Origin of the sequence: Kordiimonas sediminis (genome assembly GCF_014656395.1) — a bacterium.
Classification (GTDB): Bacteria; Pseudomonadota; Alphaproteobacteria; order Sphingomonadales; family Kordiimonadaceae; genus Kordiimonas_A; species Kordiimonas_A sediminis.
Genome location: NZ_BNCI01000001.1, coordinates 1,554,689 through 1,611,919 on the forward strand (window position 1 = coordinate 1,554,689; position 57,231 = coordinate 1,611,919).

Sequence of the window (57,231 nt, forward strand, 5' to 3'; positions counted from 1 at the left end):
CCGTCCAGCGTTACCTGTCCATTCTGCGGGTCGTAAAACCGTAACAAGAGCTGGAGGACAGTTGTTTTACCTGCACCCGACGGCCCGACAAGCGCAACAGTTTCGCCTGGGCTTAGTGATAATGAGAAATCCTGGAGGGCAGCCACAGACGGTTTCATCGGGTAGAAGAATGTTACCTCGTCATAATTGATTGCACCTTTAACGGGCGCAGGCAGTGCAACAGGATTGGCTGGCGGTTTAATCTTTGACTCAGCAGACAGTAGTTCGGTCAGTCTGCCCGCAGCACCGGCAGCGCGCTGCAGTTCACTGTAAACTTCAGAAAGGGCGCCAAACGCCCCGGCAACAAACATGGCCTGCATAATAAAGGCAGCCATTTCGCCACCGGTCATGGTGCCGCTGATAACATCCTGAATTCCCTCATACAGGACAAGGGCGATGGCACCAAATACCAAAAAGATCATGATGGCGGTTAGCCATGCCCGTAACTTTATGCGCAATTTGGCGGCAGAGAAGGCATCGTCAACACTGTCGCCAAAACGTCTGGTTTCTTCATTTTCACGGGTGAAAGCCTGAACAATATTGATCGCCGCCAGCGATTCGTTTGCGCGTGCGCCCACATCGGCGACTTTGTCCTGACTTGTACGGCTAAGCTTGCGGACACGGCGCCCCATATAAATGATGGTGAACACTGCGATCGGAATCACGACCAGGATAAGTGCGACCAGTTTGGGCGACATGATAAAAAGACTGATGGTGCCGCCAATGGCGATCAGTAAATTACGGGCCCAGATAGAAACACTGGAGCCGACGATTGACTGAATAAGCGTTGTGTCTGCTGTTAGCCGCGAGACAATTTCACCGGGTCTGTTTTCTTCAAAAAACTCTGGGGACAGGGTGATCAGTCGTTCGTAGACCGCCTTGCGGATGTCGGCGACAACCCGTTCCCCGATCCAGGTGACAAAGTAGAACCGTAGTGCCGTTGAGGATGCCATAACAGCAACAATGATAACAAAAACAAGGAAGTAGCGGTCAACTGTCTCTGCATTTTGTGCGGTGAAGCCCTTGTCAATAATGTCACGAAACGCAAGAGGAATACCGAGAACGGTACCGGCTGCAATGACAAGAAAGAAGGCCGCAAGTGCGACGCGAACCTTATACCGGCCAATGTAAGACCACAAGGTTTTGAGGTTCGCCAGTTTGCCTTTTGGGGGCTGATGTTCTGTACGTGTGGAGGTGTCTGCCATTGTCTGTCGATCTTGCTTTATTATTCTTGGGCTTGTTTATATATTTTCTCTATATGGACCATTCGGACTGGAAATGAAATCCCTGTGCCGTGTAAAAATATGCATAGCTGCTATTTCTCTGAAACAGGCACGGACAAAAAATGACAATAGTGGCTTGCCAAGCAGATAAATTTCTCCTATATGGTCGGCTCGTTTTTGGAGATATGACCATGAAGCAAGATATTCATCCCGATTACCACACTATCACTGTGGCTATGACTGACGGGACAACTTTTGAGACTCGTTCTACTTGGGGCTCGGAAGGTGACACGCTTACACTTGAGATTGACCCTAAGTCCCACCCAGCGTGGACTGGTGGTACCCGTACTGTTCTTGAAGGCGGCCAGGTTGCTCGCTTTAACAAGCGCTTCGGTAACTTCTCTCTCAAGAAATAAGGCGTATCCTGTAAGGGAAACCGTCGACAGTTTTATCAAAGGCACTCTGATCCGTCAGGGTGCCTTTTTTATTGGTCGCTCTCACCGACAGAATCGGAGGCGCCAGCAGGCAAATCAGTATATCAGACTGAATCTGTCTTTTTGTTGTAATAATGTAACACATCAATGGAATGTGTATGGTCGAACGTATGGCGCTGGCCGTGTTCTGTATCTTTTCCACCCCGCAGTATGTAGAAGCTTTGATGCTGTTTGGTCGGGAGAAGCCAAGCAGTTTTTTGATGAAGCTTTTTTACAGTTTTGAGGGGAATTTAATGTCCGCAGTAGACAAGAAATTTTTAGTGGGGCTGCTTGCCTCGACAGCTCTGAGTGTTGGTGTTACGAGTGGTTCTGTTTCTGCACAGGAGGCCTCTCAGGCTTCTGGTGCTGCAGATATTCTTATTGAAGAAGTAATGGTCTATGGTACCAAGCGTTCTGCCGCTGAAAGTGCGCAGGGCGTACCAGCACAGATCGCTGCCTTTGGTACGCGTCAGTTGGAAGCACGTCAGGTGATTTCACTTGAAGACCTTGCAATGGCGTCACCGAACATTGCACTGGACGGTATTGGTACAACCCCAGGCGTTGCAAACTTCACTGTGCGCGGCCTTGGTATCAACAGTTCCATCCCGTCTATTGATCCAGCCGTTGGTGTGTTTGTCGACGGTGTGTATCTGGGAAGCACTTTTGGTGTTATCACCGATATGTTTGATGTGGAATCTGTAGAAATCCACAAGGGTCCACAAGGTGTTCTGTTTGGCCGTAACGTGACAGGCGGTGCGGTGCTTCTGCGCTCACGTCGTCCAGACGGTGAAACACGTGTTCGCGGTAAGGTGGGTATCGAAAGTGGCCTTCAGAAAATGGTCGGTTTGTCGGTTGAAGGCTCCTTGAGCGAAACGGTTTCTGCGAAACTGGCTGTTCAGTATAAAGACGATAACGGCTACTTCGATAATGAAACCGTAGACCGCAAGGTTGGCAAAGACGAAACATTACTCGTTCGCCCGATGATCGTTTACTCGCCAAGTGACCGTTTTGAAACAACGGTAATTTGGGAGCACGGTGAGAAAAAAGGCGACGGTCCTATCGATCAGGATTCGTCTCTAAACACGCCTGCGGATCCGTCCAAAGATATCAAGACGGTCTCTGATGAGCCGGGTTTTGTTGATCTTGACTGGGATCAGATCACGGTTGAATCTCGTTTGGACCTTGGTGTTGGTTCTATCACCAACGTATTTGGATATCGTGACCTGAGCCATAGTGGCCTGAGCGATATCGACAGCACGGCGCTTAACCTGTTCCATGCAACAACGTCTACAGAGTATGAGCAGATTTCCAACGAAATCCGCTATAACGCGATGGTTCGTGATAACTGGGAGCTGACAACTGGCTTCTTCTACTTCAGTGCTGATCTGGATTATAAAGAAGGCCGGTCACTTGTCTTCGGCTCCACTGAAATCGGCGGTGGCGGCACACAGGACCACGAAACCTGGGGTGCGTTCATCAACAACTATGTGGACCTGTCTGATCGTGTGACACTGCAGGCTGGCTTGCGCTACTCTTCTGAGAAGAAGGACGCAATTGTACGCCCGCTGGGTACCTGTGATTTTGAGTTCACCACTTGCGGTGCAGGCAACACAGACAATGATAAATGGACGAACTGGTCACCAAAGCTGGGTGTTCAGTATGCGCTGGATGATGATAAAACACTCTATGCACACTGGGCGAGAAGCTACCGTGCAGGTGGATATAACTTCCGGTCGCCGCTACCGAATCCAAAAGCATTTGACCCAGAGCGTGTAGATAGTCTGGAAGCCGGTTTGAAAGCCAAGTTCATGGACAACCGTGTACGTTTCAATGCAGCAGCCTTCTATAACAAGATCAATAACATGCAGCGTGAAGTAAACCTGGCTGATCCTGTTGTTGGTGTATTCCAGGATATCGCGAATACAGCGAACGGTCGTTTGATCGGTTTTGAGGCTGATACTGTCATCATGGTGACGGATAATTTCGTGATCAATGCTGGTCTTGGCTACATGGATGACAAATATACTGACGTACTGGTTGACTTGTCAGGTGACGGCGTTCTGGATCAGACAGATCTGGATCTACGGTTCCCACGTGTTGCAAAATGGACGTACAATCTTGGCTTCACATACGATATTCAGCTGGATTCTGGTGTAATCACGGCACGCGGTGACTATAGCTACCGCTCACGTTCACCATACACAGACCGTAACCATGCCTGGTTCAACACGCGTGAAGAACTGAATGCGGGTCTTAGCTACGAGCCACATTCTGGTAACTGGACCTTGGCACTGTACGCGAAGAACCTAACAGACGAAGCCGTAATCGGCGGTGTCACTGTCTTGCCGTTTGGTAGCTTTGGCGGGAACTATTTCTCCCCAATGCTGAAGGGTCGTCGTTACGGTGCGGAGCTTCGCTTCGAATTCTAGATGCGACAATCAGCGACATGAAATTGGGCATCCCGTTTGGTCGGGGTGCCTTTTTTCTTGGGGCAGCATACTGTAGCTATTGCATGGTGCCTGTCAGACTTTGGGCGTACGACAGTACACTGATATCTCAGCTCAACTAATTTAATAAACTTTATATTGTCCCCTGCCTTGATGATCGCCTATGGTGTGCGTCATCTTTAATTTAATCAATTAAATCTGTTTTCAAACTGGGGAACAGTGGAAACGTGGGGAGTTACCAATGAAATTTTTAAAGACAACACTTGCGGTCAGTTCGTTTGCATTGTTTGCAAGCGCGACCCTGCAAGCGGCAGATTTGTCTGCCCATGAAAAAATGGCGCGTGAAATCTATAAGGAAACGGTTGAGACGCCAACGTCTACGGATCATCCGGAAGCCATGTTCACGCTGACAGGTAATTTGAAAAACCGGTTCATGGAGGCAGGGTTTGCCGAGGAAGATATCACGCTTTTGAATGTTGATGGTCTGGGCGGCATGATTGTTCGCTATCCGGGTAAAGATCGTTCCAAGCAGGGCATCGGTTTTATGGCGCATCTGGATGTCGTGACAGCCAAGCGCAAGGACTGGGTGCTGGACCCGTTCGTGTTGACGGAAAAAGACGGCTTTTTCATGGGGCGCGGCACGGCAGACAATAAAGCGGGTGCCGTCGGACTTGCGGCGACCTTCATCAAGCTTAAAAAAGAAGGCTATGTGCCCGATCGTGACCTGGTGATTATTTACACGGGCGACGAAGAAACCGGCATGGTGACGACCAAGCATATCGCTGCCAACCGTGACAAGCTGTTGAATATTGAATTGATTTATAATTCTGATGCTGGCGGAGGCAGTATGGACGAAGACGGTAAGCCGCTCGCATACAGCATTCAGGCGGCTGAGAAGACATATATGACGCTTCTGCTGACGGTTACTAACTCTGGGGGGCATTCTAGCCAGCCACGTGACGATAATGCGATTTATCAGCTTATTGATGCGCTTCAGAAGGTAGAAGACTATTCCTTCCCACCACGCCTTAATCCGGTTAGCAAAATTATGCTGAACGTTGCAGCGGAAAATGAAACAGGCGAGATGAAGCAGGCGCTTCTGGATTTTGCCAACGATCCATCTGATATGGTGGCTGCAGATATTCTGTCAAACAATGTTCGGTATAACTCTATCACGCGTACAACATGTGTTACGACAATGCTAGAGGCAGGGCATGCAGAAAATGCCTTGCCACAATCAGCGCAGGCAACAGTTAACTGCCGTATTATGCCTGGTGTTGATCCGGCTGATGTGGAGCATGTTCTGGCTTCTGTTATTGGTGATGACGGCGTAGTTATTACCCGCAAGGCGGAACCAAGTTTTGCAGATGCTTCGCCTCTGCGTGAGGATGTGATTGCCGCAGTGAAATATGCAATGGCCGAAGAGTATGGCGAGTTGCCTGTTTCTGCCAATATGTCTGCGGGCGGTACAGATGGGAAAGAATTCCGCGCATATGGTATGCCTGTTTACGGTACGGGCGGTCTGTTTGGCCGCAAAGGCGACAGGGCAAACGCACACGGTCTGAACGAAAAAATCCGTGTTGATAGTTTCTATAAATCCCTGACGCACTGGGAACGCTTGATGAAGTTTGTTTCTGGCGGCGTGCAATAATTCTTCTCTGAAATTCAGTGGTTAGATATGGCCGCCTCCTGAAAAGGGGGCGGCTTTTTTAATCTGCGTGGATGGGCAGGGCGTATAAAAACTGACTAGCTGAGAACCAGAGGATTTTTTCATGGATGCAGTAGCAATTATTGGTGGCGGCGGGGCCATCGGTGCGGCGCTTGTAACAGAAATATCAGCACAGTTTCCGAACTGCACTGTATGGAGCTTCCAACGAAAAGCCCCTGAAAAAACGCCCGCCGGCGTTCGGTTTGAGACGATTGATGTCTGCGATGAACGCAGCGTCCAACAGGCTGCTGGGACAATAACCAAACCACTTGATCTGATCCTTGTAACAACCGGCATATTGCATAATGACACGGTGCACCCTGAGAAGTCGCTGAAAGATTTGAATGTAGATCAAATGGCGCAAGTGTTTGCTGTAAATACGGTTGGACCTGCACTGATACTGAAACATTTTTCTCCGAAACTGCACCGTGACAGGCGTGCGATATTTGCTGCGCTGTCTGCCCGTGTCGGCAGTATAGGCGATAACAGATTAGGAGGCTGGTATTCATATAGAATGTCGAAAGCCGGGCTGAATATGTTCCTGAAAACTGCCAGTATTGAACTGGGAAGAGGGCGTAAAGAAAGCATTGTCGTTGGCCTGCATCCAGGGACTGTGGACAGTGCCTTGTCAAAGCCTTTTCAAAAGGGTGTGCGGGAAGGTCAATTAAAGACGCCTGACAGTACAGCACAGCAGCTATTGTCGGTACTTCAGCGGCTGGACAGTGCCGATACTGGCTATGTATTCGACTATAAAGGGATTAAAATAGATTATTAAAATCAATGTGTTGGGGAAAATCGTATGGTCGCATGTCGATTTTTGGGTTTCAGGCCTTGAAGTCCCAAAAACTACTCCCAAATAGGATATATCGGTTGCCACTACTGGGGCCGATTGATTGAAAAGCCTGGCCATGGTGGCGGGCGTAAACCTGGGCTGACGTTGCCCACAGTCGCTTCTAAGGAGGACTATAAAATGAGACGTTATGACCTTTCTCCACTGCTTCGCAGTTCCGTAGGATTTGATCACCTGAACCGTTTGTTTGACAGCGTAGCAGGTACAGAAACAACAAATGCCTACCCACCTTATAATATCGAAAAAGTGTCCGAAGACGATTATCGGATCACAATGGCTGTTGCAGGGTTTTCCCCAGACGAACTGGATGTAACCGTAACAGATGGTACTCTTGTGATTTCGGGCCGGGCGCTGGACGATGACGAAGATCGTAGTTTCATCCATAAAGGCATTGCAAAGCGCGCGTTTGAACGCCGTTTCAGTCTTGCGGAAACAATTCAGGTTGGTGATGCTCGTTTTGAAAACGGCCTGTTGGATATCGAGCTGAAGCGTGTAATCCCCGACCATATGAAACCAAGATCGGTTGAAATCAAATCTGCGCAAACGTCAAAGCGCAAAGTGATTGAGGCTGACGCCGCATAAGTGGCGTTTCCTCCCTAAGGACGCCGGCTTCCTCTGTCTGCACCCTCCCCCCCCCCAACCCCAATGCAGGCAGGGGAAGCTCGGTTGTTCGATCATGTTTTTCCTCGCTGTCAGGTTTTTTCCTGACCCTTTCCCCACCCTGGGCTATTGCTTTCACCAGGGTGGTTTTTTCCGATAATCAGTGCTAGCTTCCGTCCCTATAAGAATAGGAATGGGGATGATAATGCGTTCTGTTTTATTGGGAATTTTACTCGTTGCGGGCTTGTTGCCTGCGTATGGTGATACAGCACTGGAAGAAGCGCTGCGACCACAATTTGAAGCCGCTGTTGCCCAAGATAATGTCGTGGGTATTACCTTTGCTATTGGGGCAGGTGACACACTATTGTGGGCAGAAGGTTTCGGCGATGCTGATTATAAATCTGGCGCGCCGGTAACTGTTGATACGAAAATGCGCCCGGGCAGTGTTTCCAAAATCATGACAGCTGCTCTGCTTGCACGCTTATATGAACGTGGGCTGGTTGATCTGGATACAGATGTATCAAGGCTGGTTCCCGAATATGGGCCGAAACAATGGCCGATCAGTTTGCGGCAGCTTACTACACATACGGCGGGTGTGCGTCACTATCGGGGTAATGAATTTGCAAGCAACGTGCACTATCCAACGGTTATTGATGGATTGGTGATTTTTTCTGCAGACCCCCTTGAATTTGAACCAGGGACCAAGGTTTCTTATACGTCCTACGGCTGGAATTTAATCAGTGCCGCGCTGGAGAAAATGGGCGGGGATGAATTTCTGGCTATGATGGACCGGGAAGTCTTCAAACCGCTAAATCTGGATAATACGCTGGCAGAGGATGTAACCAAAGACATCCCCAATTTGGCACGTTTTCATGTTGCAACTGGGTATGCACCCGATGTTGACAACAGTTACAAATGGGCCGGCGGCGGATTTACAACAACCGCAACAGATATGATGTATTTTGGCCTTGCCCATGTGAAGCCGGGATATTTGAAAGCTGAGACACTGGACCTGCTTTTCAAGGAGCAGCAGCTTAATGACGGCACACCAACCGGATTTGGAATTGGCTGGATGGTAGGTCAGCGGATGCAGGACCGTTTGAAATCAGGTGATGATCAGAAACTGTCAAATGCTGCTTGTGACTATATGGTATGGCATTCTGGTGGTTCCATGGGGGCTGTTGCTTTGCTGCTGGTGGATCCGGAAGCCGATATCAGTGTGGCGTTGATGGCTAACCATCAGGACAGCTATCCTACACTCCAGCGTATTGGTTTGGCGGCGCTAAGGAAACAGCAGGAAATCAGAGGAAAAACCTGTCCGGCATCCTAACGGATGGGAACAATGAAATACCAAACGCACAGTAGAGTGCGTTTGGTGTGGATCAGGATTTAAAAAGCGCTTCTGCGGCGGCCATACTATTCGATTTTCCTGCCATATCCGCTTTCGTACGGGCAATTTCACATTCAAGCCGGTGAATGCGGTCTTCAAGTTCTGCAACGCTATAGTCGTATAAATCTTCTTTTTCGACCGCAGACAGAGGGCTGTCTTTACGCATAGGCAGATCATCATCATCCATGTCTTGTCTCCAGATTTGTTCCGGCCCATAGTGGCACCAACTGGAACAAGGAGGCAAGCACCATGAAAGCCGTAGAAATAGAAAAGCCGGGTGGACCGGAAGTACTCAAAGTATGTGATCGACCGGTCCCAACCCCAGGTGACGGGGAAGTGCTGATAAAGGTTGCAGCGGCTGGTGTAAATCGCCCGGACTGTGTGCAGCGACTGGGGCTGTATCCCCCGCCGCCGGGTGCCAGTGATATTCCGGGTCTGGAAGTTGCTGGTGTGGTTGAGGCTCTTGGTGCGTCTGTCCAGGGTATTGCCATTGGCGATGCAGTTTGTGCGCTGGTCCCAGGGGGCGGTTATGCACAGTATGTTACGGCACCAAGGGAGACAGTTCTGCCCGTGCCGAAGGGCTTCAGCATGGTCGACGCGGCTGCCTTGCCAGAGACCTATTTCACCGTCTGGTCAAATGTGTTTGACCGGGCAGGACTAAAGGCTGGCGAAAAGTTCCTGGTTCATGGCGGCTCTTCCGGTATTGGCAGTACCGCAATCCAGTTGGCAAAGGCCTTTGGCGCAACTGTCTTCACGACAGCAGGCAGTGCGGACAAGGTCGCCTTCTGCAAGTCGCTGGGGGCAGATTTTGCCATAAATTACCGTGAACAGCAGTTTGAAGACGTCGTGCAAGCCGAAACCGGTGGGCAGGGCGTGAATGTGATCCTTGATATGGTTGGTGGGGCGTATTTAAACAGAAACATAAGCTGTATGGCGCTTGAAGGCAGACATGTTTCCATTGCATTTCTGACCGGCCCCACTGCAGAGGTTACTATGATGCCAGTGATGCTGAAGCGTCTTGTCCTGACCGGCAGTACGCTGCGGCCACGTGATAATGGCTTTAAGGGCGCTATTGCGGGTAATCTGCGGGACAATGTCTGGCCGCTACTGGAAGCAGGTACCGTGCGTCCTGTTATTGATACTGTGCTTCCCCTTGCGGATGCTGCTGCGGCGCATACCCTGATGGAGTCCAGTCGACATATGGGCAAAATCATTCTGACCGTCGATTAAAATCGGTGACAGACTGTATTTATCCTGATAATAAAGGTGTTCGGGAGGAGATTCCCTTCCCCCCTCATTCACCAAAAGGTAGCTTACGGGTTGAGGGCAGCGAGCCAGAGCGGTTTGCTGGACCGGCTTCTATTGTCGTCGGGACTGTGGATATTCGAGGACGTAATTTGAGAGGATTAAGGCATGACACAGCCTCTTATGCCAATGGCAACTGCCGTATGGCTGGTAGATAATACGACCCTGACTTTTGATCAGATTGCAGAATTTTGCGGTCTCCATAAGCTTGAGGTGCAGGGTGTTGCAGATGGTACTGTTGGTGCGCATATCGTGGGGCTTGACCCTACAACGAATGCACAGCTGACGTGGGATGAAATTAAACGTTGTCAGGATGACAGCACAGCTTCCCTGAAACTGCTGGAAGATGAAGTGAAGGCGATGCCGCGCACCAAGGGGCCCCGGTACACACCTGTTTCCAAGCGGCAGGATAAGCCCGATGCTATTGCATGGCTTGTGCGTAATCATCCGGAGCTGAGCGACCTACAGATCAGTCGTCTGGTTGGAACAACCAAGCCAACAATTCAGGCAATCCGGGGTAAAACACATTGGAATTCTTCCAATATTAAACCTCAGGACCCTGTAGGTCTGGGCCTGTGTAAGCAGCTTGAACTGGATGCAGCTGTAAAACTGGCTAGTGCGCGCAAAGAAAAAATGCTTGCCAAGGGTGATGCCCCTGCAGACGGTGCGGCGGATGCGTCTGAGGCAGATGTCACTGTAGCTGAAGCGCCTGCAGCAGAGGATGATACGCTCGCAACTGATACCTAAGGTTATTGCTATTCCGTTGTTGGGATAACAAAAGCAAGTGTCTGGTGGATTGTTTTCATAACGAAGCTGCAGAGAGCGACACAAAGAAAAACGCACGGCATATGCCGTGCGTTTCTGCATTTCCTGGTGATATCTGACGTTAATGTCGTGTCATCAAGCTTGCCATTTCTTCTTTAATTCGAAGTTTCTTCTTTTTGAGTTGGGAGAGTTTCATAGTGTCTGGAACAGGTCGATGTTCTTCACGGGAGATAGTTTCTTCAATTTCAGCATGTTTATTGGCCAGAGATTCTACATGCGTTTCAATACTCATCATTCGCTCTCCTTCTATGTATAATTACCAATAACATTTGATCATCAATGTCATATGTTTGTCACGTGAAAAGTGTCAAATCCGCGTTTGATCTTGATTCTGCTTGAGAATTGGCAGCACACTTCCATGTGCCCTGTCATCGGCGCTGATTGGGTAGGGGCGGGACTCGTACGCTAGTCCTGTGATTTTAGCTTAAGAAGCTTTGCCTGAAGTGTCTGCGGCAAGGCCAGGCTTTTCAGATATTCTGCCGCTAGTCTGCCTGATCCATCACATGGCTTGCAGGCGGCGACCAATGCTTTTTGCTCCTGCTTTTCCAGGCGTAGTTCCTGCGCCTTCAGGTCATCATAGTCGGCGGTGCCCTGTGCGCTGCGCCTGCGTTGTCTGAGGGGGGCCAGATGTACAGATTGCCAGTGGTGAGACAGGGAATATAGCTCCTTGATGGTGTCACCGGTCAGGTGTTTGTTGTGTTGGTCAAGGTAGAGAAAGAGCAAGGCAAGATTGATATCCATGCCGAATCGGTCCTGAGCATCGAGAAAAGCGTCCTTCATGCCCTGCTGTCCGTAGCGCTGTACTGACCAATTCCAAAAATTATCCTCAAAATCAATCAATTGTACAATTTTCCCGTTTATCTATGCCAGTCTTTCTTCTCCCGTTATAGAAGACATGGTATAATCGCGCCGTCAACATGTCAGACATATCTATATTGCTTAGATACGGTACTGTGTGGCACATATTGGCGGGTGCTTACGGAGTTTCAAAACTATGGATGATCAGGCAATCCAGCAACGGCTTTCAGAAGTTCTGGAAGAGCATCGTGATTTGGACGATGCTATTCAGTCAATGATGTCTGTTGGCACTTTTGATCATTTGCAGGTTCAGCGGTTGAAAAAACGTAAGTTGATCTTGAAAGACCAAATATCCAAATTGGAAGATATGCTGCTTCCTGACATTATCGCCTGATAGGGCTATAGCATCCGTTAGCGTGGCTCCGCATTTTTCATCGCCCGTTTTTTCTCATACATAGCACGGTCAGCTTTATCGATGACTTCTTTGGGTTCATCATTGCCAGAGAAAGTATAAGTGCCAAATGCCATTTTCAGGGAATAGGGCTTACCGTTAATCTCGATCGGATGGGACTGTATCAGGTTGATCAGGGCCTCGGCCTTGTTATGGCCAACACTATCGTCCGCCTGTGCCAGTATCAGACCGAACTCGTCACCGCCCAGACGGGCGACAATATCAGTGTCGCGTACATTTGCGATCAAGAGATTAGCCACATGCAACAGAACCTGATCACCAACATCATGTCCGTACGTGTCGTTGAAATATTTCATGTCGTTTAAGTCGATGAAGACGAGTGTAGACGGCGCGCCGTACCGCTGGGCAAAACTGATCATGCGACTAAGTTCACGTACAAAGGCTCGCCGGTTTGGAATAGGCAGAAGCGGATCCATATCGGCCAGGTCTTCAATGTCTTTAAGGCGTTTGTTCGCTTCATGCAATTCGCGGCGCAGGGCGTCAACTTCCTCGACCAATTGCATGATAGCGCGCTGGACCGCAGGGGTCATTTCATCTGCAGGAATACTTTGTACTTCTACGGTGTCATGAATATCACGCACGGAAGACGGCGTTCCAACACGTGTCGTTGATCCGCTTTTCTGCGTGCGCCCCGTGGCGGCAGCCCGACCAGGACCATACGTCCCAGGGGTGTTGGATATCTTCATGACCACTCCAATTCTTGTGTGTTCAAGTACCTGAATTCTATCAGTCTATATTGTCTATCTTATTATATAGTAAATGGGAATCCCTCTTTTAAGGGTTTAGTGATGCTATGCTTGTGATCGCGTACGGTGTCAGAGCTGTCGGCAGTTGATATTGTGCGCTTGCATATAATTTGTGCGTGCATATAATGCGACGCCTTGTGGCGCAGGTGCGCTGGACCTTGAACAAAATAGGGCAAGCATTCTCTATGAGTAACGATACGCCGGTTGTCGGAATTATTATGGGTAGTCAATCTGACTGGCCTACAATGAAGCATGCAGCTACGGTGCTTGAAGATCTGGGCGTCGCTTTTGAAGCCCGGATTGTTTCTGCACACCGGACGCCAGATCGCTTGTACGAGTATGCCAAGTCTGCAAAAGACCGAGGGTTGAAATGCATTATCGCCGGCGCTGGCGGTGCTGCTCATCTGCCTGGCATGACGGCCGCCATGACGGCCCTGCCGGTGTTTGGTGTACCGATCAAAAGCAGCACCCTGTCCGGTAATGACAGCCTGCTTTCTATTGTTCAAATGCCTGGCGGTATCCCTGTGGGGACGCTCGCGATTGGTAAAGCGGGTGCCATCAATGCAGGCCTGCTGGCTGCCAGCGTCATGGCGTTGATGGACGATGATTTGGCTGAAAGGCTGGAAGCATGGCGCGCGGCCCAGACGGCCAGTATCGCCGAAGAACCTGTGGATGAATAAAATGGGCGCTCAAAATCTGACAGTTATTAAGCCCGGTGGCACGATCGGCATCCTTGGCGGCGGGCAGCTCGGCCGTATGATTGCTATGGCTGCGGCCAGACTTGGCTATAAAAGCCATATTTATTGTCCCGACCGCAGAAGCCCTGCGTTCCAGACGGCACACCAGTTCACGATTGCGGAATATGAAGACGAAGAGTCACTCGAAGTTTTCGCCAAATCTGTGGACGTGGTCACCTACGAATTTGAAAATGTTCCTGCGCAAACAGCAGATATTGTGGCGCGTCATACGCTTCTTCGCCCAGGTGCCAATGCATTGAAAGTGGCGCAGGACAGATTGGTTGAAAAAGATTTCCTGAATGACAGCGGTGTGAAAACGGCACCGTATGCAGCCTTTACAACACGCGAAGAACTTGATGTTGCGATTAAGACGATTGGTCGCCCTTGTGTGGCGAAGACCCGCCGTTTTGGGTATGACGGCAAGGGGCAGATGATGATCAAGGCGCGGGCTGATATTGACAATGTTCTGGAAGTGACGGCGGGTGCACCGGCCATTTTAGAAGGTTTCATCAAGTTTGACCGCGAGATCAGTGTCATCGTTGCCCGGTCTGAAAGCGGTGATGTGGCTGCTTTCCCGGTTGGCGAAAATGTCCATACGGATCATATTCTGGATACTACCAAAATCCCGGCAACGCTGAAGCCCGCGATCGAAGCCAAGGCAAAGGTCATGGCAACGCGGATTGCAAACGCGCTTGAATATATTGGTATTCTGACGGTGGAAATGTTTGTGGTTGATGCCACAAACGAAGTGATCGTCAATGAAATTGCCCCCCGCGTTCATAATAGTGGCCACTGGACCATTGAAGGCGCGGTAACCAGCCAGTTCGAGCAGCATGTTCGAGCGATTTGTGGTCTGCCACTTGGTTCACCCGTGGCCAAAGGCCGGGTGGAGATGAAGAATCTGCTTGGGGAAGATATTCTTGAGTATGAGAAATATCTTCTGGATGAAACGGCCCATTTCCATCACTACGGCAAATTAGAGCCGCGGAAAGGCCGAAAGATGGGGCACGTTACCTGGGTTTTTGAAAACGAATAAACAGTAGTGTAAAGAGCGCCCCTTGAGGCGCTCTTTACTTTTCATGTTTTCCAGCCCGGCCATTTATGCCGGCGGTGTAGACTTTTCAAGAACTGTGTAGTGAATGTCGTATTCATCCTGAAACTGCCGTACAGGTTTCCATCCGTGTTTTTGATAGAAATTCATTGCCTGTAGATTGTTGGTGAAACAATCCAGGGTCAGGCGTTTATGTGTTTTAAGCAGAATGTCTTCAAGTGCTGCTAGTAGACGGCTACCGGCCCCGGACCGGTGCATTTGATGGTGTATCATCATCAGATCGACACGATTGTCCCGGTATGTGCCCGCGCCAATCAATTGATCGTCACTATAAAGGCATAGCGTCGTGTCCTTATTCTGAGAGAAATAGGACGGCACAGCGCCGCTTTTGGTATATGTCTCTACGGTATCTGCCCCAATGATAGTGGGGTAGCAACGCCGGATGGTTGCATAGCAAATATCCGGCAGCTTCTGAATGTCAGCATTAGTGGCAGGTTTAATATGTAGTGTCATGTGATCGAGTCCTTTCTAGCGATTGTTCATCTGCGAACGGACTACAGAAAGACCGAGCGAGGATATCCGGTACGGCCGGGAATTCCGACTGCTGATCAGGCGACGTTTCTTCAGGCGCTTGAAAAGATCAACGTTAAAACCGGTTAAATGCCAGCCGTCTCTGTTTACACAGTCTGCCTGGATAATTTTGCGCGTGGTATCGCGCGTCAGGAGGACCGCACCACCCTGTGCCAGCACGTGCAAGGCGCGCTGTTCCTGTTTGGAAATATTCAATGGATTTCTCCGAGATAGCAAAAACCTTCTTCTGCGAACGGTGTGCAGAAGGTGAGAAAGATTTTTTCCCTGCCTGCTGGATCACGCAGATGCGTGCCGGGCAGGGTTTATCGGGTCTCGGATAGTGTATTAGTAGACAAAAAAGCTCCTGTGTTTGTCTGCCGTGACTTTAATCGGCAGAGGATGATGGAGCAAGAATTTATTTTTTTGTCAGCACCCATGTTGCCCAGTCGGCTTCTACATCAAAGCCGTATGTGTCGGCAAAATTGTTCACAACCTGACGCATGGGGTAACCGTACGCGCGGTTCCAGTGCCAGTCGTCACCGGTGATGCGAGCGTTTGGCCAGAGTTTATGGCTGACTTCCAGTTCATCGGGCTGTTTTGTGCAATCTATATATACCAGGTCTGGCACAACACCGATTTCGGCGATTTTATAGAGCGCAGCAGGTGAATAATCCCGAACCGGAATGAAACGGTCCTGATAGTCAAGGATATTGGCCATGGCGGTCAGAAATGGCGTCTGGCTTTCGACATCTGCAACAAACTGTAGCTGTGTTTCCTTATCCGGGTAGGCGCGGGTCAGATTTGGCCGTCCTATGTAACGTCTGCACTGTTCTGTCAGTCCTTCCTCATCCCAGGGATCAACGCCAATGACGATCAGATTGGGATCCAGTTCCAGCCACCGTCTGGTTGATGCACACAGAAAGCAGCCAATTTCCAGCATGATTTTGGGTTTGTCTTCTTTGATGATCGCGTCGATCATTTCGCGACCGCCGCCACCCAGGGTGTAATTCCACGGTGTTGTTCCGTCAGGAACGGACGGGAAAGGGTATTGTTTTATCAAGTCATCAAGCATGGTGTACTCGCATTGAAAAGGCGGCACCAGTGACAGTCCCGCCTTTTCATGATCTGAATTTGACCGCTCTTAAAGGATTGAGAAGCCTGTAGCGGCCCAGTCTTTATCAAAACCAGCCAGGCCATTTGTTGTCAGTGGATGATTAAAGAGCTTCTTCATCGCGTCCCACGGCATGGTGGCAACATCCGCACCGATCCGGGCACTTTCAAGAATATGCGCTGGGTGACGTACGGAGGCGACCAGAATTTCTGTATCAAAACCATAGTTGTCATAGATAACACGAATGTCTTCGATCAGTTCCATGCCGTTAAAACCAACATCGTCATGACGTCCAACGAACGGAGAAATGAAGCTGGCGCCTGCTTTTGCAGCCAAAAGAGCCTGGTTGGCAGAGAAGCACAGCGTAACATTGACCATGATACCTTCTGCGCGCAGGGCTTTACAGGTTTTCAATCCGTCAATAGTCAGCGGCACCTTAACAGCAATTTTATCAGAAATCTTCGCACATTTCAGACCTTCTTTCAGCATGGTCTCGTGGTCGTGCGCAACGGTTTCGGCAGATACGGGACCATCTACCAGTGCAGCAATTTCGGTAATCACTTCAAAGAAGTCGCGACCAGCTTTTTTGATCAGCGAAGGGTTGGTTGTTACACCGTCGAGTAGTCCTGTATCATTCGCTTCACGAATTTCGTCGATGTTGGCGGTGTCGAGGAAAAATTTCATCCGTTTGTCTCCTTGTCGTCCCTTGTCTGACTGTCAGTCGACAAACTGACGCCGGTTTCGGTGGCGGGACGTTTGTTTCAACGCACTGACTACCTGAGTCGCCCCCCGCAATCAAGCGGAAAGCCTGCTGGGCGGCGCAAGGGCGGCATGTCTGTGATCATACTACGGGGTTGATGGGTGATGGTGCATATACCAATGTGCAAATATGCCATTGGAGAAAACGATCAGTCATGGCATGTACAGTTAGAGAGGATGAGGGTAAAGAACGGTTTATGCAGCACGGTTTTTTCGATGACAGGGAGCAGTCTCAGACTGAAACGGGGCCAAAAGGTACGGTCCTGCGTGTGCCTGTTGTGACAACTGCTCCTCTTGGTGTGCTTGATTACCGGTGGGATAATGAGATGCCGCCGCCTGAACCCGGTTTAATTGTTGAAGTTCCCCTGGGCGGGCGCAAGGTGCGCGGGGTCATCTGGCATAAGGCGAGCGATCAGAGCGGCAAAAAAGTCTCAGATGCCAAGCTGAAGTCCATAGAAAAGCTGTATGACGTCCCACCTTTGTCGGAAGAGTTACTGAAGTTAGTTGCCTGGGTTGCAGCCTATACTTTGTCGCCACTGGGAAGCGTTTTGAAAATGTGCCTGCCTGTCCAGGCTGCCCTCGAGGAAGGGCCTTCACAGACAGGCGTATGCTGGACGGCGGACTGTGCCCCACCAGCGCGCATGACGCACGCACGACAGGCCGTGTTGGACGCAGCTGCCGATGGCAGGGTGCGTACGGTCCCTGAACTTGCCAAGACTGCCTCTGTCAGTGATGCGGTTGTGCGCGGCCTTATGAAGTGCAGGGCGCTGCAAACAACCACGATTGCGGCGGATAGTCCTTATGGGCAACCAGATATATCTAGGCACGGCCCAGAATTGTCTCAGGAACAGACAATTGCTGCAGAGGCAATTAAAAACGCTGTTTTCACAGGTGGTTTTGCGCCCTTTCTTTTGGACGGCATTACCGGATCGGGCAAGACCGAAGTCTATTTTGAAGGGCTTGCAGAAGCCTTGAAGACTGGCGGTGCGCAAGTTTTGGTTCTTGTGCCGGAAATTGCCCTGACAAGTCAGTGGCTGGATCGGTTTCATCACCGGTTTGGTGTTCGCCCGGTTGTTTGGCATAGCGACGTCGGTCAGGCGGAAAGACGACGCGCCTGGCGTCAGATTGCTACGGGTGAAGCGCGGGTTGTTGTCGGGGCGCGGTCTGCCCTGTTCCTGCCATTTCGGCACTTGGCCTTCATTACAGTGGATGAGGAGCATGATCCATCTTACAAGCAGGAAGAGGGTGTTCTGTACCACGGCAGAGATATGGCGGTTGTGCGGGCGAAATATGCGGAATGCCCGATCGTGTTGGCCAGCGCCACACCGTCGATGGAGAGTTTGGTCAATGCGAATAGTGGCAGATACGTCTGCCTGAAGCTGCGTGAACGTCATGGTCAGGCAGTCTTGCCGGACATTCATACGATTGATATGCGCAAGCATCCGCCCGCTGCTGGTAGTTGGCTATCACCAAAACTAAAAGAGGCCATTGATAAAAGGTTGTTCCGGCATGAACAGACCATGCTGTTTCTGAACAGGCGTGGGTATGCGCCGCTTACGCTGTGTCGGACATGCGGTCACAGAATTGAATGCCCTAACTGTTCTGCATGGCTCGTTGAGCACCGGTTCAAGCATAAGCTTGAATGCCATCACTGTGGTCATGAAATTCCTGTGCCCGAGGCATGCCCCCAGTGTGATACTGCTGATAGTCTGGTAGCGTGTGGCCCCGGGGTTGAAAGGCTTTTTGAAGAAGTTAACCGGGACTTTCCGTCCGCCCGTATTGGGGTGATGACAAGCGATACGATGGAAAGTCCGACCGAGACAGCCACGATGGTGCACCAGATTGCCGAGGGGCGTCTTGATATTATTATCGGGACGCAGATCGTCACGAAAGGGTACCATTTTCCAAACCTGACACTTGTTGGTGTTATTGATGCCGACCTTGGGCTTAGGGGAGGCGACTTACGTGCGGGTGAGCGCACTTATCAACAGTTGGAGCAGGTCGCAGGCCGGGCGGGCCGTGCCGATAAGCCGGGTGAAGTCCTGTTGCAGAGCTATGAGCCGGATCATCCAGTAATCACCGCACTTGCCAATAATGATGGTGAACATTTAATGCGGCTTGAGGGCGAGGCGCGGGAAAAGCTTCATATGCCCCCGTTTGGACGGCTTGCAGCGTTGATCTTATCGGGACCTAACCAGCGGACTGTGATGGAGCAGGGGCGATTGTTGGCGGTTAGTGCGCCAGCATCCGGGAGTGTCCAGGTCTATGGGCCCGCTCCGGCGCCGATGGCACGGGTTAGAGGGAATTTCAGAATGAGAATGCTTTTGCATGCACATAAAGGGGAACCTGTACAGGTGATTATCCGGGACTGGTTCGGACGCACCAAAATGCTACCAGAGGTGAAGGTGAAAGTGGACATTGACCCGTATAGCTTTATGTAACGGATGCAATCAGTTTGTAAAAATGTGGGCCTTTAATACAATAAGTTGATAGCATTTGGTGGCATTTTTTGTCAGACTAGTGGCCGAATCGTAAGAAGTGACTACTGCTGCATGGACAATATGGGGATGTGAGTGCGTTGCAGATGAGTATGGGAGTAATCATGAAAACGCGTAAGCTTAGAAGTAAGGCATCTGGACTTATTTGTATACTGTTGATTAGCCTTGCAGGTATGCAAAATCCTGTTGCAGCTGACCAGACCATACGGTTTTTGGCACAGGATGCTGAACCCAAGTATATTTTTCGTGACAGTCTTGGTGGCTTATGCGGGGAATTGTATTCCGAAATTGCGGAACGTATCGGGGCGCATGGTTTTCAGGCAGAATTGCCGTCTGTTGGCGTTCCGATCAAGCGTATTCTGATGGATTTGCGAGATGGTCGCGGCCATGTATATTGTGGGGCCGGCGGTCGTCACACTGAGCGTGAGCAACTTTATATATTCTCCAAAGAACCAATCTATAAAATCACAATGGTTGCTGTGAAACGCGCTGATGACCCTCTCAGTCTGAAGAGAATAGAAAATTTGACCGGTGATAATGCATTAATTTTAACGCCCTTTGGAACATCTACCGCATCGTGGTTGCAGTCGCATAAACAACTGAAAGTCGATGATCAGTTTCGTGATGTTGAACATGCCATATCACTTGTAGCGGGTGGCCGCTGGGGGCGGGTTTTCTATTATCATGATCTTGCTGCGATTTATGCAATCCGGCGTCAGGGGCTTGGTGATAGAACCGAAATGCTTGCTTTCGAGCATAATTCTTTTGATCAGTGGATGCTTTACAGTCGACATTTGCCCAGAGAAAAACGGGATGCAATTGAGGGCGTTATCGCTGATATGAGGGCAGACGGCACCCTGCGCAGAATTACTTCTGAGTATATTCTTTATAAAGACTAGATTGCTGCGGATACCCTGTTCTCTGACGGGGTTAGATGATCCCGTGAATTGGCGGTTTTTGAGACAAGATAGCTTCGAACTGTTTGTTTAGAAGGTTTTCTAGTGGGCAGCCGCCATATGGGCGTTCTTCAATACGCTGAATAAATGTTATGCCAGGGTTCCAGTTTCCTTCGATCAGGACCGGACCTTTATCAGTTAAGGCAACATCCCAGCCAATAAAAACAAATTTTTTGAATGCCTGTTCGTGTGCTCGCAAGCAGAGCCGTTTTATGTCCGTCCACCAGGGAAGTGTGATTCCCTCAATCTGTGCCCCGGTTTCGGGGTGGTGCGGACGATATTTATTTTTAGAGATATTATGACAATTATTTACGATAGCTGCTGACAGCTTCCCTGTCTCAATATCTATACAAGATGCCATGTTGCCATCATTGCTGGCGAGTTGATTGTTAAAGTTGTCTGTGATGTTCGTCGATGCCCCGGATAAACGCAGGAGTGCATTGGTCAAGCGGTAGTCACCCTCAACGGTTTTGACAGTATATATACGTGCGGTAGCCAGGCCACCGGGAGAAATCGGTGCTATCTCAGAAGAGTTTGATACAAGCGTCTGGATTAAGATTTTTTTACGCTGGGCAATGTCATTCGTTTGCTGAATGGCGGCCTGCGTGCTGAGAGGGACTTTGAAGCGATTATCAAAATAGCTATTATTTTCTTCATTATACTGAAGGCTTATAGTGTCCTCTCCTTTAGAGCCCTCGGCTGGTTTAATGAAAATATCACGCTTTGGTAAATCTTTAACATGTCGGTCAGGGCCGGCTACAGCCAGAATGCGGGCTGTCGGAATTTGATATTTTTGGCAAACTATAGAAAACTGTTCTTTGTCTGCCAGGGTGTTGCGTTCATCCCGTGCCGCGCTATTGAGAAGGTCAAACATGCCTTTTGTCTCGATTCGTCGTGAATAGAGACCATGCGGGTGCGGGGAGGAGTGCAGCGCATAATTATAGTAATCGGCGGGTAAGGCGCCGTACCATATAGCACCCTTAAAACAGCGGATAACATCGCCATAAAACCCATGTTTGAATTCACGGGGTACTCTGATCATCCAAGCAAGTGCTAAAAGAGCCGCGAGCGGAGCAAGCGCAATTCGGAGAAGTATAAAGAGGACTATTTGAAGTTTGTTCAGGTGCGTCAGCACACTACGGTAATAAGGAAGAGAATGTTGTGGGTGGGGGTGAATTGAAAACAAGGCAAACCACAGGACATTCAAGGGAAGGGGACGCAGACAAACCTTCATGTACAAACCTGACCAAAATAGCACTGGTAGCAATCAATGGAAATAAATACACTTATTAGTGTATTGCGCCTTGGTTTAATAGTAAAGTTTATTTGCCAGGGGTATTATGAAAAATATCACATGTTTCAAATGGGTTATGCACACATCAAATATCTAATATTGATTATTGTGGATTTCAGAATTCCGATCCTTAAATGTCTGGTACTGCGTAGAATCGTCTTGCCCGGCTAAAATGTGGCTTTCTGCCTCTTGCGCATGGGAGAACCTTGTGCTAGACGATGCTCGCATTTTGACGGAAAGATATTCACTCTGTGAAATGAAAACCCGATCAAAATTAATAATATTTTAGCGTGCGAGCGGTCCATACTAAGGGCGGCTGGCATATTGTGTACAACGGGTATCAGACCAAACCTAGGGATTGTCTGTAGTGGCCTCACACAAATCAATAGTTTCCGGAATCTCTGGCCGTTATGCGGTTGCGCTTTTCGAGCTTGCCTTGGAATCCAAAGCGCTTGAAGCGGTAGAGACCGATCTTGCCAAGCTGGACGCCTTGCTTGGTGAATCAGAAGAATTCAAGACACTTGTTACATCTCCGCTCTTCAGCAGTGAAGAACAGGAAAAGGGTACTCAGGCCGTTGCTAAAGCTGCGGAACTGAGTGATCTTACGTGCAAGTTTCTTGGTGTACTGGCGGCGAATCGCCGTTTGAATACTCTCAAGTCCTCCATTGCTGACTATTTCAAGCTTCTTTCTTTCCAACGTGGAGAGGTTAGCGCGAGTGTTGTAAGCGCGAAGAAGCTGACGAAAAAGCAGCTGGAAGATTTGACCAAAACACTTAAATCGGCTGTTGGCCGGGATGTGGCAATCACCGCAGATGTGGATGAGAGCCTCCTCGGTGGTCTGACTGTAAAGCTCGGATCACAAATGGTTGACAGTTCACTCAAGACCAAACTCGATAACCTCGCAATCGCTATGAAAGGGGTTCAGTAATGGATATCCGTGCGGCGGAAATTTCCAAGGTCCTGAAGGACCAGATCGCAAACTTCGGCACAGACGCAGAAGTTTCTGAAGTTGGCACCGTTCTCTCTGTTGGTGACGGTATTGCCCGTGTATATGGCCTTGACCAGGTTCAGGCTGGTGAAATGGTTGAGTTTCCAGGGGGTGTTAAGGGCATGGCTCTTAACCTGGAGACAGACAATGTTGGTATCGTTATTTTCGGCGATGACCGCGGTATTAAAGAAGGTGACACTGTAAAGCGTACCGGCGATATCGTGGACGTGCCTATTGGTAAAGGTCTGCTGGGTCGCGTTGTTGACGCACTTGGTAACCCAATCGACGGCAAAGGCCCGATCAAGGCAGAAGCACGTAGTCGTGTGGAAGTTAAGGCGCCTGGCATTATCCCTCGGAAATCTGTACATGAGCCAATGCAGACCGGCCTAAAGGCGATTGATGCGCTTGTGCCGGTTGGTCGTGGCCAGCGTGAGCTGATCATTGGTGACCGTCAGACTGGTAAAACAGCGGTTGCGATTGACACATTCATCAATCAGAAATCTGTGAATGATGCTGCAAAAGACGATAGCGAGAAGCTGTTCTGTATCTATGTTGCGGTTGGTCAGAAGCGTTCTACTGTTGCGCAGATTGTTAAAGCACTCGAAGAAAAAGGTGCGATGGAATACTCAATCGTTGTAGCGGCAACAGCGTCTGAGCCTGCACCACTTCAGTTCCTGGCACCATACACTGGTACAGCCATGGGTGAATACTTCCGTGACAACGGCATGCATGCGGTTATCGTTCATGATGACCTGACCAAGCAGGCTGTTGCATATCGTCAGATGTCTCTGTTGCTGCGTCGTCCTCCTGGACGTGAAGCATACCCTGGTGACGTTTTCTACCTGCACTCCCGTCTTCTGGAGCGTGCTGCGAAAATGTCTGATGACAGCGGTGCTGGTTCCTTGACTGCACTGCCAGTTATTGAAACACAGGCTGGTGACGTATCTGCATATATTCCAACAAACGTGATTTCGATCACGGATGGTCAGATCTTCCTTGAAACTGAACTGTTCTACAAGGGTATCCGTCCTGCGATTAACGTTGGTCTGTCAGTTTCCCGTGTGGGTTCTGCAGCACAGATCAAGGCGATGAAGCAGGTAGCGGGTTCTATTAAGCTTGAACTTGCTCAGTACCGTGAGATGGAAGCATTTGCGCAGTTTGGTTCTGATCTTGATGCGGCAACGCAGAAGCTTCTGAACCGCGGTGCCCGTTTGACAGAACTGCTGAAGCAGGGCCAGTATCAGCCACTTCCAATTGAAGAGCAGGTTGCTTCAATCTTCTCTGGTGTGAACGGCTACCTGGACGGTATCGCAACTGGTGATGTAACTCGTTTTGAAGAGCAGTTCCTCGCGGAAATGCGCTCTAAGCATGCTGATGTTCTTGGTACGATCAAGAAAGAAGGCAAGCTGTCGGACGACACTATCGCCAAGCTGAAATCAATCCTTGATGCTTTTGCTAAAGCATTTAGCTAAGTTCAACGATTAACGGAGAAAGGCTGGACCTATGGCAAGCCTTAAGGACCTAAAAAACAGGATCTCTTCCGTCAAGTCGACGCAGAAGATTACCAAAGCCAAGAAAATGGTTGCGGCATCCAAACTGCGTCGGGCGCAAGAAGCGGCGGAAGCTGCGCGCCCCTATGCTGTGCGTATGGAAAAAGTACTTACCGGGCTCGGTACAGCGGTTGCTGACCAGCCTGGTGCGTCACCTCTCCTCGTCGGCACTGGTAAAGACGATGTTGAGCTCGTTATCGTTGCTGCATCTGATAAGGGGCTTTGCGGTGGTTTCAATACCAATATCGTGAAGCTCGCACGCCAACATCTTCGTGAGATTTTGGCAGCAGGCAAGGAAGTCAAAATCCTGTGTGTGGGCCGTAAAAGTACGGCACTGCTTCGTCGTGAATTCCGCGAATACATTATCGACAACAAAGATATGTCTCATATCAAGCGTGTTGGATTTGCGGATGCACAGTCAATTGCAACAGAAGTTCTGGCAAAGTTTGAGCGGAATGAATTTGATGTTGCAACGCTGTTTTACTCCAAGTTTCAGTCGGCGCTTACTCAAGTGCCTACCAAGCAGCAACTTATCCCGGTCCCGCTGAATAATGCGGCAAACGATGATGAGCCTGCTGACGATCTTGGTGGCGCTGTGTATGAGTACGAGCCCGATGAAGCTGCAATTCTCGAAGATTTGCTGCCGCGTAACGTGGCGGTTCAGGTCTATCGTGCACTGCTTGAAAACGCTGCTTCCGAGCAGGGTGCAAGTATGACTGCAATGGAGAATGCGACTAAGAACGCAGGCGAATTGATTGACCGACTGACGATCACATACAACCGTACCCGTCAGGCTGCGATTACGAACGAACTTATTGAGATTATTTCTGGCGCTGAAGCGCTTTAGATTAATACACGAAGGAGTGTAGAAAATGGCTAACACAGGCCGCATTACACAGGTTATCGGTGCCGTTGTCGATGTTCAGTTCGACGGCGATCTGCCAGCTATCCTGAATGCCCTTGAAACAGACAACAATGGCCAGCGCCTTGTTCTCGAAGTTGCACAGCACCTTGGCGAGAACACAGTGCGGACAATCGCGATGGACGCTACTGAAGGTCTTGTACGCGGTGGCGAAGTTAAAGACACTGGTAACGCAATTAGTGTTCCTGTTGGTCCGGAAACACTTGGTCGTATCCTGAACGTGATTGGTGAGCCAATCGACGAGCGTGGCCCAATCGGTCACAAGCAGGTTGCACCAATTCACGCAGAAGCACCTGCCTTTGAAGACCAGTCTACAGAAGCAGAAGTTCTGGTTACTGGTATTAAGGTTGTTGACCTTCTCGCACCTTACGCAAAAGGTGGTAAGATTGGTCTCTTCGGTGGTGCGGGTGTTGGTAAAACAGTTCTTATTCAGGAACTGATCAACAACATCGCGAAAGGTCACGGTGGTTTCTCAGTATTTGCAGGCGTTGGTGAGCGTACCCGTGAAGGTAATGACCTGTACCACGAAATGATCGACAGTAAGGTAATCAACCTTGAAGGCGAGAGTAAAGTGGCACTGGTATATGGTCAGATGAACGAGCCTCCAGGAGCACGTGCGCGTGTGGCCCTGACTGGTCTGACACTGGCAGAATACTTCCGTGACCAGGAAGGCCAGGACGTTCTGTTCTTCGTTGACAACATCTTCCGCTTCACACAGGCGGGTGCCGAAGTGTCTGCCCTTCTGGGCCGTATTCCTTCTGCTGTGGGTTACCAGCCAACACTGGCAACTGACATGGGTGCCCTGCAAGAGCGTATTACGTCTACGAAGAAGGGTTCCATTACATCTGTACAGGCCGTTTACGTACCTGCGGATGACTTGACTGACCCTGCACCTGCGACGTCGTTTGCGCACCTTGATGCGACAACAGTTCTTAACCGTGCGATTTCCGAGAAGGGTATCTACCCTGCGGTTGATCCGCTTGACAGTACGTCTCGTATCCTTGACCCACAGGTTGTTGGTCAGGAGCATTATGAAGTTGCACGTTCTGTTCAGGAGCTTCTGCAGAAGTACAAGTCTCTTCAGGATATCATCGCTATTCTTGGTATGGACGAACTGTCTGAGGAAGATAAGCTGGTTGTAGCACGTGCGCGTAAGATTGAACGCTTCCTGTCCCAGCCATTCCATGTGGCAGAGGTCTTCACTGGTACTCCTGGTGAATTCGTTCAGCTGGAAGACACTATCAGCTCCTTTAAAGCGGTTGTTGCCGGTGAATATGATCACCTGCCAGAAGCTGCTTTCTACATGGTTGGTGGTATTGACCAGGCGATTGCCAAAGCTGAGAAGCTGGCAGCTGACGCAGCGTAATCATTTAACGGATAAGGGGACATCATGTCTGATACCTTGCATTATGAAATTGTCTCTCCTGAGCGTCTTTTGAAAGACGCGGAGGCAGCGATGATTGTGGTTCCAGGCACCGACGGTGACTTCGGTGTGCTGCCGAACCATGCGCCCATGATGTCCACAATCCGCCCTGGCGTTGTTGAGATTTATGAAACAGATGGTAGCGAAGCTGATCGTCTGTTCCTAAAAGGTGGTCTTGCACAGGTTGGTCCAAATGGTCTGACGATCCTGGCAGAGGAAACCCTGTCTCTTGATGATGTTGATACTGACGATCTTGCGAAGACTATTCAGAACACGATCGAAGATATCGAAGACGCCAAGGATGATGTGGAACGCGCACGATTTGAAAAAGAATTGGCATGGATGTCAGCGCTACAGGAAATTGTCGCGTAAGATTCTGTCGACTTTAAAACTATTCAAGACCCCGGTGCGCTGTACCGGGGTTTTCTTTTTGGCGTCTAAGCTGTTTGGTGAAAGCTTACGACAGGCACAATTGTATGATTACGGGTACTGATTTATAAAAATCATTGTATCAAGTTCGCGGCCGTTATTAGATAGTGGCACTTGCAGGACATGAAAATATTTATGCTCCTTACCAGCCCAGTACAAAGGTACCTTCGCGATATAGGGCTTTTCTTCCAGTACGGCTCGCTCAAACCTTGGGATTCCGCGGTGCGCGTCAGGAATATCTTCCATAAACTGGCCTGTTGCATCAAATCCTAATTTTTCGTTGTTTGCACTGCCGCTAAAAATCACTTTGAAGCGCAGAGGATTTCTGTGAACTTCGAAAATGAACATTTGATGCCGGAATGGAGCTAGCTCTTCTTCTGAAAATGCTGACAAAGAAGGCAGGTAGGATACTTCTGCATTTTTTGATAGCCACAGTTTATAAAACCGTCGGGACAGGTCAGAATGAATATCTTCTGGTCTAAAATCAAATTGCATGTGTGTGAGCTCAGAGATCAAAGAGGCTACCCTGTTCCTGATAAAAACTATACGGAGTAGAACAATACACCAAATGAATCTGCTCGACTATAGCGAACTACTTGCAGTTATCATCAAGGGGAACTTATTGGTGCACAGGTTTTCCATGTCGCTGGGCCAGATTAGGCCCAGTGATGAGTTAGATAGATTTATCCTATGACGCATTAATAGAGTTTCGCAAGGTTATCCAATCCGCTGGTCCAGCCTTCATAATGTTCCTGACAACCATCAGCGAAGCTTCCTTGTCTCAGGTATAGCTCTGTTTTGTCGCCTTTATCTGTAAAGGTTAATTCAACAGTAGTTTCTTCGCCGCGGTTTGCGCCTTGCAGCCATGCCCAGGTAAAGATCAACTGATGCGGTGGATCTATTTTTTTATAGACCCCAGCCACATCATAACTCTCTCCTGTTTCTGCTGTCATAACGGTTCGCCACGCACCTCCTTCACGCAAGTCAATCTCAGACACAGTTGTTTCCATGGTATCCGGGCCCCACCACTTTTTGATAATCAAAGGGTCAGTAAAGGCCTTGAATAGTTGCTCCGGCGAGGTGTTAAACGTGCGAACAATCTCAAGAACTGGCTCGGTGGTTAGGTCTTTTGCTTTCATGGCAGCAGTCATTATTTATCTCCTGGATTATTTGTCAGTACGTGGATGCTCAGTACTTAATATGCGATCAAGGCGGCCAAAGCTCGACTGCCAGAACTGGGCATAGCGTTCGAGCCATTCTGTTGCCTCTTTCAACCTGTCAGCTCTAAGCTGACAATAGAGGATCTGACCATCACGGCGCCTATCGATTAACCCTGCTTTCTCCATGACTTTAAGGTGTCTGGAGATCGCGGGTGCAGAAATTGCAAATGGTTTTGCTATATCGCCTGCGCTTTTCTCACCGTGTTTCAGTGATAGGAGAATCGCCCGGCGTGTGGGGTCAGCAAGAGCATGGAAAGTGTCGCTTAGTGGGTCCATTTTATTTAACCATATAATTAATTAACCATATAGTTAAATATAGTAATCAGCTATGTGAGTCAATTCATTTGAGGGCCATTGATAGCTCGCAAGTGTTTGGACATCGCCCGGCAAGGCTTGACGAGAGCGCAGATAAGCCCTGTCAGGTGTCATGATCTTGCAGGTGGGATGACAGATCTTTTCTTATGCTAAGCAGGCTTTACAGAAAAAAATCTTTACTTCACATAGTCTTCCAGGAAGAAAAGTCCCTCACCGCGAGCCTGTATACGATCAAATTCACGCCGTCTGTCTGGATTATCCAGTGGAGGTTTTGTCGCGTCGATTGCCCAGCAATTGTTCGGCAGGATTTCAATGCCACCACCTGCGTTGATTAACGTATTTATCGCGTCAGGTATGCCGGTCATGTCCTGTTTGTGCCGTAAGTCTTCAGCTGGATCACAGCGCGTGGAGAGCGCGAAGACTATGTCGTGTAGATCGTATATGTCGATATCTTCATCAACAAAGATGACAAGCCTTGGTGGCTGTTTGATGCCGCTGATCGTGTTGTACGCTGTTTTGATATCGTCTGCTGAATGCGTTGTCATTTGCACTATCAGGCAACTGCCACCAGTTTTGGTAGGCATTGCAACATCGTGCACGGTAAGTCCCACATCTGTCAGGAGCATGTAGACAGCTGGTGCCAAACGCAATTCCATTGCAGCATGATAGTCAGTGGCGGGATTAGGCTGCATATGTCTGTAAATCGGGTTTTCCCGGCTTGTCAGGGCCGTTACGTCGAAAAACGGCTCCATACTAACTATGGGGGCAAACGTGCCGCACGGGGACGACTGGTGCAGGTAAGGCTCGCGTCTTTGGTCAATAATGCCTTCAATGACGATTTCTGCAGTTGCAGGCACTTGTAAGTCTGCTGTTTCACAGGTGGTAAGGGGTAGGGGTGCTCCCAGGAAATGAGAGACATAATCCATCCCGCAGGTATCATGGGCCGGGTCTTCGAACTGGGCACAAAGCTCGATAGCAGGATGACAACCAATAACAAGGGCAATCGGGCAGGGCTGGTCCATATCTGACCAGGCCTTTAATATATCCTGAACCTTCTCTGAATTGATGGTGAACTGAGCCCGGTAATCACCGACAACTTTCGCCATGGTCTGAAATGTCGCCTGCACACCCGTAACCGGGTGCTTCACGATCGCAATGGCGCCGCTGATTACGGGCGACATAAAGTCCTCAGCAATAATATTCATCTTGGGGAAGTTTTTCCCCTCTGTCGGGATAGGTACCGGCAGACGGTTCAGGCTGGCATCATCATCCCGCCAGATAATTTCCTTAACAGGGGCATTGTCGATTGTGACTGTCTCGCCGGGGCCTTGGGACATTTTCTCAGCGAAGCCGGGGACCACATCAGAGGCTGCACAATCCAGTCCAAGTGCCATGGCCTGCGTGTTACGGTTGCGGGTCAAGCCGTCAACCAGAAGACAGTTCCAATAGTCTTCAACGCTGCGAAACAGGGTGGGCCAATAGGCCTGTGCGCACAAGGTGGCAACTTCGGTATCTATATTGACAGTTTTGTCAACGCGCAGGAATAAACCATTGCGCTGTGCATCATCCAGAAAACTTCTGAGATCTGCTGTGCTGTATATGATTTCCTTTTTTGCCATCTTTTTCCCCCATAAAACTGCACAGGCTACTGATTGATGTAGGGTGCAAATTCGTCGATAACAGTTTTGTAAACATCCCGCTTAAACGGGACAATATCACGAATGACCTCAGCGGGCGAGGACCAACGCCACGCCATAAATTCCGGATGTTTCGTATGGATATTGATCACACTTTCTGGTGCGTTCAATTGCATCAATGCCCAGTGCTGTTTCTGGCCGCGATATTTCCCCTGCCAAACTTTCCCCAAAAGAGAAGGCGGTAGGTCATATGTAACCCAGTCCGCCGTTTCCGCGAGGAGTTTGATTGCCGACTGCGGTACACCAATTTCCTCTTCTAATTCTCTGAAAGCTGCCTCGCGGGGTGTTTCACCAGGATCTATGCCGCCTTGCGGCATTTGCCATGCGCCGGGGGTGTCAATTCGCTCGCCAGTGAAGATTAGCCCCTCTGGATTTAAAAGCATAATACCGGCGCATTTTCTATACGGCAGCGTGTCAGTCATCGTACAGGTTGCCGATCTGCAAGCGCGGTTACCGGTACCAGTTGAAAGCCTTTTTGTTCAAGCGTTTCGGCCCATTTGGACACCGTATCCATACTGATTGGGTAGGGGCGTGCCAGACCAAGTGCAGCCCCCAGCGTTCGTGCGCGGTTTTCCAAATCTGTCAGGCTGTTCAGTATGTCAGCCTCTGATGGGATTTCGTCAATATAGCCATTATTGATAGCAACGGGCAGATTGATAGACTGGGCGATTGTGGCGGCGCGGGAATATCTGCTGCTGCGACTATCGACAAACATCAGCCCTCTGCGCTTCACCTCGTCCAGAATGGGTCGAATACTGTCCGTATTTGCCGTAAATTTTGACCCCATGTGATTAATCACACCAACATATCCGGTCATCTTGCCAAGAGATGTTTTCAGAAGGCCAATATTTTCCCGTGCATTTTTATTGGTTAGCAGCGCCAGCGGCCCAGCATCATTCTGGGAGCCGTTAACAGGCTCCATCGGGATCATCAGGAAGCTTTCATGTCCATTTTGTCGGCTTTGGATACCCCAGTTTTCCAGATCCCGGCCATAGGGAGAAAACGCAAATCCAACAGCCGTGGGCAGGCTACTGATCGCGCGCTCTGTCGTTCTGGCGCGCATGCCCATCTCTGTCATCAAGATGGCAATGCGGGGCATGTTGGTGTCTGCCGGATGCTTCGCTGCGTAATATTCCAACGGGGTCATACCTGTCCGTGCCTGTCGGGGCAGTAATCCGTATGCAGCTTCTTCGAGGATTGCCATGTTGCGGTCGAGTTTTATCGGGCTTTCAGGGGCGCTGATATCTGCAGTATTGTTGCCTGCTTGTGTGTTCTGGTTGCCCTCAGTATCAACCTCACCTGCGGCAGCTATCGGCTCTTTGTAGGCGTCGGGATCATAACTATATTCTACCGCAAGGATACCACCAAACAGCAGAATAAGGCTGATGGCCCAGGCAATCAGTACAGAATTTAAACTGTTACGCACAGCTAATGCCCCTTCCTCGCAACGAGCAGCAATGGAATTTGCTGATTATTGCCCGGTTCCGGAGGCTTGCGCAACCCTTGTTTCAGGCAACTTAGACATATCTTTCAAGAGCTTAATCGCATACTTTAGCTGAACATCAACGAACTCTTTAGGCTCTTGGACCTCCACAGCTTCTTCTACTGCTGCATCTTCTGCTGTGTCAGCCGCTGCCGCAGGCTCTGGGGTGTGCTCTTCTGCGATAATGTCATCTTCTTCACCAGTGCGGTCGATCGAGTTTTGATCATTTTCGATATGGCCTCGCAGGTCAATTTCACGGCGTGGAGTGCCGCGCGCACCTGCCGGGCGTGGGAACAAGACCTCAATATCTGGTTCAATGCCGCGTTCCTGAATGGAATGACCGCTTGGTGTGAAATACCGGGCAGTGGTCAGGCGAATAGCCTGATTACCTTCGCGGCCCAACCGAATTTCGCTTTGGACCGTGCCTTTACCAAATGTACGATCCCCAATCACAACTGCACGGCGGTGGTCTTGCAGGGCCCCGGCCACAATTTCAGATGCAGAAGCGCTATAAGCATTTGTCAGGACAACAATGGGCAAACCGTCCAGCATGTCGCCTTTTGTTGCGTACCAGCGATTATTATTTACCTGCCGGCGTCCGCGGGTGGAAACAATCTCACCGTGATCGATGAAGGCATCGGAAATTCGGATCGCCTGATCCAGAAGACCGCCCGGATTATTTCGCAAATCAAGGATTACACCGTCCAGCGTATCGCCTTTTTCTTCCAGAATGGCCTCAATGGCTTTTTCTACACCTTCCCCTGCCTGCATATTGAAGGTGGTGACGCGGATATAGCCAATGGTATCATCTTCAATTCGGTGCCGTACCGACCGAACCTTGATTTTGTCGCGGACAATGGACACATCAAACGGACCATCCTCTCCTTCGCGGTAGACACGGATCGTTAATTCAGAGCCAACAGGGCCGCGCATTTTCTCGACAGCATCGGTCAGGGTGCCGCCCATCACTTCTTTGCCGTCAATATGCGTGATTAAATCACCGCCCTGAATACCGGCTTTTGCCGCAGGTGTATCATCAATCGGAGACACGACTTTGACCACGCCTTTTTCCATCTGTACTTCAAGGCCCAAGCCACCGTATTCGCCTTCAACCTGTACCCGAACCTGCTTGAAAACATCTTCATTCAGGTAGCTCGAATGGGGGTCAAGAGACCGCAACATGCCCTGAATGGCAGCTTCGATCACTTCCTTGTCGTTGACATCATCCACATATTCATTGCGAACCCGCTGGAAAACACGCATCAACAGATCGAGCTGTTCATAGACATTTTCCTGATCGTCCGGGGCTGCCGAGACAGGTGCGGTTGTTGGTAATGCCATCATCATGGCCAGTAGCGAGCCAGAAATCAGCGCACGTGCTTTGCTCTTTCCCGTCCAAAAAGTCATCATGAGGTATTACCTTTCTTTATTCTGTCAGTCGTCTGCAAGCTGGGGGCATCTTGTTCTTTTATTGAGAGCCAGCCTCTTAATTCTTCAAACGTTCACTATAATCATTTTCAGATCAATATATAATCACAAAATTGGGCAAAATCCTGAACTAAACCAAATATAGAGCTAGTTTATGGCATGTTCAGGGTGCTGTGATGAAGGTCTATTTTCTAAACCACGGCATGGGGTCGATTGCCTGTCCCCGCCTGCGCAGTTCCACATAGACTTCAGTATTACCATTTTGCGCAGAGAGGTTCCCGACCGGTTCGCCGCTCAATACCCACTGTCCGACATTGGCAAAAATGTCAGTCATGCCTGCTATCAGGCTATGGTACCCGCCAGGGTGTTCAATGATCAACAATTGCCCGTAATGCCGGAAGGTACCTGCATAAACAACCTCACCATCATGAGTAGCAACAACCTGGCCGCCATCACGGCCCTTGATGCGAATACCCTTTGAGGTGCCGACTTTTTCCTGTGACCCAAATTTTGCAATAATTTCCCCAGATGCGGGTAGTGGGAGTTTACCGCGCATTTCAGTTATCATCACTTCCTTGCCAGGGGGTCTGGCTGGCCGTGCCGTGGGCAGCGGCGCTTCGCGCAGACGCTTTGCTCGTTCTTCAAGCTTTTCAAGGAGTGCTTGTAAACTTTTTGCTTCCTGTCCCAATGCTTCCAGCCGCTGTGCATTCTGTTGTGCCTGCCTGCTGGCTACCGACTGTTCGCGTCGCCTTTCTGCTAACAGCTGCTTCTGTCTTTCCTGATCTGTAGCTAAATCTGCCAGAAGGGCAGCGAGTGCAGTGCGTTCAGTCGCCAGTTGGGTTTGGACCCGTTTCAGAACCGACAATTCTTTTTTAAGTGTATCTGCTTTCGCGCTTATCTGCGGCACCATTGTTCCGAGCACAGAGGCCGCCCGCGCGGTATCTTTTGCCTTCCCCGGCTGAATTAGGGATAGTGCCGCAGGGCGCCTGGATAGTCGTTCCAGCGCCGCGATAAGGCCTACCAGCTCTTCCCGGTGTTCTTTTAGATACTGTGTTTTTTCAGCTTCTTCGGCAGCAAGCTCGCCGATGCGATTTTCTGTGGCCAGAACCTTCTCTTCTGTGTCTCGCATGGTGTTAGAAAGGGACACAAGCTGTCTGCTAATCGCCAGTGCAGCGGATGCAGCCATCCGTGCTTTTTCTTCCTGTGCCGCTTTGGCGTCCGCTGCGGCCTGCATCTCGGCTTCAATTTTCTTCAGCTTTTCGCTTTGATTATCCTGAGGGACAGGCAGGGGGGCAGGCTCGGCAATTGCGGGTAGTGTCGGCAGCAACAGGCTGCCGATCAACACTGCACAGGGCAGCAGGTTCGATATGTTGGCGTTACACGCTTTCACGAACATCCTGTTTGACAGGGGTATCAGTCAGCAGGACAGACCCGGTCATCTCAGCTGGCGGTGTGATATTCATCAATGCCAAAATTGTCGGGGCAACATCAGCCAGACGACCGTCCTTGATGCCGTGCTCACTGCCGACCAGTAGTAGTGGTACATCAAAATTTGTATGGGCTGTGTGGGGTTGGCCGGTTGTCTCATCCATCATCATTTCCACGTTGCCGTGGTCAGCCGTAACCAGAAGGTTGCCGCCATTTTTCAACACGGCTGTTTCAATTCGAGCAAGACAGGCATCAATGGTTTCCACTGCTTTTATTGCAGCTTCCAAAACGCCCGTGTGTCCAACCATGTCCGGATTTGCATAGTTACAGATAATCGTACCGTATTTGCCGCTTTCAATTGCTTCCACAAGCTTGTCGGTCACTTCGGGGGCGGACATCTCTGGCTTCAGATCATAGGTGGCCACATCTGGTGACGGAATCAAAATCCGGTCTTCCAGATCAAAGACAGCTTCCGACCCGCCATTAAAGAAAAATGTCACATGGGCATATTTCTCGGTTTCTGCGATCCGCAACTGCGGGATTTTATGGTCGGCCAGTACTTCACCCAGGCTGTTTTTAATTTCATCAGAGGGGAATAACACGGTCAGGAATGCATTCAGTGCATCGGAGTATTCCACCATGCCAGCCTGTGCTGCATATGTGGGAAGTGTGCCGCGATCAAATCCGTCAAAGGCCGGGTCAACGAGCACTGTCAGGATTTCCCGGGCGCGGTCGGCGCGGAAGTTGCCACACAGGATGCCGTCACCGTCTTTTACGCCGGCATAATCGCCAATAATGGACGGCGCGACAAATTCATCGTTTTCATCGCGTTTATATGCCTCTTCAATGGCAGCTTTGCTTGTGGTGGTCGTATATTCGCCCACGCCTTTGACAATCGCTTTATATGCTTTCTCCACGCGGTCCCAGCGCTTGTCACGGTCCATGGCCCAGTAGCGTCCGGTTACAGTCGCGATCTTTGCGTCCGTGTATGACTGGATATCTGCTTCGAAGGACGCCAGGAACTCCAATGCGCTGCGGGGCGGTGTATCCCGCCCGTCCATGAAGGCATGAATGCGAACCGGAATACCTGCGCCGTCTAGGATGTTTGCCAGTGCTGCAATGTGTTTTTGGTGACTATGGACGCCGCCCGGAGACAGTAGCCCCATCAGATGTGCTGTGCCGCCGGATGCTTTCAGCTTTTGCATAAAATCAAGAAGCGCTGGAGTGTCTTTGAGCGTGTCGTTTGCGATAGTCTCGTCAATGCGCGGTAAGTCCTGTAGAACCACGCGACCACCGCCCAGATTCATATGTCCAACCTCAGAATTGCCCATTTGCCCATCAGGCAATCCGACAGCCAGTCCGCTTGTTGCAAGCCAGGCGCGGGACGCAGTGGACCACAGGCGGTCATAAGTAGGCGTGTTAGCCAACTTGATCGCGTTGTCGGAAGTTTGCTCCCGGTATCCCCAACCATCAAGAATGCAAAGAACGGTGGTTTTGTAACTCATGAAATCTGTCCTGTAGCCTAATGTTTCTGCGTATGCCGTGCGCAGTATCTCATGCGCTGTTTATGAAACGAAAAGCCACTTTGATCAAGTATGATAACCGATCAGACAGAGAAAGTTGGGCATTTTAAGGATAAGGAACAATCAGTCGCGGTGGTAAGGATGACCATGCAGGATTGACCAGACACGGTACACCTGTTCCGCCAGCATTGCCCTGACCAGCATATGGGGCCATGTCAGGGTTCCAAAAGCCAGTTTCAGGTGTGCTTTTTGGCGAATGGTTTCATCCAGTCCGTCTGCACCGCCAATAATAAAGGCAATGTCCCGAACGCCTTCCATCTGCCAGCGATCCACCTGTTCTGCAAGCCCGCGGCTTGTTAGTGCTTTACCGCGTTCATCAAGGGCGATAACCATCGCACCGTCAGGGACAGCCGCCAGCAATTTTTCTGCTTCTTGCGCTTTTTGTTCGGCGACATTTGCCGCCTTTTTCTTCATTTCAAATTCTAAAACGTCAATCTTCCACGGCAAGCGTTTGCAGTAGGTCTCCAGAAGACTTTTCTCTGGTCCTTTTGCCATTTTACCTATTGCGATGATTGAAATTTGCACGATTGTATCACCCTCTTAATGAGGAGAGGGTGTCCAGTTCAGGCATCATTCAGCGCCCCCTGTACGATTTAGGGGGCTGAAAAATGCTTAATTTACTACCGTTTCGTTGTCAGTCAGGTCCGCAGTCCACATTTTGTCCAGGTTGTAGAAGCTTCTGACTTCTGGCCTGAAGATATGGACAATTACGTCACCTGCATCAATCAGAACCCAGTCTGCCTGATCCAGTCCTTCGACATGTAAACCTTTGACACCTTTGTCCTTCAGTGCACGCAGCACATAATCTGAGAGCGCAGCAACCTGACGCTGGGAACGACCGCTTGCAATGACCAGATGGTCAGCAATCGAAGATTTTCCTGCGAGATTGATGGAGGTGATGTCTTCTGCCTTGTGATCGTCAAGGCTTGTAACGATGGTGTTTAACATGTCCTGACTGGAAAGTGTCAAAACGGGGTCCTGCTGGCTGATAGCCTCGGTACTAGCGGTCAACTAATTCTCCTTTCATGATGATCTGCAATCCATAATTGACCCAATCGATTGCGGATCATTGTGGCCGACCCTTTGTGTCGCGGAATTGCGAGAAAGGACCAAGCCGGTCGCCGGGTGGTTCGAGCAAGGTTGCACGGCACTGTTCGGTGGTAGCGCGTCATTTGTGTCAGCCTGCTTGAAAGTCCACGTATAGTGTACCCCGGACGGTCAAAAATCGCAATGGGTACTGTCTTTAATATTCCTTGCCAGTCTTTCCAGCGGGTAAAGCTGGCCATATTATCCGCGCCCATGATCCAGACAAATCTGGTGTGCGGCATAGCATGCTTCAGTGCCCGCAGGGTTTCGGCCGTAAAATGGGTGCCAAGTCGGGTTTCAATATCTGTGACCTGAATGCGGCGGGTAGGGCGCAGGGTTTCTCTGGTATGGCTTAGGCGCTTCTGTGCGGGTGCCATGTCCATATTATCCAGTATTTTTAGCGGGTTACCAGGGCTGACCATCATCCAGACGGCATCCAGTTCAAGACGTTTCAGCGCCTGATGCGCGATATGGAAATGCCCTTTGTGAACAGGGTTAAAGCTGCCGCCGTACAGACCGACTGTGCGTCCCCGCCAGCGGGCCGCATCGCTATAGATTGAAATGGGTATGGACGGTTTCCTGTGCATGGATCAAGGGCGTGTCTGGCCTGTGCCCCGGACCTGATATTTGAAACTGGTCAGCTGCTCCAGCCCAACGGGGCCGCGAGCATGAATGCGTCCGGTTGCTATGCCTATTTCTGCGCCCATGCCGAATTCACCACCATCGGCGAACTGTGTGCTGGCATTATGCATCACGATCGCACTGTCTACTTCACGAAGGAACATTTCCACCGTTTCAGTATTTTCCGTTACGATTGATTCTGTGTGTCCGCTTGAATGGGCCGCAATATGGCTTATTGCCCCTTTTATACCACCGACAAACCGTGCCGAAATGATAGCATCCAGATATTCAGTATCCCAATCGGCATCATCGGCAGCGACAACCCTGTTATCAATCTCTTGAATATCAGCGTCGCCCCGTACGCTGCAGCCAGCATCTAGTAGCGCTGTAATAAGCTCAGGTGCCAGTGCGCGCGCCCGGCGGTCAATCAGCAGTGTTTCCGCTGCGCCGCAAATGCCTGTTCTGCGCATTTTGGCGTTCAGAAGAATTTCGCGCGCTTTTTTCGGATCGGCTTCTTCATCGACATAGACGTGGCAAATGCCTTCAAGGTGGGCGAATACCGGTACCCGGCTTTCTGTTTGCACACGCTCGACAAGGCTGCGCCCGCCGCGGGGTACAATTATGTCGATTATCCCAGTCATCGTTAGCATTTCACCCACTGCGGCCCTGTCGCGGGTGCTGACAAGCTGGATCGCGTCTTCTGGCAAATCAGCTGTCTTCAGCCCTTCAAGCAAACAGGCATGAATGGCGGCGGATGAATGAAGACTGTCGCTACCGCCCCGCAGAATGACAGCATTACCTGCCTTCAGGCACAGTGCGCCTGCGTCGGCTGTTACATTTGGTCGGCTTTCGTAGATAACGCCAATAACGCCAAGGGGGACACGAACCCTGCTGATGTTCAGGCCGTTTGGTCTGTCCCATGTGTCCATCTCCTGACCAACGGGATCAGCTAGTTTTGAAATTGCTTCCAGCCCTTGTGCAATGCCCTCAATACGCTCTGCCGTAAGTAAGAGCCGGTCGATCATCGCGTCGGATAAGCCTTTTTCGGTGCCGTAGGCGATGTCTTTTTCGTTGGCTGCCAGAATGGTTGGCGTGGACGTTCGAAGGGCGGTGGCAGCGGCAGTCAACGCAAGGTTTTTCTGGCGTGTAGACGCCAGCGCCAGTACACGGGCGGCGGCCTTAGCCCGCTGTCCCATATCAGCCATCATGCCTTGAATTGTGTTTGTCATCTTTACCTGCCTTGTTTTTGCCTTTGCATCTGATCAGGGTTAGTTCTGTCAGTATTTTACGTGGGCAAAATCAGAATGTCACGAGGTCGTCGCGGTGGACCAGAGCGGACCGACCCATATAGCCCAGAACTTTCAGGCTGCTTTTCATAGGATGCCCCATCAGCAAACGCGAATCAGAATCACGGTAGGCAATCAGTCCCTGGCCTACGATATGCTTGTCTGGTCCGATGAAGGCGACCAGATCGCCCCGGTCAAAACTACCGTCTACCGAGGTTACACCCGCAGGTAATAGGCTGGCGCCGCCACGGATAGCGTCGGCGGCCCCCTGATCAATATGCAGGAAGCCTTTTGGCGCCATCATGCCGCGAATCCAGCTTTTTCTGATCGAAAGTGGGTCGCCCTGCGCTGTGAAGAGGCTGTTGCGCTCCCCTTGTTCAAGCCGTGTGATCGGTTTGTCGGCCCAGCCGTTCATGATAACCATATTACAGCCTGCCGCCGTGGCAATGCGCCCGGCGTCAACCTTTGTGATCATGCCACCGGACCCCGGCGTTGTGTTCGCAGGTGGTCCTGCCATTTTGCTGACTTCTGCCGTGATTTCGTTAATCACCGGGAAGAAAGTTGCGTCCGGTTTATGTCGTGGGTCTTCTGAATAGATACCGTCGATGTCAGATAACAGGACGAGAACAGTTGCACAGGCCATTTGCGCGACCCGTGCAGCCAGCCTGTCATTGTCACCAAACTGAATCTCGGTCGTTGCCACGGTATCATTTTCGTTGATCACCGGAATGATACCGTTTTCAACCAGTGTCATGACCGTGTTACGGGCATTGATATAGCGTTTTCTATCTTCAAGGTCGCCAAGTGTCAGAAGAATTTGCGCGACTGTATGGCCGTGTGGTTCAAAAATTTTCTGATAGGCTTCTGCAAGCTTTACCTGACCGATTGCAGCTGCAGCCTGTGCATATTCAAGGCGGTTAGGGCGGCCAGTAATATTCAGGGCGCTTTTGCCAAGGGCGATTGCACCTGAAGACACCAGTATGATTTTTTTGCCCTGGGCCTTTAGGCGGTGGATATCCTCAGAAAGCGCACTTAACCAGGAGGTGCGGACATCCCCTGTGTCGGGATCAACAAGGAGCGCTGACCCGATTTTCAGGACGATGATTTCTGCATTCTTAAGGCAGTCAAGGGTGGTATGCGTCATAGAGCCTCCTGATTGAATGAGAAGGGGGAGCTGGGTGCCAGCCTGCCTAAATAGGCGACCAGCCACCTTCGCCACCAACGCCTTCGTTGCTCTCGTCCTCATGGACGCCATCTTCTTCTTCGATGCGCTTGGCTTTATCTTCCTTGATAACGTCCCACAGCGCACCAAGAACATCGGTGGTACCTTCATGTGTGGCACCTGAAAGTACCATGACGGGACGTGCCGCTGCATCCACTAGGGCAAGGCGTTTTTCTTCCAGTTCTTCTTCCGGAATGGCGTCACATTTATTCAGGCCAATGATCATTGGCTTGTCGATCAGACCGCCACCATACTGTTCCAGTTCGCCCATAATCACATCATAGGCTTCGACGACATCTTCCTGTGTACCGTCGATCAGGTGTAAAAGAACCCCGCACCGTTCAACATGTCCAAGAAAGCGTGTGCCAAGACCGATGCCCTCTGAGGCGCCTTCAATCAAACCAGGAATGTCCGCTAGGACAAATTCATTGTTTGCGTATCCAACAACACCCAGTTGCGGAGACATGGTGGTGAAGGGATAGTCAGCAATTTTTGGTTTCGCCCGTGTGACGGCGCTCAGGAAAGTGGACTTACCCGCATTGGGCAGGCCAACAAGCCCGGCATCTGCAAGAAGTTTCAGGCGCAGGACAATCCACATTTCCTCACCCTCACCGCCGTGAGTTGCCTTGCGGGGAGCCCTGTTCGTTGAGGATTTGAAGTGGGTGTTCCCAAGGCCACCTTCACCGCCGCGAGCCAGAACAACACGGTCTCCAACCTTTGCCAGATCAGCCATCATGAAGTTCATGTCTTCGTCGAATATCTGGGTTCCGACAGGGACTTGAAGAATAATATCGTCGCTCGCGGCGCCCGTCATATTCCGGCCCATGCCGTTTTGACCTTTTTTACATTTAAAATGTCGGCTGTAGCGATAGTCTACAAGGGTGTTCAAACCAGACACGGCCTCGGCAATGACATGGCCGCCACGGCCACCGTCGCCACCGTTCGGTCCCCCGTATTCTACGTATTTTTCACGACGGAAAGAGACGCAGCCATTGCCGCCGTCGCCACTTTTGATGAATATTCTGGTCTGATCTACAAATTTCATAGGAGTCTTATAGTTTCTTTTTGTTTTAAAAGGAACCGTCTCAATTCAGGAAAGAGCACGAAAAAAGGCGAAGCTTTTGCTCCGCCTTTTGTCAAAATCTTTTTCAGTCGCGGACGGACTTATGCGCCTTCAACAGAGACGATCGACCGGCCACCTTTACCGCGGGAGAATTTCACATTGCCGTCGATCAGTGCAAAGATAGTGTGATCTTTACCCATGCCAACGTTTGTGCCCGGATACCACTGTGTACCGCGCTGACGAATAATGATGTTGCCAGCAATTACATTTTCGCCACCGAATTTTTTAACACCAAGACGGCGACCAATAGTATCGCGACCGTTCCTGGAACTACCACCAGCTTTTTTGTGAGCCATTTTGCTACTCCTTAAAACCTATTACCGCGCTTATTCAGCAGCAGCTTTTTCCGTTTTCTTTGCTGGTGCTTTTTTCGCAGCAGCTTTTGCGATTTTAGTCACGCGCAGAACAGTTACTTCCTGACGGTGACCTTTTTTGCGACGATAGTTGTGACGACGCTTCTTTTTGAAGACAACAATTTTCTTGTCTTTTTTCTGCTCAAGAACTTCGGCAGTAACCTTGGCGCCAGCTACAAGCGGCTCGCCAACTGTAACAGCTTTGTCGTCGCCAACCATCAGGATCTGGTCCAGAGTGACGTTTTTACCGACTTCACCATCAAGTTTTTCAACTTTGATTACGTCGCCTTCATTCACGCGGTACTGTTTACCGCCAGTTTTAACAACTGCAAACATTAGCAGTTCCTTTCATCATTCTTTTGCCGCAGTAAACCGGGTGGGGCTTAACCCTTTGATGTTCCCACACTTTGGGCGGTTTCCGCTGACGTTTCTTCAAACGCAAAATCGGCAGGGAGAATCGTTTTCTTCCTTCCGAACGCGCGGACTATACGGAAAACAGCTGTTAAGTCAATGATAAATGGACTTTGGTGCATCTGATGCTATGGTGGGGTCGTTAACCATAATGTGTTTTTGCATAGTTAGATTTCATATCAAAATTTGGGGATTTTATGAACGAAGAAGTTTTTGCGGTAAGTAAAAAGCAGATCGCCGTTGAAATTGCACTTACCACGGGGGTGGAACTGAAAGGGTTTCTCTTTGTCCGAGAGGGAGAGCGATTGCAGGACTTGTTGAATGATGACAGAAGTTTCCTGCCGCTTGAAGAGACGCCGGATAATGTCACGATTATTCAGAAGTCTTCGATTGCGAATGCTCGCGCTGTTTCGGGGGCAATAACGCGTGCTGCCGATATCCCTAATTATGGATTTGGCCCTGACCCTATGGGGCCGAAGGAGGCGCTGCGTATTTTAGGGCTGGACACTGGCTGTGGCGAGACGCAGATAAACGACGCCTTTCACAGGATCATGCTGAGTGTGCATCCGGATCAGGGGGGATCAAATTACCTGGCAGCTAAGGTAAATTCGGCAAGGGACGTTCTTTTGCGGCAAATCCAAAAAGGGACTACAAGTCCTGATAAGCACGCGGACAATGATGAGCCTGTTTCGTGGGGCTTCAAGAAGTCAGATAAGCTTTAGGTCTGATTGTTGACCTGCATCAGGTGAGATGCGCTTTTAACAGGCATCAGGGACGAAACCCTGATGCCTTGGAAACTTAAGCAATCATCAGGACTTCTTGGCGATGCTGCGAACGGTAAGCAGTATAAGTCCTGCAAAAAGACAGTAGCCGCCCCATTCGAGTGCATTCAGGTGCGTGAAAATGTCCCCGGCCATGTATCCCATTGGGTCAGACGCAATGCCTTCTGCCTTATCGAAAAAATTCTGTTTCTGGTCTGTGCGCCAGGAATTGAAACGGGGAATTAAAAGGCCAATCCATCCGCCAATCGCCGCGAAGAGCGTCAAGGCGCGCATGCCCAGAAATATCAGGCCGACTGAGGCAGCAGCGGAAGCCATAATGATATAGGCTGGTATTTCGGCAACATCATAGAGGCTTTGTTTGCCGAGAACAGTGAGGTCTGTCATTGGCGCAAAACAACCAACAATGATTAAAACAGCAGCGACATACGTCACCAGATCCAGTTGTTTTTCAGTCATAAATGAAAAATTCCTCTCCGATTTTTGTGCATCAGAGAGGAATTTTTAGTATCTGTCAAGCAGGGCAAACTGCTTCTACAGGGCAAGCTAGCAGACATTGCTCCTGCTTTTACTGGCTCTATAAAACTTACAGCGCCAGACGTGCACGGGCCGCATCATATTCCGCTTTGAAACGTGCGACCATATCACCTGCGCTCATGATCTCGTCAATCACACCAATGCCCTGACCACAGCCCCAGATGTCTTTCCATGCTTTTGCTTCCTGGTTGCCGCCGGAACCAAAATTCATCTTTGAAGGGTCGCTTTCCGGCAGGTTGTCAGGATCAAGCCCGGCATTAATGATGGAGGGCTTCAAATAGTTGCCGTGGATGCCGGTAAACAGGTTTGAGTAAACAATATCGTCAGCCTTGCTGTCACAAACCATTTGTTTGTAGGCTTGGTCGGCATTTGCTTCCTTGGTCGCGATGAAGGCAGAGCCAATATAACCAAGGTCAGCGCCCATTGCCTGTGCGGCCAAAATGGCGTCACCGGATGCGATCGAACCAGACAGCGCGACCGGGCCGTCGAACCATTCGCGAATTTCCTGAATAAGCGCAAAGGGGGAAAGTGTACCAGCGTGGCCACCAGCACCTGCAGCGACTGCGATTATACCGTCAGCGCCTTTTTCAATAGCCTTGCGCGCAAAGCGGTTGTTGATGATGTCGTGCATAACAAGCCCACCGTATGAATGAGCTGCTTCATTAATTTCTTCACGTGCACCAAGGGATGTAATAATCAGGGGTGCTTTATATTTGACGCAAAGCTCCATGTCCTGTTCGAGCCGGTTATTAGACCGGTGGACAATCTGGTTGACAGCAAAAGGCGCCGAAGGTTTATCAGGATTTTTGGCATCATAGTCGGCCAGTTCGCTCGTAATTTGATCCAGCCATTCATCAAGAAGGGATACTGGGCGGGCATTCAGGGCAGGGAAAGACCCAACCACGCCGGCTTTACACTGGGCAATAACCAGCTCCGGAGTTGATAGAATAAACATAGGGGATGCAATTGCCGGAACGGTTAGTTTGTCCGAAAGCCACGTAGGAATTGCCATAAATCTTTCTCCTGACTGTGGGGCGATACGGTAAACACCATGCTCGCCCCGGAATATGTTATGAAGCTGTGCCCTTTATTTCAAAGGCTGATCAGCTAATGAGGATGACGATACTGACTTGCTTCACGGGCATCAAGGCCAAATTAGACTCTGCGGTATGAAAATTGAATGTCTGGCATAAGAGCTGGCATAAGATCTGGCATAAGAAAAGGCCCCGCAGGGCCTTGTCGTTCTGATGAAAAAGTATGTCGTTCTTAGTGCCAGCCGGGACCGCCCGCTGCGTCCAGGGCTGCTTTTACTGCCTGCTGCTCTTCTGTCAGTGTCTTCAGTTCTGCTTTGAGTGCAGAGAAGTCAGCGGCAGCAATAGCGTAGCTGTCAGTCATGGTTTTTGTTGGTTCCTGACGGGTCGTCCAGTGGCCAAAGGCAATCGTGCCCAGACGTGTCAGGATGGACGGCTTTTCTGACTGGTTCAGGCTGGAATAGGCCACGTTACCGTTCAAACGAACTGTAAGCGCATTCAGGCCCTTGTCTAGGGCATCCATTCTCAGAGCAAGCCCGGCGTCAGCGGTAGGCGTTTCCAGTAAGGCTTTCCGCATCTTCACCAGCTCAGTTTTGGCGTCTGCGATGGCTTTGGATGCTTTGGTCGCAGCCCGCAGGTCCGCTCCAACCTTTTGCTGGAAGGCAGATACGGCGCTGCTGTCCGTGCCGGTTGCCAGCGTGTCCACAGGTTTGACAACAATCTGTTGTGCAGGCCCCATTTTGCTGACGTCGCCGTTTGAGACCATCACCAGTTGAGCACTGTACGTACCCGGAGCAGCCAGCGGGCCTGTTGGGTCACCTACCCACGGCGGGGTGAAGGATGGCTTTTGCAAGCGTACCAGATCAGGTGCAGGATACCGCAGATCCCATGCTGTCCGGTGCAGTCCTGCTTTGTTCGCGGCTGGCAGACGCTTCACAGGGTTGCCCGATGCATCGGTAATCTCGATATAGAGGGAGGCTTCTTTTACATCTCTCTCCGCGAGAAGGGCATCATAACCCGGGAATGGGATATCTTTGCCGTCTGCCTTGAGAGTCTTTTCCCGCTCCAGCCTTGCTGCCTTACCTGCCTTGGGCAGTTCGGGCACCCGGTAGGTGATGATCGCACCAAAGGGTGGGTTTTCGGCTTCGAAATGGTCAGATCCGCGTGTGGGTGCACCCTTGGCCTGGCCGGGTTCATTAGGGACATACCACCAGGCATCGCGTACAGGCAGAATACCGCCGTCTTCGATGGCACTATTGTCAGCGGCGATGTCACGCAGAGGCTGAACGTCATCGAGGATATAGAAGCCGCGGCCAAAGCTCGCACCTACCAGATCACCGTCACGGCGCTGTAGTTCTACGTCGCGGAACGGAATAGTTGGTGCGCCCTGAAGTTTATGCCAGTTTTCGCCACCGTTTAGGGTGACATAGACACCGAATTCAGTACCAAGGTACAGAATGTCCGGGTTGACATGGTCCTGTTCCACGGCCCACACGATGGTACCGTCTGGCAGATCGCCTGCAATGTTGGTCCAGCTTTTACCGCGGTTACGACTAACAAACACATAAGGGCTGAAATCGCCTTCCTTGTGGGCGTCTGCCACGGCAAAAACCGCATTTTCATCATGCAGGGATGCTTTGATGTCATTGATGAAATACAGGGCAGGAACCTTTGGCAGATTTGCTGCCGTTTTCCAGCTATCGCCGCCATTTTCGCTGACACTGATTGTGCCGTCATCTGACCCGGTGTACAGAACACCTGCTGCAAGCGGCGATTCCGTAATTGCCGTCAAAGTGGAGTATTTTGACATGGCAGCTGTGTCATACAGGTCATTCACACTGTGAACACGGCCATCAATTTTCATTTCATACCGGTTAAGGTTTTTGGTCAGATCACCGCTGATGGGGGTCCAGCTGTCACCGCGGTCATCCGACATCCACAAACGCTGTGAGGCATAATATATGCGGTTAGGCGCATGGGGACTGATCATGAAGGGGCTATCCCAGTTCCAGCGCTCTGGCGCATCTCCTTCGGCAGGCATTGGCCAGATGCTGATATTTTCCCGGCTGCGCCGATCATGGCGGAACAGGGTACCTTCCTGGAACATAAAGTACATGATGTTGGGATCATCGGGATCAAAGTCTACACCGTACCCATCGGCACCCAGCGGCACGTCCCAATCATCATTGCGGACACCGTCCGTGGTTGTTGTGCGGGACGGCCCATAAAGCGTGCCCAAATCCTGTGCACCGCCCAGAATGTTAAAGAAAGGAACACTTGTGTCTGTTGCAACTTTATAAAACTGGGAAATCGGCATGTTGGTGAAGTGTCGCCACTCTTTTCCTTCGTCATAGCTTTCATACAGCCCAGCGTCCGAGCCAACCAGCATATGATTACCGTCCGTTGGATCAATCCACAAAGCATGGTTGTCGCTATGCTTGGTATGGCCATCTTCCAGTGTTTCAAAGGTCTTACCGCCATCGCGGGTCACATGCAGGAATACATCCATATGATAAACCAGATTCGGATCGTGCGGCGAAGCGTAGACTTCCTGATAATAGTGGGGGCCTGTGCCGCCGGCTACATAATCGCTTTGTTTGGTAAAGCTTTCCCCTTTGTCCGAAGACCGGTAAAAACCGCGCTCTTCAGAAGAGGCTTCAATCCCGGCATAGACAACATTCGGATCAGCGGGCGTTACAGCCAGACCAATTTTGCCAACATTGCCATTTTTGGGCAGGCCGGTTTCAATGCGGCGCCATGTTTTGCCTGCATCGGTTGATTTGTAGATGCCGCTATCATCACCACCGGCCATCAGCGCCCAAACCTTGCGGCGGCGTTCATAGGCTGCAGCATAAATGGTGTCGGGATTGCCTGGCTCAAATTCTATATCCGTGATGCCGGTGTCTTCGTTGATATCGAGTGACTTGGACCAGGTCTTGCCGCCATCTGTGGTTTTGTATAGACCCCGATCACCACCCGCGGTCCATAAGGGGCCTTCAGCCGCAACATAGACAGTGTTGCTGTCCCGCGGATCAATCATGATTTTACCAATATGCTGGGAGTTTTTCAGCCCCATGTTGGTCCATGTTTTACCGCCGTCCAGACTTTTATAAACGCCGTCACCCCAGCCGACATGACGGCCGCTGACATTCTCACCGGTACCAACCCAGACAACATCCGGGTTCTTTGGGTCAATAGTCACAGAACCGATCGAATAGGAAGCTTCTTTATCAAAAACCGGCGTGAAGGTTACGCCGGCATTTGTGGTTTTCCAGACGCCACCGGATCCTACGGCCACATACCATGTGCTGGACCGGGTTGGGTCAACGGCAATATCGGCAATTCTGCCGCCCATGAAGGCCGGTCCGAGTGACCGCATTTTCAGGCCTGGTAACAAACTTTCAGTAGTGGCCGTGTCTGCGGCAGTTGCAGGCAGGCTGACTGCCACAAGTGCCGATAATGCCACGGATTTTAATAAGCTATTCATAAAGAAGCCCCCTTGTTTAAGAATTGGCGAAACGCTAGCATAGGTGTGGCGCTGGCGACAATACCAATTACAGCAACTTCAGGGCAGTAATTGGTTTAGGAAAAACGCCTTTAGAAGCGCATTACGCCGTCCGGCGTAGTGGTATAAAGCGTGATCCCTGCGTTGGCGGCGCGCTGTGCAGCAAACGAGGTCGGGGCTGACAGGCAAACAAGCGCACCGATCCCTGCGCGGGCACATTTTTCAATGATTTCGAAAGAACAGCGGCTGGACAGGACCAGAAACCCCTGTGGCAGTGTTGAGTTTTTGTGCAGAAGGTGGCCAATTAATTTGTCCACGGCGTTATGGCGCCCTACATCCTCTTTGCCGGCGATCAAGTCACCAGTCGGGGTCGCCCAAGCGGCACCGTGGACACTGCGGTTCAGCCGCCGCAGCGGTTGCATGTCGGGAAACATCTGTAGTGCGGTATTAATGGCTGAAAGTTCTATCGTTTTTTGGGGCGATAGTCGGGGCAGTTGCCTGTATAGCCGGTCTTCGCCGTCAATGCCGCACAGGCCGCAACTGCTTGTGCCCGCCATGGTACGTCTATCTGAGCGCAGTAAAAACCGCTTTTCGCGGTCCTCTTTCAAGGTCAGGTGAATATCAATTCCATTGGTGCGTGTGTCGATACGGATATGTTTCAACTCGTCAGGGCGGTCAATAATGCCGTCCGACAAGGCAAACCCGAGCGCAAAGTCAGTCAGGTCATCGGGTGTGGCCAGCATGATAGCAGCGGTTCGGCCCCGTATGATAAAGGCAACGGGAACTTCCACTGGGATATGCCATGTTGCCTGTTCCGACTTGGTGGGGGTGATGTGCTGCCCTTTCAGCAGGATGTCACCAGCCAGTGTTGTCACAGGTGGTTTACAGGCGATTTTACCGTCTTTGGTCTGATTACTCACCTGCTTCAACTTCGATACGGCGCATTTCATCACGGGTGCGAAGATAGGTTTCCTGCCATTCTGAACGGTGATTGGACGGTGTTACCTGTACGGCGGTGACTTTATATTCCGGGCACTGTGTCGCCCAGTCACTTAGTTCTGTGGTGATGACATTTGTCCCGGATTCCGGATGGTGGAAAGTAGTATAAACAACGCCAGGGTTCACGCGGTCTGTCACATCGGCCTGCAAGACAGTTTCGCCCTTGCGGGAGGCAACTGATACCCAGTCACCCGACCGGATACCGCGCAGTTCCGCATCTGAGGGATGAATTTCCAGTAGATCCTGTTCCATCCATTTAATGTTCTCGGTCCGGCGGGTTTGCGCCCCGACATTATACTGGCTAAGGATTCTGCCGGTGGTCAGAATAAGCGGGAATTTACGGTTGGTTCGCTCCTCCGTCGGGACATATTCTGTTAGTTTGAACAGTCCTTTGCCGCGGACAAATTCACCAATATGCATGACGGGTGTGCCAAACGGTGCATCGTCATTGACCGGCCACTGCATGCTGCCTTCTTTGTCAAGACGGTCAAAGGACACCCCGGCAAAGGTAGGTGTCAGACGCGCAATTTCATCCATGATTTCACTGGCGGCCGTATAGTGCATAGGATACCCCATACGGTCTGAAAGCTCTGCTGTGACCCGCCATTCGGCTTTGCCAGTCTTGGGTTTCATGACCGGACGAACCCGGTTGATACGTCGCTCGGCATTAATGAAGGTGCCGTCCTTTTCCAGAAAACTGGTACCGGGCAGGAAAATATGGGCAAAGCGAGCGGTTTCATTCAGGAACAAGTCCTGCACAATGACGCAGTCCATGTTTCTAAGCGCCGCTTCCACATGGTGGGTGTTTGGATCGCTTTGGGCTATGTCCTCGCCTTGAATATAGATGCCTTTGAAGGTGCCCAATACAGCATTATCCAGCATGTTGGGAATGCGCTGGCCGGGAACGCCGTCCATAGGGGTGCCCCAGTCCTGTTCAAAGGTTGCGCGAACCTCATCATTGCTTACAGGGCGATATCCGGGCAATTCATGGGGGAAGGATCCCATGTCGCAGGACCCCTGCACATTATTCTGACCGCGCATCGGGTTAACGCCGACCCCGGGGCGACCGATATTACCGGTAAGCATTGCCAGATTGGCCATGCCCATGACCATGGTAGACCCTTGTGAATGTTCTGTAACACCCAAACCATAATAGATGGCCGCATTCGGGGCCGATGCATACAGTCTTGCAGCGGAACGAATCATTTCCGAATCAAGTCCCGATTCTTCCGCTACTGATTCAGGGCTGTTTTCCTTGCGCTTGATAAAGGCGGTCCATTCTTGAAAAGCAGCAAGATCACAGCGTTCATTAATAAAGGCTTCGTCGGCCAGTCCTTCTTCGACAATTGTATGGGCGATTGCGTTGATCACGGGCACATTTGTGCCGGGTTTCAGGGGAAGGTGATATTCAGCTTCCACATGCGGGGTACGAACCAGATCAATTTGCCGCGGGTCGATAACAATCAGTTTCGCGCCCTGCCGCAACCGCTGTTTCATTTTGGAGCCAAATACCGGATGGGCATCGGTAGGGTTTGACCCAATCAAGAGAATGAGATCGCACTCCTCAATACTGTCAAAATCCTGGGTGCCTGCCGATGTGCCGTATGTCTGGGCCAATCCGTATCCAGTTGGTGAATGGCAGACACGGGCGCAGGTATCTACATTGTTGTTGCCAAATGTTGCGCGCACCAGTTTTTGAACCAGCCAGACTTCCTCGTTGGTGCAGCGTGAGGACGTAATGCCGCCGATTGACGTGCGGCCATATTTTTTCTGCGTGGCTTGCAGGCGTGCTGCCGCGGTGTCCAAGGCTTCATCCCAGCTAACTTTGCGCCATGGGTCATCAATGCTGTCGCGCACCATGGGGGACAGAATTCGGTCGTCATGGGTTGCGTAGCCCCACGCAAACCGCCCTTTCACACAGGCATGGCCGTGGTTGGCCTTGCCGTCTTTGTCAGGCACCATACGGATTACCTGATCGCCCTTGATTTCGGCTTTCAGACTACATCCAACGCCGCAATAAGCGCAGGTTGTCTTAACTGTGCGTTCTGGCATACCTTCGTCAATGACGGTCTTTTCCATCAGTGTTGCGGTAGGGCAGGCATCAACACAGGCCCCGCAGGACACGCACTCAGACGTAAAGAAATCTTCTGTTCCTGTTTTTACCCGGCTTTCAAAGCCGCGCCCCTCGATCGTCAGGGCAAGGGTCCCCTGCACTTCGTCGCAGGCGCGGACACATCTGGAACAAACAATACATTTTGACGGGTCATACTGAAAATAGGGGTTGCTGGTGTCTGGCGTATCAGCCAGATGGTTGGCGCCTTCATAGCCGTAGCGAACTTCACGTAGACCTGTGACACCTGCCATATCCTGCAGTTCACAGTCTCCGTTGGCAGCGCAGGTCAGGCAGTCCAGCGGATGGTCCGAGATATATAATTCCATAACGCCACGCCGCAGTTTTGCCAGGCGGTCGGTCTGTGTATGGATTGTCATGCCTTCTTCAGCAGGGGTTGTGCAGGACGACGGCGTGCCGCGCCGCCCATCAATTTCAACAAGGCACAGACGGCAACTTCCAAAGGACTTTATACAGTCAGTGGCGCACAGGCTAGGTACTGTGAGACCGGCCTTCCGTGCTGCGCGCATGACACTGGTTCCTTCCGGTACCGTAATGGTGTGCCCATCAATAGTTAGCGTGACCGTGTCAGGTGACCCGACTGCGGGCGTTCCAAAATCTATGGATTTTTCCAGTGTCATGTCATGCTCCCTTCTGGGAATTCCTGTTTGGAAGATGGGTTGGCAGTCTGGCCGGGCTTTCTGAAATCATCCGGGAAGTGCTGCAAGGCACTTTTGACGGGAATGGGTGTCATACCACCCATGGCACACAAGGAACCATCTTCCATGACCTCAAGGAGATCAGTCACCAATTCTATCACAGATTCAATTTTTTCTCCATTTTGAACCTGTTCCATTAATTCTTTACCGCGAACCGAGCCAATTCGGCACGGAGTGCATTTGCCGCAGGATTCGATCGCGCAGAATTCAAAGGCATATTTTGCCAAGGATACCATGTCTGCTGTGTCGTCAAATACGACAATGCCGCCGTGGCCAATGCCTGCGCCGATCTCCGCCATTGCTTCGTAGGTTAGTGGCAGATCAAAGTATCTTTCATCAAGATAGGCCCCAAGGGGGCCGCCGATCTGAACTGCCTTGACCGGACGGCCGGACAGGGTGCCGCCGCCATATCCTTCGATTAAGGTCCGCAAGGTGCTACCAAATGGTACTTCTATAAGCCCGCCATGTTTAATGTTGCCTGACAGCTGAAATGGCATGGTTCCGGTTGATTTTCCTTCGCCTTTTTGGGCATATGTTTCGCCGCCCTCGGTAATAATCTCGGGTACTGCGCAAAGTGTCAGGACATTATGGACAAGTGTTGGATGGCCGTACAGGCCTTCAATCGCAGGGATTGGTGGCTTGGCCCGAACCTGGCCGCGCTTGCCTTCGAGGCTTTCAAGAAGGGATGTTTCTTCGCCGCAGATAAACGCACCCGCCCCCATGAAAACACGCAGCTTAAAGCGGTCGTCAAGAATACCCGCTTTCTCGGCAATCTCAATGGCACAGGTTAGAATGTCGCGGGCGATAGGGTATTCCGAACGGAGGTAAATATAGCCTTCCCGTGCACCGGTCGCGAGCCCTGCAATCATCATCCCTTCGATCAGGGTGAAGGGACACCCTTCCAATATCATTCTGTCTGCAAAAGTTCCGCTATCGCCTTCATCAGCGTTACAGACAATAAATTTTCTGGTGCTGTGGGTGGTTGCTACTGTATTCCATTTGATGCCAGCCGGGAATGCAGCACCGCCGCGCCCCCGCAGACCAGACAAACGAACCTGTTCTACAATATCAGATGCATCCATACTTTGCGCGATATGAAGCGCCTTGAACCCGCCATGTGCCTGATAATCTGCAAGCGATAATGGATCGGTTGTGCCGCACTGGGCAAACATGGACCGGCTTTGCTGTTTCAGCCAGGGGAAATGATCCACCACACCGATTGAGAGCGGATGGTCACCGCCTTTCAGAAAGTCAGCGGTGATCAGGCTCTCGATATCTGCAATGTCTACCGGGCCATAGCCGATGCGGCCGTGGTCTGTCTCGACTTCAATCAGCGGTTCCAGCCATGCCATGCCGCGACTGCCAGTGCGGATAATTTCAATGTCCAGCCCGGCTTGGTTCAGATTTGCAGCTACATCATCTGCGCCGCATGCAACGGCAGATGTGTCCAGCGGAATATACAGACGTGTTGTCATGACGCTGGCTCCTGCAGGATAAGCTGTGCAATCTTCTCCGCTGTTAGCCGTGCAACCGGTTTACCGTCAATGTCTGCAGCGGGGCCAGACGCGCACAGCCCCAGACAGTATACAGCTTCTACCGCGGTGTCGGTTCCCTTTGCTATTTCTTGTGCCTGTGCGGCCAGTGCCTCGGAGCCGCGTGCCTGGCAGGCTTCGGCGCGGCACATACGAAACACCCTGCCGGTAGGTGGCTGGTCTTTAAAGTCATGGTAAAAACTTAGCACACCTTTTAATTCGGCCTGTGTAATGTTGAATAGATCAGCCAGAAGGATGGTCATACCAGTTGGAATGCATCCTTCTTTGTCCTGAATATAATGCAGCACAGGTAGTAGTGCTGTTTGGCGGTCTTCGTAAGTATTGACCAGGGTACGTATTTCAGAAATATCTACCACTGTATGTCCCTTGTCCCACACGCTAGTGGCTATCATGCCTGCGTGTTTGTTTTTGCTTCCCTCTTGGTAGTTAACTATAGTGCTGACTGTGGGGTACGCCAAGGAATATTCTATCATGGAATCAGTAATAGGGGTTGTGTTAGCAGGTGGGCGGTCTATGCGTATGCGCACAGACAAGGCCAGTCTGCTGTGGCAGGGGCAAACTTTCCTGGATCGCGCCATTTCTTTGTTGCAGTCCGCAGGGGTACAGCCTGTTGTTGTGCTAGGCCGGCCTGATCACCCAAATGGTATCGCTGACCGGGTTTCTGATTGCGGACCAGGTGTGGCATTATTGGACTTTTTGGCGCAGCGGCCCGTAGGTACACGGGCTCTTGTGATACCCGTTGATATGCCTTTTCTGACTGCTGATTTACTGCGGCCCTTGCTGGAGACAGGGAAGGGGTGTCGGTATCAGGGGCATGTTATGCCAGCTGTCTTATTGCGGCAGAAAGATTTACCCGTTACTGACAGAGTTTCAAGGGTGGTCAATAACCTGTCAGAGGTCAGCCTCTCTGTGCCAGAGGGGGACGCTGCACGCTTTGCCAGTTGCAACACACCAGAAGACCTTCAGAAAGCGCGTCAATTATTTGAAAAGTAGCCAAGCGGTAATTCGGTAGCAGTCAATCAGGGCATTGTCCCTAGAATATTTATACTTGTTTGCAGCGGCGTAACCGTGACCGGGCCATATCCGACAAAATCGCCGTCAATTTGTATGGGCGTGGTTTCGTCGCCTGCTGTGAAACTTTCCTTTTCTACAAAACAGGTCGTTTTATTCCCCGTCTTGTGGAAACTGATCGAAACCATATCCCATAGACGCGCAAGGCTTCCATATCCTTCAAAGCTGTGGACATGAAGGCCGGGGGCAGCACATGCGGATGTCGTACTTATCTTAAAAGGCCCGGCATAGGACCTTATGTTGGCGGCCAATAGCCAATATGCCTGTGGCAGCTGTAATGTGGTGGGAATGACGGGATGGTGCTTTTCCTGTAAAAGGGCCGATGCCGTGGCGGGTACAAACGCCGCACGGCCAAAGCGTTTCTTATGGGCAGGGTTTACCCGTGCCAGAATTTCTGCGTCAAACCCGATGCCGGCCCAGCACATAGCCAGCCTTGTTTGGTTTTGTAGGGTGACCTGAAAGGGAAATAGTTGCAACGGCGTCATAGATAATAGATGCCGGGCCACGGACTGCGGATTTGAAAGGCCGCCAGTGCCGTATCCGATCTCCCTAGCCAGCACATTCGCATTACCAGCGGGGATGATCCCCATGGTGGAGATTGTCTCAAAAACCCCTTCTGCGACTTCGCGAATAGTGCCGTCGCCACCGGCCGCAATAATGATGCGGTCAGGGTTTTGGGTAGCAATTTCACGGGCAATATCGGTTGCGTGGCCGGGCCGTTCGGTTAATTCGGTATGTACGTTGGCACCCGATGATCTGAGATGGTCAGCAACCTGCAAGGTGAACTTGTCTTTTGACCATCCGGCAACCGGATTTCTGATAAGTGTAAAGGCCCGGTCCTGTTTTGAATGTGCTGTGTCGGAAGTCATAACCACCTTGCGCCTATATATGCCGAATATTGGTTCTGCTAGGTTTCAGTAAAGCGGGGCATAAGTTCCACGAAATTACATGGGCCAAAGCGGCTATCCAGTTGATACTGCAAAATATCGTTCCATGCGTCTTTGCAGGCGCCGGTTGAGCCGGGCAGGGCAAAGATCAGTGTATTGCCCGTTCTGCCAGCCAGGGCGCGGGACTGAATGGTCGAAGACCCAATTTTGGCATAACTCAGCATTCTGAAAAGTTCACCAAAGCCCGGTATCTCCAATTCGATAACGTCACGAACGGCTTCTGGCGTCACGTCACGCCCGGTAATGCCGGTGCCGCCCGTGGTTAAGATGACATCGACGTTTTCCTGCTTGATCCATGTGCGTAACTGGGCTGCAATTTCATTTCTGTCGTCAGGAATGATTTGGCGGTTGGCCAGTATGTGCCCTGCATTTGTGATAAAATCTGCGAGCGTCTGCCCGCTTTTATCTGTCTCAAAGGTGCGCGTGTCCGACACCGTTAAAACCGCAATGCGGACGGGGATGAAATCGCGATCTTCTCTGATTTTGCCTGCCATTGGTTATATCTCCAGCGGGGTAAAAGGGATGCAGTCAACCAGGCTGCCTTTTTCTATGTTCTCTGTGCCTTCCGGATAGACAATCCATGTATTCATATCGACCATCGGAGCGACGCGGAAACTTTCCTGGCCGGATAGAACGGTGGCAACCAGGCGACCATCCTCTGATATTCCGATGTTGCCTTTCAGAAAGCTGGTCAGACGGGGTGTTGTCTTAACAGTAGTCTTCAGAGTTGCTTTGATCATGGGTTCAGGCTGCTGTCCCGAAAGGGCGCGCAGGAACGGGGCCACAAATACTCTAAGTCCCATGGCTGTTGATACCGGATTGCCGGGCAGGCCAAAAAAGTGTCTGCCGTCCGGGAGTTTTGCAAACAGGATTGGTTTGCCCGGTTTGACCTTGGCGCGGTGTAGAAGAATGGTCGCCCCCATTGCTTCAAGCTCAGCGCGGACAAAGTCAAACTTGCCAACGCTAACGGCGCCGGTGGATATGATCACATCGGCATCACCGCGCAGTGCATCCCGCATCGCTTCACGAAAGCTGTCACCATCATCCCCAACAGTGCGACGCCACATCATATCTGCGCCAAGTGCGGGCAGGATGCTTTCGCCGTATGGACCGGAACTGTTATAGATCTGGCTTGGACTCAGTGGGGCTGATAGGTCATCAACCAGCTCCCGTCCGGTTGAAAGCCATACTGCTTTGGGGCGAGGGATAACAGGAAATCTTCCTTTCCCAAGGGCACATAGGGTCGGCACTAGGGCGGCAGAGATACACTGCCCTTTTCTGGCAACGATCTGTCCGGGCTTCATGTCCTCCCCGGCGGCACGAACATTACGCTCGCTCTCATATGGGGCATCAAGGATAAGCGTGTCGTTATCCCTCTTGGTCATTTCTACCGGGATAACACTGTCAGCACCGGGTGGTACGGGCGCGCCTGTCATTATTTCCGCGGCTGTTCCCGGCGCAAGCTGTTTGGGCAGGAGGTCAGTACCCGCAGGGATCGACTGGCTTATTGGTAGCTTGATAGGGCTGGGTGCACTGTCGCGTGCTGTATCCGCGGCCAAA

57 protein-coding genes (2 of these 57 only partly in view) are annotated in these 57,231 nt (G+C 50.8%); 20 read left to right on the forward strand and 37 right to left on the reverse strand.

Annotated elements, in window-relative coordinates:
• Window positions 1-1,244, reverse strand: the 5' portion of a protein-coding gene (locus IE181_RS06855; protein ID WP_191251164.1) for an ABC transporter transmembrane domain-containing protein. Its footprint begins 541 nt before the window's first position; the window shows 1,244 of its 1,785 coding nt (coding positions 1-1,244); its start codon is at window positions 1,242-1,244; its stop codon lies beyond the left edge, outside the window.
• A 209-nt stretch (window positions 1,245-1,453) separates the two neighbouring features.
• Here IE181_RS06855 and rpmE point away from each other — a divergent pair, with 209 nt between their 5' ends.
• The 6 genes from rpmE (at window position 1,454) to IE181_RS06885 (ending at window position 8,670) form a co-directional block, all read left to right on the forward strand.
• Window positions 1,454-1,678 carry a 50S ribosomal protein L31 gene (gene rpmE / locus IE181_RS06860; protein WP_191251166.1) on the forward strand — a complete coding sequence of 75 codons (225 nt, stop codon included), beginning with the start codon at window positions 1,454-1,456 and terminating at the stop codon, window positions 1,676-1,678.
• A 176-nt stretch (window positions 1,679-1,854) separates the two neighbouring features.
• Window positions 1,855-4,164 carry a TonB-dependent receptor gene (locus tag IE181_RS06865; protein WP_191251168.1) on the forward strand — a complete coding sequence of 770 codons (2,310 nt, stop codon included), beginning with the start codon at window positions 1,855-1,857 and terminating at the stop codon, window positions 4,162-4,164.
• 259 nt (window positions 4,165-4,423) lie between these two features.
• The gene (locus tag IE181_RS06870) at window positions 4,424-5,833 is read left to right on the forward strand and encodes a M20/M25/M40 family metallo-hydrolase (protein WP_191251170.1); all 1,410 of its coding nucleotides are present in this window, start codon (window positions 4,424-4,426) and stop codon (window positions 5,831-5,833) included.
• A 121-nt stretch (window positions 5,834-5,954) separates the two neighbouring features.
• Window positions 5,955-6,665, forward strand: a complete 711-nt coding sequence (locus IE181_RS06875) for an SDR family NAD(P)-dependent oxidoreductase (protein ID WP_191251172.1) — start codon at window positions 5,955-5,957, stop codon at window positions 6,663-6,665.
• A 195-nt stretch (window positions 6,666-6,860) separates the two neighbouring features.
• On the forward strand, window positions 6,861-7,322 hold the full coding sequence (locus IE181_RS06880) for an Hsp20 family protein (RefSeq protein WP_191251174.1): 462 nt from the start codon (window positions 6,861-6,863) through the stop codon (window positions 7,320-7,322).
• Window positions 7,323-7,545: 223 nt separating this feature from the next.
• Window positions 7,546-8,670: a serine hydrolase domain-containing protein gene (locus tag IE181_RS06885; protein ID WP_191251177.1), complete on the forward strand. Its 1,125-nt coding sequence runs from the start codon at window positions 7,546-7,548 to the stop codon at window positions 8,668-8,670.
• A 52-nt stretch (window positions 8,671-8,722) separates the two neighbouring features.
• Here IE181_RS06885 and IE181_RS06890 read toward each other — a convergent pair whose 3' ends face one another.
• Complete coding sequence (locus tag IE181_RS06890; RefSeq protein WP_191251179.1) at window positions 8,723-8,917, reverse strand: DUF1192 domain-containing protein; 195 nt, start codon at window positions 8,915-8,917, stop codon at window positions 8,723-8,725.
• 62 nt (window positions 8,918-8,979) lie between these two features.
• Between IE181_RS06890 and IE181_RS06895 the strand changes: the two genes are divergently transcribed.
• Both IE181_RS06895 and IE181_RS06900 read left to right on the forward strand, forming a co-directional pair.
• A complete protein-coding gene (locus IE181_RS06895; RefSeq protein WP_191251181.1) occupies window positions 8,980-9,960 on the forward strand; it encodes an NAD(P)H-quinone oxidoreductase in 981 nt (326 codons plus the stop codon).
• A 183-nt stretch (window positions 9,961-10,143) separates the two neighbouring features.
• A complete protein-coding gene (locus IE181_RS06900) occupies window positions 10,144-10,782 on the forward strand; it encodes a DUF1013 domain-containing protein (protein WP_191251183.1) in 639 nt (212 codons plus the stop codon).
• Between the two features lie 139 nt (window positions 10,783-10,921).
• Here the strand turns inward: IE181_RS06900 and IE181_RS06905 are convergent, their stop codons facing one another.
• Window positions 10,922-11,095 (reverse strand): DUF465 domain-containing protein, encoded by a 174-nt coding sequence (locus IE181_RS06905; RefSeq protein ID WP_229819197.1) that lies wholly within the window; start codon window positions 11,093-11,095, stop codon window positions 10,922-10,924.
• Window positions 11,096-11,265: 170 nt separating this feature from the next.
• Window positions 11,266-11,700 (reverse strand): TIGR02444 family protein, encoded by a 435-nt coding sequence (locus IE181_RS06910; RefSeq protein WP_191251185.1) that lies wholly within the window; start codon window positions 11,698-11,700, stop codon window positions 11,266-11,268.
• 154 nt (window positions 11,701-11,854) lie between these two features.
• On the opposite strand from IE181_RS06910, the gene IE181_RS06915 reads away from it, so the two are divergent.
• Window positions 11,855-12,052, forward strand: coding sequence for a YdcH family protein (locus IE181_RS06915; protein ID WP_191251187.1), 198 nt, complete (start codon window positions 11,855-11,857; stop codon window positions 12,050-12,052).
• A gap of 17 nt (window positions 12,053-12,069) precedes the next feature.
• On the opposite strand, the gene IE181_RS06920 is transcribed toward IE181_RS06915, so the two are convergent.
• Window positions 12,070-12,816 carry a GGDEF domain-containing protein gene (locus tag IE181_RS06920; RefSeq protein WP_191251189.1) on the reverse strand — a complete coding sequence of 249 codons (747 nt, stop codon included), beginning with the start codon at window positions 12,814-12,816 and terminating at the stop codon, window positions 12,070-12,072.
• Window positions 12,817-13,061: 245 nt separating this feature from the next.
• On the opposite strand from IE181_RS06920, the gene purE reads away from it, so the two are divergent.
• Both purE and IE181_RS06930 read left to right on the forward strand, forming a co-directional pair.
• Window positions 13,062-13,556, forward strand: coding sequence for a 5-(carboxyamino)imidazole ribonucleotide mutase (purE, locus tag IE181_RS06925; RefSeq protein ID WP_191251191.1), 495 nt, complete (start codon window positions 13,062-13,064; stop codon window positions 13,554-13,556).
• A gap of 1 nt (window position 13,557) precedes the next feature.
• Entirely contained in the window at window positions 13,558-14,649 is a 1,092-nt protein-coding gene (locus IE181_RS06930; RefSeq protein ID WP_191251193.1) for a 5-(carboxyamino)imidazole ribonucleotide synthase, read from the forward strand.
• 63 nt (window positions 14,650-14,712) lie between these two features.
• Here IE181_RS06930 and IE181_RS06935 read toward each other — a convergent pair whose 3' ends face one another.
• From IE181_RS06935 to fsa, 4 genes are all read right to left on the reverse strand, one after another.
• Complete coding sequence (locus tag IE181_RS06935) at window positions 14,713-15,177, reverse strand: GNAT family N-acetyltransferase (protein ID WP_191251195.1); 465 nt, start codon at window positions 15,175-15,177, stop codon at window positions 14,713-14,715.
• Window positions 15,178-15,192: 15 nt separating this feature from the next.
• Window positions 15,193-15,450 (reverse strand): YjhX family toxin, encoded by a 258-nt coding sequence (locus IE181_RS06940; protein ID WP_191251198.1) that lies wholly within the window; start codon window positions 15,448-15,450, stop codon window positions 15,193-15,195.
• Between the two features lie 199 nt (window positions 15,451-15,649).
• Window positions 15,650-16,306, reverse strand: coding sequence for a hypothetical protein (locus IE181_RS06945; RefSeq protein WP_191251200.1), 657 nt, complete (start codon window positions 16,304-16,306; stop codon window positions 15,650-15,652).
• A gap of 69 nt (window positions 16,307-16,375) precedes the next feature.
• Window positions 16,376-17,029 carry a fructose-6-phosphate aldolase gene (gene fsa, locus IE181_RS06950; RefSeq protein WP_191251202.1) on the reverse strand — a complete coding sequence of 218 codons (654 nt, stop codon included), beginning with the start codon at window positions 17,027-17,029 and terminating at the stop codon, window positions 16,376-16,378.
• 230 nt (window positions 17,030-17,259) lie between these two features.
• Here fsa and IE181_RS06955 point away from each other — a divergent pair, with 230 nt between their 5' ends.
• Both IE181_RS06955 and IE181_RS06960 read left to right on the forward strand, forming a co-directional pair.
• Entirely contained in the window at window positions 17,260-19,545 is a 2,286-nt protein-coding gene (locus tag IE181_RS06955; protein ID WP_229819200.1) for a primosomal protein N', read from the forward strand.
• A gap of 161 nt (window positions 19,546-19,706) precedes the next feature.
• Window positions 19,707-20,501, forward strand: a complete 795-nt coding sequence (locus tag IE181_RS06960; protein WP_191251204.1) for a substrate-binding periplasmic protein — start codon at window positions 19,707-19,709, stop codon at window positions 20,499-20,501.
• A 31-nt stretch (window positions 20,502-20,532) separates the two neighbouring features.
• On the opposite strand, the gene IE181_RS06965 is transcribed toward IE181_RS06960, so the two are convergent.
• The gene (locus IE181_RS06965; protein ID WP_191251207.1) at window positions 20,533-21,744 is read right to left on the reverse strand and encodes a sugar-transfer associated ATP-grasp domain-containing protein; all 1,212 of its coding nucleotides are present in this window, start codon (window positions 21,742-21,744) and stop codon (window positions 20,533-20,535) included.
• A gap of 475 nt (window positions 21,745-22,219) precedes the next feature.
• On the opposite strand from IE181_RS06965, the gene IE181_RS06970 reads away from it, so the two are divergent.
• From IE181_RS06970 to IE181_RS06990, 5 genes are read left to right on the forward strand one after another with little or no spacing between them, the layout of a single operon-like run.
• Entirely contained in the window at window positions 22,220-22,780 is a 561-nt protein-coding gene (locus tag IE181_RS06970) for a F0F1 ATP synthase subunit delta (protein ID WP_191251209.1), read from the forward strand.
• Window positions 22,780-24,312 carry a F0F1 ATP synthase subunit alpha gene (gene atpA, locus IE181_RS06975; RefSeq protein ID WP_191251211.1) on the forward strand — a complete coding sequence of 511 codons (1,533 nt, stop codon included), beginning with the start codon at window positions 22,780-22,782 and terminating at the stop codon, window positions 24,310-24,312. Before IE181_RS06970 ends, atpA begins: the two co-directional genes overlap by 1 nt.
• Window positions 24,313-24,343: 31 nt before the next feature.
• Window positions 24,344-25,237: a F0F1 ATP synthase subunit gamma gene (locus tag IE181_RS06980; RefSeq protein ID WP_191251213.1), complete on the forward strand. Its 894-nt coding sequence runs from the start codon at window positions 24,344-24,346 to the stop codon at window positions 25,235-25,237.
• Between the two features lie 25 nt (window positions 25,238-25,262).
• Window positions 25,263-26,678 (forward strand): F0F1 ATP synthase subunit beta, encoded by a 1,416-nt coding sequence (atpD, locus tag IE181_RS06985; RefSeq protein WP_191251215.1) that lies wholly within the window; start codon window positions 25,263-25,265, stop codon window positions 26,676-26,678.
• 24 nt (window positions 26,679-26,702) lie between these two features.
• Window positions 26,703-27,107: a F0F1 ATP synthase subunit epsilon gene (locus tag IE181_RS06990; protein WP_191251218.1), complete on the forward strand. Its 405-nt coding sequence runs from the start codon at window positions 26,703-26,705 to the stop codon at window positions 27,105-27,107.
• 108 nt (window positions 27,108-27,215) lie between these two features.
• Here the strand turns inward: IE181_RS06990 and IE181_RS06995 are convergent, their stop codons facing one another.
• From IE181_RS06995 to rplU, 17 genes are all read right to left on the reverse strand, one after another.
• Window positions 27,216-27,659 carry a hypothetical protein gene (locus IE181_RS06995; protein ID WP_191251220.1) on the reverse strand — a complete coding sequence of 148 codons (444 nt, stop codon included), beginning with the start codon at window positions 27,657-27,659 and terminating at the stop codon, window positions 27,216-27,218.
• A gap of 203 nt (window positions 27,660-27,862) precedes the next feature.
• A complete protein-coding gene (locus IE181_RS07000) occupies window positions 27,863-28,315 on the reverse strand; it encodes an SRPBCC family protein (protein WP_191251222.1) in 453 nt (150 codons plus the stop codon).
• A gap of 15 nt (window positions 28,316-28,330) precedes the next feature.
• Complete coding sequence (locus IE181_RS07005; protein ID WP_191251224.1) at window positions 28,331-28,660, reverse strand: ArsR/SmtB family transcription factor; 330 nt, start codon at window positions 28,658-28,660, stop codon at window positions 28,331-28,333.
• 215 nt (window positions 28,661-28,875) lie between these two features.
• Window positions 28,876-30,318 (reverse strand): UbiD family decarboxylase, encoded by a 1,443-nt coding sequence (locus IE181_RS07010; protein WP_191251227.1) that lies wholly within the window; start codon window positions 30,316-30,318, stop codon window positions 28,876-28,878.
• 26 nt (window positions 30,319-30,344) lie between these two features.
• A complete protein-coding gene (locus tag IE181_RS07015; protein WP_191251229.1) occupies window positions 30,345-30,818 on the reverse strand; it encodes an RNA pyrophosphohydrolase in 474 nt (157 codons plus the stop codon).
• Window positions 30,815-31,822: a divergent polysaccharide deacetylase family protein gene (locus IE181_RS07020; protein ID WP_191251231.1), complete on the reverse strand. Its 1,008-nt coding sequence runs from the start codon at window positions 31,820-31,822 to the stop codon at window positions 30,815-30,817. Before IE181_RS07020 ends, IE181_RS07015 begins: the two co-directional genes overlap by 4 nt.
• 45 nt (window positions 31,823-31,867) lie before the next feature.
• On the reverse strand, window positions 31,868-33,289 hold the full coding sequence (locus IE181_RS07025) for a S41 family peptidase (RefSeq protein ID WP_229819203.1): 1,422 nt from the start codon (window positions 33,287-33,289) through the stop codon (window positions 31,868-31,870).
• Window positions 33,290-33,491: 202 nt separating this feature from the next.
• A complete protein-coding gene (locus IE181_RS07030) occupies window positions 33,492-34,697 on the reverse strand; it encodes a murein hydrolase activator EnvC family protein (protein WP_191251233.1) in 1,206 nt (401 codons plus the stop codon).
• On the reverse strand, window positions 34,684-36,240 hold the full coding sequence (gene gpmI / locus IE181_RS07035) for a 2,3-bisphosphoglycerate-independent phosphoglycerate mutase (RefSeq protein ID WP_191251235.1): 1,557 nt from the start codon (window positions 36,238-36,240) through the stop codon (window positions 34,684-34,686). The genes IE181_RS07030 and gpmI overlap by 14 nt, the downstream gene beginning before the upstream one ends.
• A gap of 141 nt (window positions 36,241-36,381) precedes the next feature.
• A complete protein-coding gene (gene rlmH, locus IE181_RS07040) occupies window positions 36,382-36,843 on the reverse strand; it encodes a 23S rRNA (pseudouridine(1915)-N(3))-methyltransferase RlmH (RefSeq protein ID WP_191251237.1) in 462 nt (153 codons plus the stop codon).
• An 87-nt stretch (window positions 36,844-36,930) separates the two neighbouring features.
• On the reverse strand, window positions 36,931-37,329 hold the full coding sequence (gene rsfS, locus IE181_RS07045; protein ID WP_229819205.1) for a ribosome silencing factor: 399 nt from the start codon (window positions 37,327-37,329) through the stop codon (window positions 36,931-36,933).
• Window positions 37,326-37,991 (reverse strand): nicotinate (nicotinamide) nucleotide adenylyltransferase, encoded by a 666-nt coding sequence (nadD, locus tag IE181_RS07050; RefSeq protein WP_191251239.1) that lies wholly within the window; start codon window positions 37,989-37,991, stop codon window positions 37,326-37,328. Before nadD ends, rsfS begins: the two co-directional genes overlap by 4 nt.
• A 3-nt stretch (window positions 37,992-37,994) precedes the next feature.
• Entirely contained in the window at window positions 37,995-39,254 is a 1,260-nt protein-coding gene (locus IE181_RS07055) for a glutamate-5-semialdehyde dehydrogenase (RefSeq protein WP_191251241.1), read from the reverse strand.
• A 70-nt stretch (window positions 39,255-39,324) separates the two neighbouring features.
• The gene (proB, locus tag IE181_RS07060; RefSeq protein WP_191251243.1) at window positions 39,325-40,455 is read right to left on the reverse strand and encodes a glutamate 5-kinase; all 1,131 of its coding nucleotides are present in this window, start codon (window positions 40,453-40,455) and stop codon (window positions 39,325-39,327) included.
• Between the two features lie 46 nt (window positions 40,456-40,501).
• Window positions 40,502-41,578 (reverse strand): GTPase ObgE, encoded by a 1,077-nt coding sequence (gene obgE / locus IE181_RS07065; protein ID WP_191251245.1) that lies wholly within the window; start codon window positions 41,576-41,578, stop codon window positions 40,502-40,504.
• Between the two features lie 119 nt (window positions 41,579-41,697).
• The gene (gene rpmA, locus IE181_RS07070) at window positions 41,698-41,952 is read right to left on the reverse strand and encodes a 50S ribosomal protein L27 (RefSeq protein WP_191251247.1); all 255 of its coding nucleotides are present in this window, start codon (window positions 41,950-41,952) and stop codon (window positions 41,698-41,700) included.
• Between the two features lie 30 nt (window positions 41,953-41,982).
• A complete protein-coding gene (rplU, locus tag IE181_RS07075; protein ID WP_191251249.1) occupies window positions 41,983-42,345 on the reverse strand; it encodes a 50S ribosomal protein L21 in 363 nt (120 codons plus the stop codon).
• Window positions 42,346-42,617: 272 nt separating this feature from the next.
• On the opposite strand from rplU, the gene IE181_RS07080 reads away from it, so the two are divergent.
• Window positions 42,618-43,142, forward strand: coding sequence for a DUF6812 domain-containing protein (locus tag IE181_RS07080; protein WP_191251252.1), 525 nt, complete (start codon window positions 42,618-42,620; stop codon window positions 43,140-43,142).
• An 87-nt stretch (window positions 43,143-43,229) separates the two neighbouring features.
• Here IE181_RS07080 and IE181_RS07085 read toward each other — a convergent pair whose 3' ends face one another.
• The 7 genes from IE181_RS07085 to IE181_RS07115 form a co-directional block, all read right to left on the reverse strand.
• Window positions 43,230-43,658: a hypothetical protein gene (locus IE181_RS07085; RefSeq protein WP_191251254.1), complete on the reverse strand. Its 429-nt coding sequence runs from the start codon at window positions 43,656-43,658 to the stop codon at window positions 43,230-43,232.
• Between the two features lie 127 nt (window positions 43,659-43,785).
• Complete coding sequence (locus tag IE181_RS07090) at window positions 43,786-44,748, reverse strand: NAD(P)H-dependent flavin oxidoreductase (protein ID WP_191251255.1); 963 nt, start codon at window positions 44,746-44,748, stop codon at window positions 43,786-43,788.
• 254 nt (window positions 44,749-45,002) lie between these two features.
• Window positions 45,003-48,254, reverse strand: a complete 3,252-nt coding sequence (locus IE181_RS07095; RefSeq protein ID WP_191251257.1) for a WD40/YVTN/BNR-like repeat-containing protein — start codon at window positions 48,252-48,254, stop codon at window positions 45,003-45,005.
• A gap of 110 nt (window positions 48,255-48,364) precedes the next feature.
• A complete protein-coding gene (gene fdhD, locus IE181_RS07100) occupies window positions 48,365-49,192 on the reverse strand; it encodes a formate dehydrogenase accessory sulfurtransferase FdhD (protein ID WP_191251259.1) in 828 nt (275 codons plus the stop codon).
• Complete coding sequence (gene fdhF, locus IE181_RS07105) at window positions 49,185-52,022, reverse strand: formate dehydrogenase subunit alpha (protein ID WP_191251261.1); 2,838 nt, start codon at window positions 52,020-52,022, stop codon at window positions 49,185-49,187. The genes fdhD and fdhF overlap by 8 nt, the downstream gene beginning before the upstream one ends.
• The gene (locus IE181_RS07110; protein ID WP_191251263.1) at window positions 52,019-53,575 is read right to left on the reverse strand and encodes a formate dehydrogenase beta subunit; all 1,557 of its coding nucleotides are present in this window, start codon (window positions 53,573-53,575) and stop codon (window positions 52,019-52,021) included. The genes fdhF and IE181_RS07110 overlap by 4 nt, the downstream gene beginning before the upstream one ends.
• Window positions 53,572-54,009 carry an NAD(P)H-dependent oxidoreductase subunit E gene (locus IE181_RS07115; RefSeq protein WP_191251265.1) on the reverse strand — a complete coding sequence of 146 codons (438 nt, stop codon included), beginning with the start codon at window positions 54,007-54,009 and terminating at the stop codon, window positions 53,572-53,574. Before IE181_RS07115 ends, IE181_RS07110 begins: the two co-directional genes overlap by 4 nt.
• Window positions 54,010-54,124: 115 nt before the next feature.
• Here IE181_RS07115 and mobA point away from each other — a divergent pair, with 115 nt between their 5' ends.
• The gene (mobA, locus tag IE181_RS07120; protein WP_191251267.1) at window positions 54,125-54,646 is read left to right on the forward strand and encodes a molybdenum cofactor guanylyltransferase; all 522 of its coding nucleotides are present in this window, start codon (window positions 54,125-54,127) and stop codon (window positions 54,644-54,646) included.
• A 26-nt stretch (window positions 54,647-54,672) separates the two neighbouring features.
• Here the strand turns inward: mobA and IE181_RS07125 are convergent, their stop codons facing one another.
• The 3 genes in view from IE181_RS07125 to IE181_RS07135 are tightly spaced (at most 38 nt apart) and all read right to left on the reverse strand, a layout consistent with a single transcriptional unit that may run on beyond the window.
• Complete coding sequence (locus IE181_RS07125) at window positions 54,673-55,593, reverse strand: diacylglycerol/lipid kinase family protein (protein WP_191251269.1); 921 nt, start codon at window positions 55,591-55,593, stop codon at window positions 54,673-54,675.
• Between the two features lie 38 nt (window positions 55,594-55,631).
• Window positions 55,632-56,165 carry a molybdenum cofactor biosynthesis protein B gene (moaB, locus tag IE181_RS07130; RefSeq protein WP_191251272.1) on the reverse strand — a complete coding sequence of 178 codons (534 nt, stop codon included), beginning with the start codon at window positions 56,163-56,165 and terminating at the stop codon, window positions 55,632-55,634.
• A 3-nt stretch (window positions 56,166-56,168) separates the two neighbouring features.
• Window positions 56,169-57,231, reverse strand: the 3' portion of a protein-coding gene (locus IE181_RS07135; protein ID WP_191251274.1) for a molybdopterin molybdotransferase MoeA. Its footprint extends 167 nt past the window's final position; the window shows 1,063 of its 1,230 coding nt (coding positions 168-1,230); the start codon falls outside the window, past its right edge; it ends in the stop codon at window positions 56,169-56,171.

Excerpts from the sequence above, each read along its gene's own strand:
- rpmE (WP_191251166.1), top strand. The coding sequence starts at position 1,454 with ATGAAGCAAGATATTCATCCCGATTACCACACTATCACTGTGGCTATG.
- IE181_RS06865 (WP_191251168.1), top strand. The coding sequence starts at position 1,855 with ATGGTCGAACGTATGGCGCTGGCCGTGTTCTGTATCTTTTCCACCCCG.
- IE181_RS06870 (WP_191251170.1), top strand. The coding sequence starts at position 4,424 with ATGAAATTTTTAAAGACAACACTTGCGGTCAGTTCGTTTGCATTGTTT.
- IE181_RS06875 (WP_191251172.1), top strand. The coding sequence starts at position 5,955 with ATGGATGCAGTAGCAATTATTGGTGGCGGCGGGGCCATCGGTGCGGCG.
- IE181_RS06880 (WP_191251174.1), top strand. The coding sequence starts at position 6,861 with ATGAGACGTTATGACCTTTCTCCACTGCTTCGCAGTTCCGTAGGATTT.
- IE181_RS06885 (WP_191251177.1), top strand. The coding sequence starts at position 7,546 with ATGCGTTCTGTTTTATTGGGAATTTTACTCGTTGCGGGCTTGTTGCCT.
- IE181_RS06890 (WP_191251179.1), bottom strand. The coding sequence starts at position 8,917 with ATGGATGATGATGATCTGCCTATGCGTAAAGACAGCCCTCTGTCTGCG.
- IE181_RS06895 (WP_191251181.1), top strand. The coding sequence starts at position 8,980 with ATGAAAGCCGTAGAAATAGAAAAGCCGGGTGGACCGGAAGTACTCAAA.
- IE181_RS06900 (WP_191251183.1), top strand. The coding sequence starts at position 10,144 with ATGACACAGCCTCTTATGCCAATGGCAACTGCCGTATGGCTGGTAGAT.
- IE181_RS06905 (WP_229819197.1), bottom strand. The coding sequence starts at position 11,095 with ATGATGAGTATTGAAACGCATGTAGAATCTCTGGCCAATAAACATGCT.
- IE181_RS06915 (WP_191251187.1), top strand. The coding sequence starts at position 11,855 with ATGGATGATCAGGCAATCCAGCAACGGCTTTCAGAAGTTCTGGAAGAG.
- IE181_RS06920 (WP_191251189.1), bottom strand. The coding sequence starts at position 12,816 with ATGAAGATATCCAACACCCCTGGGACGTATGGTCCTGGTCGGGCTGCC.
- purE (WP_191251191.1), top strand. The coding sequence starts at position 13,062 with ATGAGTAACGATACGCCGGTTGTCGGAATTATTATGGGTAGTCAATCT.
- IE181_RS06930 (WP_191251193.1), top strand. The coding sequence starts at position 13,558 with ATGGGCGCTCAAAATCTGACAGTTATTAAGCCCGGTGGCACGATCGGC.
- IE181_RS06935 (WP_191251195.1), bottom strand. The coding sequence starts at position 15,177 with ATGACACTACATATTAAACCTGCCACTAATGCTGACATTCAGAAGCTG.
- IE181_RS06945 (WP_191251200.1), bottom strand. The coding sequence starts at position 16,306 with ATGCTTGATGACTTGATAAAACAATACCCTTTCCCGTCCGTTCCTGAC.
- fsa (WP_191251202.1), bottom strand. The coding sequence starts at position 17,029 with ATGAAATTTTTCCTCGACACCGCCAACATCGACGAAATTCGTGAAGCG.
- IE181_RS06955 (WP_229819200.1), top strand. The coding sequence starts at position 17,260 with ATGGCATGTACAGTTAGAGAGGATGAGGGTAAAGAACGGTTTATGCAG.
- IE181_RS06960 (WP_191251204.1), top strand. The coding sequence starts at position 19,707 with ATGAAAACGCGTAAGCTTAGAAGTAAGGCATCTGGACTTATTTGTATA.
- atpA (WP_191251211.1), top strand. The coding sequence starts at position 22,780 with ATGGATATCCGTGCGGCGGAAATTTCCAAGGTCCTGAAGGACCAGATC.
- IE181_RS06980 (WP_191251213.1), top strand. The coding sequence starts at position 24,344 with ATGGCAAGCCTTAAGGACCTAAAAAACAGGATCTCTTCCGTCAAGTCG.
- atpD (WP_191251215.1), top strand. The coding sequence starts at position 25,263 with ATGGCTAACACAGGCCGCATTACACAGGTTATCGGTGCCGTTGTCGAT.
- IE181_RS06990 (WP_191251218.1), top strand. The coding sequence starts at position 26,703 with ATGTCTGATACCTTGCATTATGAAATTGTCTCTCCTGAGCGTCTTTTG.
- IE181_RS06995 (WP_191251220.1), bottom strand. The coding sequence starts at position 27,659 with ATGCAATTTGATTTTAGACCAGAAGATATTCATTCTGACCTGTCCCGA.
- IE181_RS07000 (WP_191251222.1), bottom strand. The coding sequence starts at position 28,315 with ATGACTGCTGCCATGAAAGCAAAAGACCTAACCACCGAGCCAGTTCTT.
- IE181_RS07005 (WP_191251224.1), bottom strand. The coding sequence starts at position 28,660 with ATGGACCCACTAAGCGACACTTTCCATGCTCTTGCTGACCCCACACGC.
- IE181_RS07010 (WP_191251227.1), bottom strand. The coding sequence starts at position 30,318 with ATGGCAAAAAAGGAAATCATATACAGCACAGCAGATCTCAGAAGTTTT.
- IE181_RS07015 (WP_191251229.1), bottom strand. The coding sequence starts at position 30,818 with ATGACTGACACGCTGCCGTATAGAAAATGCGCCGGTATTATGCTTTTA.
- IE181_RS07025 (WP_229819203.1), bottom strand. The coding sequence starts at position 33,289 with ATGATGACTTTTTGGACGGGAAAGAGCAAAGCACGTGCGCTGATTTCT.
- gpmI (WP_191251235.1), bottom strand. The coding sequence starts at position 36,240 with ATGAGTTACAAAACCACCGTTCTTTGCATTCTTGATGGTTGGGGATAC.
- nadD (WP_191251239.1), bottom strand. The coding sequence starts at position 37,991 with ATGCACAGGAAACCGTCCATACCCATTTCAATCTATAGCGATGCGGCC.
- IE181_RS07055 (WP_191251241.1), bottom strand. The coding sequence starts at position 39,254 with ATGACAAACACAATTCAAGGCATGATGGCTGATATGGGACAGCGGGCT.
- proB (WP_191251243.1), bottom strand. The coding sequence starts at position 40,455 with ATGACGCATACCACCCTTGACTGCCTTAAGAATGCAGAAATCATCGTC.
- obgE (WP_191251245.1), bottom strand. The coding sequence starts at position 41,578 with ATGAAATTTGTAGATCAGACCAGAATATTCATCAAAAGTGGCGACGGC.
- rpmA (WP_191251247.1), bottom strand. The coding sequence starts at position 41,952 with ATGGCTCACAAAAAAGCTGGTGGTAGTTCCAGGAACGGTCGCGATACT.
- rplU (WP_191251249.1), bottom strand. The coding sequence starts at position 42,345 with ATGTTTGCAGTTGTTAAAACTGGCGGTAAACAGTACCGCGTGAATGAA.
- IE181_RS07080 (WP_191251252.1), top strand. The coding sequence starts at position 42,618 with ATGAACGAAGAAGTTTTTGCGGTAAGTAAAAAGCAGATCGCCGTTGAA.
- IE181_RS07085 (WP_191251254.1), bottom strand. The coding sequence starts at position 43,658 with ATGACTGAAAAACAACTGGATCTGGTGACGTATGTCGCTGCTGTTTTA.
- IE181_RS07090 (WP_191251255.1), bottom strand. The coding sequence starts at position 44,748 with ATGGCAATTCCTACGTGGCTTTCGGACAAACTAACCGTTCCGGCAATT.
- IE181_RS07095 (WP_191251257.1), bottom strand. The coding sequence starts at position 48,254 with ATGAATAGCTTATTAAAATCCGTGGCATTATCGGCACTTGTGGCAGTC.
- fdhF (WP_191251261.1), bottom strand. The coding sequence starts at position 52,022 with ATGACACTGGAAAAATCCATAGATTTTGGAACGCCCGCAGTCGGGTCA.
- IE181_RS07110 (WP_191251263.1), bottom strand. The coding sequence starts at position 53,575 with ATGACAACACGTCTGTATATTCCGCTGGACACATCTGCCGTTGCATGC.
- mobA (WP_191251267.1), top strand. The coding sequence starts at position 54,125 with ATGGAATCAGTAATAGGGGTTGTGTTAGCAGGTGGGCGGTCTATGCGT.
- IE181_RS07125 (WP_191251269.1), bottom strand. The coding sequence starts at position 55,593 with ATGACTTCCGACACAGCACATTCAAAACAGGACCGGGCCTTTACACTT.
- moaB (WP_191251272.1), bottom strand. The coding sequence starts at position 56,165 with ATGGCAGGCAAAATCAGAGAAGATCGCGATTTCATCCCCGTCCGCATT.